Origin of the sequence: Nocardioides palaemonis, assembly GCF_018275325.1 — a bacterium.
GTDB classification, from domain to species: domain Bacteria; phylum Actinomycetota; class Actinomycetes; order Propionibacteriales; family Nocardioidaceae; genus Nocardioides; species Nocardioides palaemonis.
On the sequence record NZ_JAGVQR010000001.1, the window covers coordinates 1,010,605 to 1,066,367 of the forward strand.

At 72.1% G+C, this 55,763-nt stretch carries 58 protein-coding genes, 1 other RNA gene and 1 riboswitch (2 of these 60 only partly in view); of the genes, 40 read left to right on the top strand and 19 right to left on the bottom strand.

Annotated features, from left to right (window positions below; translation table 11 throughout):
• The gene (locus tag KDN32_RS04860; RefSeq protein ID WP_249216358.1) for an IS3 family transposase occupies positions 1-886 on the top strand (it extends 421 nt beyond the left edge of the window). Within the gene, positions 1-886 belong to an annotated coding region that runs on past the window's edge; the region does not span the whole gene.
• A 373-nt stretch (positions 887-1,259) separates the two neighbouring features.
• On the opposite strand, the gene KDN32_RS04865 is transcribed toward KDN32_RS04860, so the two are convergent.
• The 8 genes from KDN32_RS04865 to KDN32_RS04900 all read right to left on the bottom strand — a co-directional run bounded on the left by KDN32_RS04865 (position 1,260) and on the right by KDN32_RS04900 (position 7,301).
• Complete coding sequence (locus tag KDN32_RS04865) at positions 1,260-1,844, bottom strand: hypothetical protein (protein ID WP_211730953.1); 585 nt, start codon at positions 1,842-1,844, stop codon at positions 1,260-1,262.
• 35 nt (positions 1,845-1,879) lie between these two features.
• Positions 1,880-3,091, bottom strand: a complete 1,212-nt coding sequence (locus tag KDN32_RS23210) for a ThiF family adenylyltransferase (RefSeq protein ID WP_211730954.1) — start codon at positions 3,089-3,091, stop codon at positions 1,880-1,882.
• 2 nt (positions 3,092-3,093) lie between these two features.
• Entirely contained in the window at positions 3,094-3,588 is a 495-nt protein-coding gene (locus tag KDN32_RS04875; RefSeq protein WP_211730955.1) for an MPN domain-containing protein, read from the bottom strand.
• Positions 3,566-4,537, bottom strand: coding sequence for a putative metal-binding protein (locus KDN32_RS04880; RefSeq protein WP_211730956.1), 972 nt, complete (start codon positions 4,535-4,537; stop codon positions 3,566-3,568). The genes KDN32_RS04875 and KDN32_RS04880 overlap by 23 nt, the downstream gene beginning before the upstream one ends.
• Positions 4,530-4,793, bottom strand: a complete 264-nt coding sequence (locus KDN32_RS04885) for a DUF2604 domain-containing protein (RefSeq protein WP_129478874.1) — start codon at positions 4,791-4,793, stop codon at positions 4,530-4,532. Before KDN32_RS04885 ends, KDN32_RS04880 begins: the two co-directional genes overlap by 8 nt.
• A 205-nt stretch (positions 4,794-4,998) precedes the next feature.
• On the bottom strand, positions 4,999-5,460 hold the full coding sequence (locus KDN32_RS04890) for a hypothetical protein (protein WP_211730957.1): 462 nt from the start codon (positions 5,458-5,460) through the stop codon (positions 4,999-5,001).
• 210 nt (positions 5,461-5,670) lie between these two features.
• Positions 5,671-6,624 (bottom strand): zeta toxin family protein, encoded by a 954-nt coding sequence (locus tag KDN32_RS04895; RefSeq protein ID WP_211730958.1) that lies wholly within the window; start codon positions 6,622-6,624, stop codon positions 5,671-5,673.
• Positions 6,621-7,301 carry a sigma-70 family RNA polymerase sigma factor gene (locus tag KDN32_RS04900; protein WP_129478880.1) on the bottom strand — a complete coding sequence of 227 codons (681 nt, stop codon included), beginning with the start codon at positions 7,299-7,301 and terminating at the stop codon, positions 6,621-6,623. Before KDN32_RS04900 ends, KDN32_RS04895 begins: the two co-directional genes overlap by 4 nt.
• Before the next feature lie 591 nt (positions 7,302-7,892).
• On the opposite strand from KDN32_RS04900, the gene KDN32_RS04905 reads away from it, so the two are divergent.
• The 13 genes from KDN32_RS04905 (at position 7,893) to KDN32_RS04965 (ending at position 20,463) form a co-directional block, all read left to right on the top strand.
• Positions 7,893-8,195 (top strand): P-loop NTPase family protein, encoded by a 303-nt coding sequence (locus KDN32_RS04905; protein WP_249216359.1) that lies wholly within the window; start codon positions 7,893-7,895, stop codon positions 8,193-8,195.
• The gene (locus tag KDN32_RS04910) at positions 8,195-9,049 is read left to right on the top strand and encodes a type II secretion system F family protein (protein ID WP_211730959.1); all 855 of its coding nucleotides are present in this window, start codon (positions 8,195-8,197) and stop codon (positions 9,047-9,049) included. Before KDN32_RS04905 ends, KDN32_RS04910 begins: the two co-directional genes overlap by 1 nt.
• Positions 9,046-9,987, top strand: coding sequence for a type II secretion system F family protein (locus KDN32_RS04915; protein ID WP_211730960.1), 942 nt, complete (start codon positions 9,046-9,048; stop codon positions 9,985-9,987). Before KDN32_RS04910 ends, KDN32_RS04915 begins: the two co-directional genes overlap by 4 nt.
• 35 nt (positions 9,988-10,022) lie before the next feature.
• Entirely contained in the window at positions 10,023-10,193 is a 171-nt protein-coding gene (locus tag KDN32_RS04920) for a hypothetical protein (protein ID WP_211730961.1), read from the top strand.
• A 3-nt stretch (positions 10,194-10,196) separates the two neighbouring features.
• Positions 10,197-10,595, top strand: coding sequence for a TadE/TadG family type IV pilus assembly protein (locus tag KDN32_RS04925; protein WP_211730962.1), 399 nt, complete (start codon positions 10,197-10,199; stop codon positions 10,593-10,595).
• A complete protein-coding gene (locus tag KDN32_RS04930; RefSeq protein WP_211730963.1) occupies positions 10,592-11,068 on the top strand; it encodes a hypothetical protein in 477 nt (158 codons plus the stop codon). The genes KDN32_RS04925 and KDN32_RS04930 overlap by 4 nt, the downstream gene beginning before the upstream one ends.
• Positions 11,065-11,505 carry a pilus assembly protein TadG-related protein gene (locus tag KDN32_RS04935; RefSeq protein WP_307853718.1) on the top strand — a complete coding sequence of 147 codons (441 nt, stop codon included), beginning with the start codon at positions 11,065-11,067 and terminating at the stop codon, positions 11,503-11,505. Before KDN32_RS04930 ends, KDN32_RS04935 begins: the two co-directional genes overlap by 4 nt.
• A 184-nt stretch (positions 11,506-11,689) precedes the next feature.
• Positions 11,690-13,861 carry a glycogen debranching protein GlgX gene (glgX, locus tag KDN32_RS04940; RefSeq protein ID WP_211730964.1) on the top strand — a complete coding sequence of 724 codons (2,172 nt, stop codon included), beginning with the start codon at positions 11,690-11,692 and terminating at the stop codon, positions 13,859-13,861.
• Positions 13,858-16,137 (top strand): malto-oligosyltrehalose synthase, encoded by a 2,280-nt coding sequence (treY, locus tag KDN32_RS04945; RefSeq protein ID WP_211730965.1) that lies wholly within the window; start codon positions 13,858-13,860, stop codon positions 16,135-16,137. Before glgX ends, treY begins: the two co-directional genes overlap by 4 nt.
• Positions 16,137-17,858 carry a malto-oligosyltrehalose trehalohydrolase gene (treZ, locus tag KDN32_RS04950; protein ID WP_249216649.1) on the top strand — a complete coding sequence of 574 codons (1,722 nt, stop codon included), beginning with the start codon at positions 16,137-16,139 and terminating at the stop codon, positions 17,856-17,858. The genes treY and treZ overlap by 1 nt, the downstream gene beginning before the upstream one ends.
• A gap of 94 nt (positions 17,859-17,952) precedes the next feature.
• Complete coding sequence (locus KDN32_RS04955; RefSeq protein ID WP_211730967.1) at positions 17,953-18,759, top strand: NPCBM/NEW2 domain-containing protein; 807 nt, start codon at positions 17,953-17,955, stop codon at positions 18,757-18,759.
• 262 nt (positions 18,760-19,021) lie between these two features.
• The gene (gene prfB, locus KDN32_RS04960; RefSeq protein WP_211730968.1) at positions 19,022-20,137 is read left to right on the top strand and encodes a peptide chain release factor 2; all 1,116 of its coding nucleotides are present in this window, start codon (positions 19,022-19,024) and stop codon (positions 20,135-20,137) included.
• Between the two features lie 23 nt (positions 20,138-20,160).
• The gene (locus KDN32_RS04965) at positions 20,161-20,463 is read left to right on the top strand and encodes a ribosomal protein L7/L12 (RefSeq protein WP_211730969.1); all 303 of its coding nucleotides are present in this window, start codon (positions 20,161-20,163) and stop codon (positions 20,461-20,463) included.
• A gap of 13 nt (positions 20,464-20,476) precedes the next feature.
• Here the strand turns inward: KDN32_RS04965 and KDN32_RS04970 are convergent, their stop codons facing one another.
• Positions 20,477-21,730 carry a hypothetical protein gene (locus tag KDN32_RS04970; RefSeq protein WP_211730970.1) on the bottom strand — a complete coding sequence of 418 codons (1,254 nt, stop codon included), beginning with the start codon at positions 21,728-21,730 and terminating at the stop codon, positions 20,477-20,479.
• Positions 21,723-22,229, bottom strand: coding sequence for a SigE family RNA polymerase sigma factor (locus KDN32_RS04975; protein ID WP_211730971.1), 507 nt, complete (start codon positions 22,227-22,229; stop codon positions 21,723-21,725). Before KDN32_RS04975 ends, KDN32_RS04970 begins: the two co-directional genes overlap by 8 nt.
• 127 nt (positions 22,230-22,356) lie before the next feature.
• Between KDN32_RS04975 and ftsE the strand changes: the two genes are divergently transcribed.
• The 14 genes from ftsE to ssrA all read left to right on the top strand — a co-directional run bounded on the left by ftsE (position 22,357) and on the right by ssrA (position 36,210).
• Positions 22,357-23,046 carry a cell division ATP-binding protein FtsE gene (ftsE, locus tag KDN32_RS04980; protein ID WP_211730972.1) on the top strand — a complete coding sequence of 230 codons (690 nt, stop codon included), beginning with the start codon at positions 22,357-22,359 and terminating at the stop codon, positions 23,044-23,046.
• 46 nt (positions 23,047-23,092) lie between these two features.
• The gene (gene ftsX, locus KDN32_RS04985) at positions 23,093-24,004 is read left to right on the top strand and encodes a permease-like cell division protein FtsX (protein WP_211730973.1); all 912 of its coding nucleotides are present in this window, start codon (positions 23,093-23,095) and stop codon (positions 24,002-24,004) included.
• 108 nt (positions 24,005-24,112) lie between these two features.
• Complete coding sequence (locus KDN32_RS04990; RefSeq protein WP_211730974.1) at positions 24,113-25,384, top strand: M23 family metallopeptidase; 1,272 nt, start codon at positions 24,113-24,115, stop codon at positions 25,382-25,384.
• Between the two features lie 82 nt (positions 25,385-25,466).
• Entirely contained in the window at positions 25,467-25,946 is a 480-nt protein-coding gene (smpB, locus tag KDN32_RS04995; RefSeq protein WP_211730975.1) for an SsrA-binding protein SmpB, read from the top strand.
• A gap of 4 nt (positions 25,947-25,950) precedes the next feature.
• Positions 25,951-26,817 (top strand): amidohydrolase family protein, encoded by an 867-nt coding sequence (locus tag KDN32_RS05000; protein WP_307853719.1) that lies wholly within the window; start codon positions 25,951-25,953, stop codon positions 26,815-26,817.
• Between the two features lie 254 nt (positions 26,818-27,071).
• Entirely contained in the window at positions 27,072-28,205 is a 1,134-nt protein-coding gene (locus KDN32_RS05005; RefSeq protein WP_211730976.1) for an ROK family transcriptional regulator, read from the top strand.
• Positions 28,206-28,243: 38 nt separating this feature from the next.
• On the top strand, positions 28,244-29,536 hold the full coding sequence (locus KDN32_RS05010) for an extracellular solute-binding protein (protein ID WP_211730977.1): 1,293 nt from the start codon (positions 28,244-28,246) through the stop codon (positions 29,534-29,536).
• 76 nt (positions 29,537-29,612) lie between these two features.
• The gene (locus tag KDN32_RS05015) at positions 29,613-30,587 is read left to right on the top strand and encodes a carbohydrate ABC transporter permease (RefSeq protein WP_211730978.1); all 975 of its coding nucleotides are present in this window, start codon (positions 29,613-29,615) and stop codon (positions 30,585-30,587) included.
• A 1-nt stretch (position 30,588) separates the two neighbouring features.
• Positions 30,589-31,428 (top strand): carbohydrate ABC transporter permease, encoded by an 840-nt coding sequence (locus KDN32_RS05020; RefSeq protein ID WP_211730979.1) that lies wholly within the window; start codon positions 30,589-30,591, stop codon positions 31,426-31,428.
• Positions 31,429-31,433: 5 nt separating this feature from the next.
• The gene (locus KDN32_RS05025) at positions 31,434-32,834 is read left to right on the top strand and encodes a glycoside hydrolase family 3 N-terminal domain-containing protein (protein ID WP_307853722.1); all 1,401 of its coding nucleotides are present in this window, start codon (positions 31,434-31,436) and stop codon (positions 32,832-32,834) included.
• Entirely contained in the window at positions 32,831-33,745 is a 915-nt protein-coding gene (locus tag KDN32_RS05030; RefSeq protein WP_211730981.1) for an ROK family protein, read from the top strand. Before KDN32_RS05025 ends, KDN32_RS05030 begins: the two co-directional genes overlap by 4 nt.
• 38 nt (positions 33,746-33,783) lie before the next feature.
• The gene (locus tag KDN32_RS05035) at positions 33,784-35,082 is read left to right on the top strand and encodes a hemolysin family protein (protein WP_211730982.1); all 1,299 of its coding nucleotides are present in this window, start codon (positions 33,784-33,786) and stop codon (positions 35,080-35,082) included.
• A gap of 1 nt (position 35,083) precedes the next feature.
• Complete coding sequence (locus KDN32_RS05040) at positions 35,084-35,623, top strand: hypothetical protein (RefSeq protein WP_211730983.1); 540 nt, start codon at positions 35,084-35,086, stop codon at positions 35,621-35,623.
• 217 nt (positions 35,624-35,840) lie between these two features.
• Positions 35,841-36,210, top strand: a transfer-messenger RNA (tmRNA) gene (ssrA, locus tag KDN32_RS05045).
• A gap of 270 nt (positions 36,211-36,480) precedes the next feature.
• Here ssrA and KDN32_RS05050 read toward each other — a convergent pair.
• Positions 36,481-37,185, bottom strand: a complete 705-nt coding sequence (locus KDN32_RS05050) for a transporter substrate-binding domain-containing protein (RefSeq protein WP_211730984.1) — start codon at positions 37,183-37,185, stop codon at positions 36,481-36,483.
• 64 nt (positions 37,186-37,249) lie between these two features.
• The gene (locus KDN32_RS05055; protein ID WP_211730985.1) at positions 37,250-38,461 is read right to left on the bottom strand and encodes a glycoside hydrolase family 6 protein; all 1,212 of its coding nucleotides are present in this window, start codon (positions 38,459-38,461) and stop codon (positions 37,250-37,252) included.
• Between the two features lie 77 nt (positions 38,462-38,538).
• On the opposite strand from KDN32_RS05055, the gene KDN32_RS05060 reads away from it, so the two are divergent.
• Complete coding sequence (locus KDN32_RS05060) at positions 38,539-39,219, top strand: nitroreductase (RefSeq protein ID WP_211730986.1); 681 nt, start codon at positions 38,539-38,541, stop codon at positions 39,217-39,219.
• 6 nt (positions 39,220-39,225) lie between these two features.
• On the opposite strand, the gene KDN32_RS05065 is transcribed toward KDN32_RS05060, so the two are convergent.
• Both KDN32_RS05065 and KDN32_RS05070 read right to left on the bottom strand, forming a co-directional pair.
• Positions 39,226-40,098, bottom strand: a complete 873-nt coding sequence (locus KDN32_RS05065; protein ID WP_211730987.1) for a cobalamin-binding protein — start codon at positions 40,096-40,098, stop codon at positions 39,226-39,228.
• Between the two features lie 41 nt (positions 40,099-40,139).
• Positions 40,140-41,498, bottom strand: coding sequence for a hypothetical protein (locus KDN32_RS05070; RefSeq protein WP_211730988.1), 1,359 nt, complete (start codon positions 41,496-41,498; stop codon positions 40,140-40,142).
• Positions 41,499-41,529: 31 nt separating this feature from the next.
• On the opposite strand from KDN32_RS05070, the gene KDN32_RS05075 reads away from it, so the two are divergent.
• Complete coding sequence (locus KDN32_RS05075) at positions 41,530-41,940, top strand: HIT family protein (RefSeq protein WP_307853725.1); 411 nt, start codon at positions 41,530-41,532, stop codon at positions 41,938-41,940.
• Between the two features lie 7 nt (positions 41,941-41,947).
• Here the strand turns inward: KDN32_RS05075 and KDN32_RS05080 are convergent, their stop codons facing one another.
• Complete coding sequence (locus KDN32_RS05080; protein WP_211730990.1) at positions 41,948-43,045, bottom strand: phosphatase PAP2 family protein; 1,098 nt, start codon at positions 43,043-43,045, stop codon at positions 41,948-41,950.
• Positions 43,046-43,120: 75 nt separating this feature from the next.
• Between KDN32_RS05080 and KDN32_RS05085 the strand changes: the two genes are divergently transcribed.
• From KDN32_RS05085 to KDN32_RS05095, 3 genes are all read left to right on the top strand, one after another.
• Positions 43,121-43,888 (top strand): SDR family NAD(P)-dependent oxidoreductase, encoded by a 768-nt coding sequence (locus KDN32_RS05085; protein ID WP_211730991.1) that lies wholly within the window; start codon positions 43,121-43,123, stop codon positions 43,886-43,888.
• Positions 43,889-44,092: 204 nt separating this feature from the next.
• A riboswitch (cyclic di-AMP (ydaO/yuaA leader) is annotated at positions 44,093-44,254 on the top strand.
• Positions 44,255-44,256: 2 nt separating this feature from the next.
• Positions 44,257-44,847 carry a C40 family peptidase gene (locus KDN32_RS05090; protein ID WP_211730992.1) on the top strand — a complete coding sequence of 197 codons (591 nt, stop codon included), beginning with the start codon at positions 44,257-44,259 and terminating at the stop codon, positions 44,845-44,847.
• Between the two features lie 104 nt (positions 44,848-44,951).
• Positions 44,952-45,959: a DUF3048 domain-containing protein gene (locus tag KDN32_RS05095; RefSeq protein WP_211730993.1), complete on the top strand. Its 1,008-nt coding sequence runs from the start codon at positions 44,952-44,954 to the stop codon at positions 45,957-45,959.
• Here the strand turns inward: KDN32_RS05095 and KDN32_RS05100 are convergent.
• The gene (locus KDN32_RS05100) at positions 45,949-46,593 is read right to left on the bottom strand and encodes a TetR/AcrR family transcriptional regulator (protein WP_211730994.1); all 645 of its coding nucleotides are present in this window, start codon (positions 46,591-46,593) and stop codon (positions 45,949-45,951) included. The genes KDN32_RS05095 and KDN32_RS05100 overlap by 11 nt on opposite strands.
• 57 nt (positions 46,594-46,650) lie before the next feature.
• Positions 46,651-48,018: a calcium-binding protein gene (locus KDN32_RS05105; protein WP_211730995.1), complete on the bottom strand. Its 1,368-nt coding sequence runs from the start codon at positions 48,016-48,018 to the stop codon at positions 46,651-46,653.
• A 130-nt stretch (positions 48,019-48,148) separates the two neighbouring features.
• Here KDN32_RS05105 and KDN32_RS05110 point away from each other — a divergent pair, with 130 nt between their 5' ends.
• The 5 genes from KDN32_RS05110 (at position 48,149) to KDN32_RS05130 (ending at position 53,715) form a co-directional block, all read left to right on the top strand.
• Entirely contained in the window at positions 48,149-48,703 is a 555-nt protein-coding gene (locus tag KDN32_RS05110) for a YqgE/AlgH family protein (RefSeq protein WP_249216361.1), read from the top strand.
• A 146-nt stretch (positions 48,704-48,849) separates the two neighbouring features.
• Positions 48,850-50,853 (top strand): cutinase family protein, encoded by a 2,004-nt coding sequence (locus KDN32_RS05115; RefSeq protein WP_211730997.1) that lies wholly within the window; start codon positions 48,850-48,852, stop codon positions 50,851-50,853.
• Positions 50,854-50,914: 61 nt separating this feature from the next.
• Positions 50,915-51,193, top strand: a complete 279-nt coding sequence (locus KDN32_RS05120) for a DUF3039 domain-containing protein (protein WP_211730998.1) — start codon at positions 50,915-50,917, stop codon at positions 51,191-51,193.
• Positions 51,190-52,968 carry a DEAD/DEAH box helicase gene (locus KDN32_RS05125; protein WP_211730999.1) on the top strand — a complete coding sequence of 593 codons (1,779 nt, stop codon included), beginning with the start codon at positions 51,190-51,192 and terminating at the stop codon, positions 52,966-52,968. Before KDN32_RS05120 ends, KDN32_RS05125 begins: the two co-directional genes overlap by 4 nt.
• A 111-nt stretch (positions 52,969-53,079) precedes the next feature.
• Positions 53,080-53,715, top strand: coding sequence for an IclR family transcriptional regulator (locus tag KDN32_RS05130; RefSeq protein WP_211731000.1), 636 nt, complete (start codon positions 53,080-53,082; stop codon positions 53,713-53,715).
• A 6-nt stretch (positions 53,716-53,721) separates the two neighbouring features.
• On the opposite strand, the gene KDN32_RS05135 is transcribed toward KDN32_RS05130, so the two are convergent.
• The gene (locus KDN32_RS05135) at positions 53,722-54,207 is read right to left on the bottom strand and encodes a winged helix-turn-helix transcriptional regulator (protein WP_211731001.1); all 486 of its coding nucleotides are present in this window, start codon (positions 54,205-54,207) and stop codon (positions 53,722-53,724) included.
• A gap of 55 nt (positions 54,208-54,262) precedes the next feature.
• Here KDN32_RS05135 and KDN32_RS05140 point away from each other — a divergent pair, with 55 nt between their 5' ends.
• Entirely contained in the window at positions 54,263-54,778 is a 516-nt protein-coding gene (locus tag KDN32_RS05140) for a PaaI family thioesterase (protein ID WP_211731002.1), read from the top strand.
• Between the two features lie 165 nt (positions 54,779-54,943).
• Here KDN32_RS05140 and KDN32_RS05145 read toward each other — a convergent pair whose 3' ends face one another.
• Entirely contained in the window at positions 54,944-55,429 is a 486-nt protein-coding gene (locus KDN32_RS05145; RefSeq protein ID WP_307853729.1) for an Lrp/AsnC family transcriptional regulator, read from the bottom strand.
• Between the two features lie 82 nt (positions 55,430-55,511).
• Here KDN32_RS05145 and hppD point away from each other — a divergent pair, with 82 nt between their 5' ends.
• Positions 55,512-55,763, top strand: partial view of a 4-hydroxyphenylpyruvate dioxygenase gene (gene hppD / locus KDN32_RS05150; RefSeq protein WP_211731004.1) — the 5' end (the start) only. 981 nt of this gene lie beyond the right edge of the window; only the first 252 of its 1,233 coding nucleotides appear in the window; it begins with the start codon at positions 55,512-55,514; its stop codon lies off the right edge, out of view.

Consider the following 55,763-nt stretch of genomic DNA (forward strand, 5'->3'; position numbering starts at 1 on the left):
CCCGAGTGGCTACTACGCGGCCAAGAATCGGCCGCCCTCGGCACGCGCAGTGCGTGATGCTGAGCTGGTCGAGGACATCAAGGTCGCCCACCGGGCGAACCTGGGGGTCTACGGCGCGAGGAAGATCCATGCCGAGCTGAACCGCGAAGGGGTGCCGGTCGCCCGGTGCACCGTGGAGCGGCTGATGCGAGCCGAGGGGCTACGTGGGATCCCGCGGGAGAAGACCCGCAAGACCACGGTCGGTGACGGTGCTGAGACCGAGCGGCCCGAGGACCTCGTGAAGCGGAAGTTCGTCGCCACCGGCCCGAACCAGCTGTGGGTGGCCGATCTGACCTACGTCCGCACACATGCCGGGTGGACCTACGTCGCGTTCGTCCTTGACGTCTTCAGCCGGATGATCGTCGGCTGGCAGGTCTCGACCAGCCTGCGCACCGATCTGGCGCTCGACGCCCTCGACATGGGCCTATGGACGCGTCAGCGTGCCGGCCAAGACGTCACCGGCCTGGTCCACCACTCGGACCGTGGAGTTCAGTATCGAGCGATTCGCTACACCGAGCGGCTAGCCGAGGCCGAGGCCGTCGCGTCCGTCGGATCGCGAGGCGATTCGTACGACAACGCCATGGCCGAGGCGCTCAACTCGCTGTTCAAGGCCGAGTGCATTCGCAACCCGGTCATGCGACCCAAGGGCGGCTGGAAGAGCGTCACCGACGTCGAGATTGCCGTCGCCGAGTACGTCGACTGGTTCAACCACAGGCGCCTTCATGGCGAGATCGGGCTCGTCCCACCGGCCGAGTTCGAGGCCAACCACTGGGCTCACCAGCGGGCCAGCATCACCACCCAGAACTACCCTGAGACACCCGTCCTGGCCGGGGCAGGTTCCAAGTAATCGAGCCTCCACGAAACCCGGGGCGATTCACTGTCTACTCGCCGCATCTGAGTGGCACTGGCGGCCCTAGAGCGGCGACACCACGCCGTTGGATGGCCAAGCCCTGGCGGCTGCCCCGCGCGGGTCGAGCGGGTCTGCTGCAACGATCCGGTGACAGGCTGCCTTGGGCGGCTGACCGCGCCGATGGGCGTCGCGTGCGCGAGTTGCACTGCACGCTCCCTATTACATGTTGGCGGGCGACCACTGTGGGGGCGCTTTGAGCGGGGAAGTGCACCCTTCCGATATTGGCATCGGCGGGCGACGTGGTTGACCGCCAGCACCTGGCCAGCGTCAGGATGTCAGGACGGTGCAGCCGACCCGTATGCGCGCTGACTCAGGGGTGCTCTGCCGCGACAGCGCCCGCATGCGCGGCAAAGAACGTGTCCTCGCACAGACAGTGCGGTGTGCGTTCCCGGGGACGACCGAATACCTGGGGGAAGCCCCGCAGGACGTCGTAACGATGCTCGATGTGGCTGTCGCGTCGAGCGGTGAGTGACGGCGACCGAGACCAGTAGAGCTCGGCAGCCAGCAGGATGCCGGCCAGCGCGGACTGGTGGGCAAGCGGCACGAGTGCCTCTCCAGGCAGGTCACCGACCGGGAGCAGCCCGCCCGCGCAGATGCCATCGCGATACAACAGGCCAACCGTCTTGTCCGCCCACTCGTTGCGCTGCGTCTGTTCGACCACACCGTCGTCGAGCAGGTCCTCGATCAGCGCGACCTGTGTCCAACGAACGGCGTCCGGAGGGGCAGGTAGCTCGGCGATCGCCGGAACGCTCGGCAACGGGTACCCAATGGGCAGGTTGTAGGTCAGGTAGGCAAGCACGCGCAGTGGTGTCTGTCTCACGGCCTCGGCGATCAGCTCGTGATCGTGCGAGCGTGGACGCGAGGGGTAATACAGGCATGCCAGACAGGGCTTCACACTGAACTCCTCGTGACGAGACCAGCCCAGGTCAGCTACTTGGGTCCACGCGTTGTACGCGTGGCGCGGGGCCGTGGCCGCCACGGTGATCCGGTCGCGCGCAGTGTCGAGGGCGACGAGGACCTGATGGGCATCGAGGTGCTCCTCGGAGTCCCCCACTTGCCTCGGAAAGGCTTGACCTCGAGTCCCGAGGCTGCTCCCGCCAGACCGAACGCGTTGTTCCTGACGGCCTCCTGCATCAGATCGACCTTGACCGCCCCGACGTCCTCGGCGCGGGTCAGAACGTAGCGCTGTAGATTCGACAACGTGACCGTCTCGGGGTCCACCACGTGCATCACGCCCACAGCGTCGACCTCGCTCAACGCCAACGCAGCAGCTTGACCGATCGCACCGCCGCCGACGAGGAAGAACTCGCCGAGGTCGACCGGTTCGGCCTCAGCGATCGGAACTGAACCCTCATCGGCGGAACTAGTGGCCTCGGATGTCGCGACGGCTGTGGTGTCGGCTGGGGTGTCGGAAGGACTGGATGCGGGGGCGTCAAGGTCGACCGGTGCCGCTGTCAGCAGGTCGATGCCCCCGGCTTGTCGGCCTGTTCGCCCTCGGTACCCGAGCTCGGCGGCGAATACGGTGCGGAACACCTCAGACATGCCGAAGGCGGCCGCTGCGAGCCAGGCGAGCGGATGTCCGGGCTCCGAGCTGGTGCCGTCGTCGAGCCGGTCCCATCCCTCGGCCGGATCGATCGCGACCGTCCAGCCTCGTGCGCTGACCTCGACCAGTCGGTCCTGCGCCGACGGCTGAGTGGTGTCAGAGTGACCGGCTTTGCTCGAGAACGAGGCGCCGAGGCGCAGCCTCACCGCCAGACCGGTGTCGTCACTGCCGTCCGGTCCGTGTTCGTGCCCGTGCCAGTGCCCGGGTTCGTCTTCAGCCTCTACGAGTGAAGCGGACCCGTTGCGGGTATCCAGCAGGATGTCTGCGTCCGGGTTGATGGCGCGGATCAGGTCGCGTGCCTGGTGCGTGAGGGTCTCGTCCCTCGACGACCCGTGGGCAGGGCGCAGGTCGATGACCGGATACAGCCGCGCGGCAAGGTTGCATGCCAGGAGGAACGCACCTTTCGCGGCGTCGTCCTGCGAGACGACGTCAAGGTGAAGTCGGACGTCGCGGAGCTTGTCTGCAAGCGTGTCGGGGTCGACGTCGGCGACTGGGCGTAGAGAGTCGGCGACTCTGGAGAAGAACGCGGGTAGCGCCACGATCAGCTTCCTTCTGGTTCGACGTGGATCCGGGACCCGGTATCTGCCGCCAGGTCCCACGTACCATGCTCACGCAACCGGTACCACGCCCACCGATCCATGCTGGCGCGTCCGTGCCGGGCGAAGTCCGGGACGACGAGGCTCAATGCGCCACACAGCGTCACCAAGGGAAAGTGGTCATCAGTGCTTGAGTGGTAGGCGTCGGTCGGGTGGGTGTGCACCTGGCCGGCAGCGATTTCTCCGCGTTCGTAGAATGCACGGTTCATCCGGAACAGTGCCACGCCGTCGACGACGACCAGCAGCCCATCCGCGGTCTTGTGGGCGGTCTGTTGAGGGACGTAGCAGCTGGTGAAGTGAAGCGTGTCCTCGTCAACCACCTTGCCGCCCCACACGACGAAGCCCTCGTGCCCCAACTGGCCGCGTTCCTGAAGGAACTCGAGGGTGGGAGCGAGGACCGAGTCGGGGACCACGAGCTCACGTTGGGAGGTCAGGTCCACCGTTGCTCTTCCTTCGTGCCGCGGGTACCAAGGAAGGTTCCGCGCCGTCGCGGGCGACGTCAGGCGGACTGCCCTGGACCCCTGCCTCCTGTTCCATCACGGGCTGGATCACGGGTTCGACGGGTTCGTCGATGACGTCTGCGCTGCTGAGAACTTCTCCGACCTGCGCGGAGGGAGCGGGTCGGTCGTGGTCTGCGTCCGGTCCCTGCGCCTCCGCGCTTGCAGCGCCGGCGGCCATGGCAGCTGCGACGGCGGCCTCCTGCGCCTCTTGGGCCGCCAGCTGTCGCTGCGCCAAGTCGGCATCGCCCTGCAGGAGGTTCATGTCGAGCTGGTTGGCGATGCCCGCGCTGCTGCCCGGGGCGAGGGACTGGATGGCTACCGACATGCCGAGGACGTTGCGCGACATGCGCTGCCAGATGCGCTCACAGATGACGACGAGGTCTCCGGCGTCCAGGTGCCGGTGCAGCAGCCAGTCGTCGCCGCTGTGCTGAGGGTGGCTGTGGTACTCGCGGATGCCGGGCAGGCACAAGAAGGGCCGCAGCGTCTCGGGGTGCTGGTCGATGAGAGCGTCGCGGACCTCGCCGGAGTCCATCCGGTTCGGAGCTCGCACGGGCGGTGGACCGCCGAGGGGCTCCCGGGTGATGGGGTCGATGAACGTGAGGGACGGGGCCCACAGGTCGAAGTTCCAGTAGTCGATGCGTACGCATGCCGTCATGACCGGAATCGTGCGTGGACCCATGGCAACGTCTCGAAGGAAGCCAACCTCGACGCAGAGGTCGCCCACCGAGAGCAGCAGCCACCCACGACGGGCGTACACGTCGGCGTTGGCCCTCCACCGAGCGATCTGCTCGTCGAACTTCGCCCGGTTGACCGCGGTGGGGACCAGGCGGGGACCACGGTTTTGTGGCGCGGTCCCCGCCTGCGGATCCGCTGTGAGTGCGTCAGCCACCAGCGCCCGCCTTGGGGCTCAGGAACAGCGTGTGTCCATCGAACAGACCGGCCTCGTCCGGGCGCATGCCGAGGCCAAGGAGCTGCCCGGCTTCGTTGCGCAGCTCCCAGTCTTCGGGGCGCTGGCCTTTGTTGCCGGACTCGCGCAGAGCTTCCCGCACTGCGTGCTCGAGGGTCTGGTGCCGGTTGATTCGCACAGCCTCGGGGGCGCCCGAGACAACGATCACCAGGTCCACGTGGTTGTCAGGCTTCGCCATGACGGTCTCCTTCGCTCGAGTGCCTTCACCTCATGTAGGCACCCGATGCGGGAATCTCCCGTGCTGGGCAGGAAAAGTTTCCAGAAACCGCGCGGAGAGCCGAGGGGCACCTCAGAAGCCGACCAGCGACCACTGGCACGCGGGGGCGCGTGGCCGAGGACGTTCAGTACCCGCAGGTACGGGCGTCCTTCTGTGCCGCGCTTCGTCAGGAAGCCGTGGCAACGATCGTTGAAGCTGTGATCCGCTCGTGCACGTAGGTCGCTGCGCGGGTCTCGTGCGGCGCGTGGTCCATCCAGGTGGGGCTGGCCGACGCGGTCGCCGGAGCGGCGGTGCGGTAGGCGAGGACGCTGCGCATCACATCGCCGGTCGCATCCAGCTGCTGGGTGGGGTCGCTAAGAAGGTCCGCGAAGCTCACTGCCACTGGCGGGATGTTGCGCGCAGCAACTAGAGCGCTCTGCGCCGACGATAGCCGGCGGGCAGCCTCGTGAAGCGCGGTCTCGGCATGGGAGCGCTTCGCTGTATCGCGGCTGGCGAGTGCGTCCTCATACGCCATCAGCGCGTCGTTGTAGTCGTAGGAGGCGTTCGCGACAGCGTCGCGCAGGGCGGGCTGAGCCTCGACCGCACCTACGGTTTGGGGCCGCTTCTTGCTGTTCACGCGCTCTCCCATGTCTTCGAGTATGCGTCAAGCAATGGTGTTACACCATGTGAGCGAAGGCACAATGCTGGCACGCCTAGACCGTTCCCGTGAATAGAACGACGAAAACCAGCTTGCCGACAACAAGACGGACGGCCAGGCGCACGGCTCCGCGGTGGGACTCGTCTTGGCTGCATCGGCGCGCAAGTCGACCCGCCCAGCTGGCTCCAGCGGACAGTGGCATCACAGGACCATCGACCATGGTTCGGTTCCTTCGATGAGGGCTGGCGAGGTCATGTCGGAGGTGTCGACGATGGCCCAGCTAGCGAGAGGGAATCCTTCGCGACGGAGCGCCGCGAGTGCTTCAGCTGCATCGTTCGCGGCACGTTCGAGCATCGCGGGCGGCACGAGTCTGCCGTCGACTTCGAGTGCACGTCGTTCCGTACGGTCGCGGCAGTCATCGAGGCCGGCTCGTGCCTGGAGGACGTGGATCTCGAATCCGTCCGCATGGAGCAGCTCGATGTTGTCTCGGATCGAGGCGAGGCGACCGATGGTGTCGTAGATGACGTCTGCGCGCCGGGCGAGGGCGGCCTCGAACACCGGCCCGTAGGTCAGTGCGAAGCACTCCTCCTCAACCACGAAGGCGCCGAGTCCGTCGGCGTACTCCGGCAGCTTCTGCCGCACCCGGTCTGCGTCGATGATCGAGCACGGGGCAGGTTGCGTCGGCCCAACCGATGCGGCCTCCTGAGTCTCCGGAGCCTTCTGGGCTTCCTGGAAGCGGTGCAGGTCGACGATGCGACGCAGCACTGAAGTCTTGCCCGACCCGGGACATCCGATCGTGAAGTAGGCGGCAGGCGTCCGAGCCGGCGCCGATGCCGGGGTCGATGGGAAGGTGGGGACGCAGTCGTCGATGATCTGCTCATGCACAGCGAGTCGCTCGTCGAGGAACGGTCGATCCGCCGGGGCGCCGGGAGAGGCGGGCCGGTACACCGCCGCGGTGGTGACGATCTGGCCCAAGTCCGACGTCGCCACTACCCGATCGCGCAGGCCCGGATGTCGTACCCGGTCGTTGATTACCGCGAGGGCGTCGACGTCGGTGCGCCACCAGTGTGGCTGGTAGGCGACGACGGCATCCTCGAGCTCTTCGCGGGTGGACCACCTAGGTGTGGAATCCGCCGACGATGCGGCAGGACTCATGGCTCGGCGTTCCACGCACGCTCGGCATCGGCGAGCTTGCGCCTCGCACTCTGCAGGAGGCGGTCGACCTTCTTCGTTTCCAGAGGGCTTCCGAAGCGGTAGGTCGCGATCTCTGAGTAGGACATGCCGTACTGCGCTTGCGCCAAGATGACGTAGCGCTCGTCGCTGGTGAGTCGCCCGAGCGCATCCACCAGAGCAGCGCGCGTTTCCGCGATCCGCTCGGGAGAGGCTGTCGAGACAGCCGCGTCCGCGATCTCGCCGAGCTCGGCCGGCTCGGTCGTCACCGCCTCGCCCTTGCGACGGGTGAGATAGAAGTCCCGCACGGCGTCGATGTAGGCGAAGCCGGCCGCGCCGAGGGCCCAGCTGGCGCCGTCTCCTCGCGAGGGGTCGAACCGGTCCGCAGTCCGGCGGGCCCGCTCGAGCGCACCGACGGTCGCGTCGAGGGCCACGGCGTCCAGGTCGCCAGGCTGGACCCGAGGCAGCCAAACACCACCCACCGTCGATTCGGATGCTCGCATGGCCAACGAGACGCCACGCCTGCGGATGACGTCGTAGAGATCCTTGAAGAGCAGCTCGTCGTACGCCCTGGCCAAGGCGGGGTCCGGTTCCTGACCCAGACGCACGAGCAGCTCGGTAGCGCGCTCAGCAAAGCGCTCCAACGACGAGTTGTCGATCATCCCTGTCCCCACCGTCCCTCATACCGCCGTGCTCACGGCCGGCCCACCCCACGTGGTTCCAGCACCCTAGTGGCAGCCAGCGACAACGGGCATCGCGAACTGCACTTGATGTTGAGGAACCCCTGCACGCGGCCAAGCACTCGTACGACCGGTGCCCGACCGGTGCCCGACCGGTGCTCGTGGAGCCGGCGGCAAGCCCGACGCGCCGTCGCGAACTACGTGCTCAGGCAGAGCAACGGCGGCGACCAGAAGGGGCTCCTGCCGCGGCTCCAGAAGAGGCTTCTGACAGGGCACCTGACAGGGCCGTTACGCCTTGTTGTCGGTGCGCCGACACGGATACCAGGCGAGCGTCCGGGTCGCCGGACCGCGATCGGTCGCGCAGGGCGGCCTGCGCGTGGGCCGTCCTCGGCAGTCGAATTTTCATCGCCCGACGGCGATGCTGATCGCTGTTTCCAACAGTTAACGACCAGGCGGGCCGCATCCTCTGCACCGCATCTCGACATGTGCGGATGCTTGAGCTAGATCACGCGTGCCCTCAGTAGGTTCCGTAGCTGTCAGCACTCCTCGCGCACGCCGAGGACCTTGTCGGGTATGCACATCCCTTATGGCGTATTGGCGGGCGACAACATCTCGGCGCGGTTCGTGGTGCCGACGGTGGCGGCGTCGGTCGACCTCGTGGTCCACCTCGGCCTCGGCGCCGACGGCGTGCGGCGGGTCAACGAGATCGTGTCCGTGCCCGGCCGGGTGGAGGCCGACGTGATCGAGGTCGAGCCGATCTTCGTCCGCTCCGGCGGCGAGCTGCGCCGCACCGGCGGGGTGCCGGCGCGGACCGAGCGCTACGAGCGGGTCGGCATCGACGTCCACGAGGTGCTTGCCGCGGAGGGGGCGGGCTGATGGGCGCGCTCGTCGGGCTCGGCGTCGGCGTCGGCCTGCTGCTGGTGTGGGCCTCGTTCGCGCTCCCGCGCCAGCCGCGGGTGACGGCGCCGGGGTCCACGCGCCTCGGCCGGCTGCTCGGGCGGGCCGGCCTCTCGGACGTCACGCCCACCAGCGTCGTGGCGCTGTGCCTGGTGCTCGGCGGCGTCGCCTTCGCACTCGTCCAGGCGGTCTCCCGCACGCCGACGGTCGCGCTGGTGTTCGGCGCGATGGCGGCCTACGCGCCGATCGCGGTGCTGCGCCAGCGCGCGTCCCGCCGGCTGCGCGACTTCGCCGAGGTCTGGCCCGAGGCGGTCGACAACCTCGCCAGCGCGGTCCGGGCCGGACTGTCGCTGCCCGACGCGGTCTCGGCGCTCGCCACCAACGGACCGGAGCCGCTGCGCGCCGACTTCGCCCAGTTCGCCCTCGACTACCAGGTGACCGGACGCTTCGGGGAGTGCCTCGACCGGCTCAAGGACCGACTCGCCGACCCCGTCGGCGACCGGGTCGTCGAGGGCCTGCGGCTGGCGCGCGAGGTGGGTGGCGGCGACCTCGGCCGGCTGCTGCGCAACCTCTCCGGCTTCCTGCGCGACGACGCCCGTACGCGCTCGGAGCTCGAGTCACGGCAGGCGTGGACCGTCAACGGTGCGCGCCTCGCGGTGTCCGCGCCGTGGATCGTGCTGCTGATGATGTCGTTCCAGACCACCGCCATCCAGCAGTACGCGTCGCCCGGCGGCGTCCTGGTCCTCGGCGTCGGCTTCGCGGTCTGCGTCCTGGCCTACTGGGCGATGATGCGCATCGGGCGGCTGCCGGTCGAGAAGCGGATCCTGTCGTGAGCACCGCGGTGTGGGGTGCCCTGCTCGGCGCGTGCGCCGGGCTCGGGCTGGCGCTGGTCGTGGCGCGGGTCGCCGTGCTGCGCCGGCCCCAGCTCTCGCAGCGCGTCCTGCCCTACCTCCGCGACCTCCCCCAGCGCGACCAGCCCCCGCTCGTACGCGTCGCCGCGGGGTCGCCGACCTCCGCCGCGGCCGGCATCTTCGGTCCGCTGCTGCGCTCGGCGGCCGACGTCGTCGAGCGAGTGCTCGGCGGGACGGCCTCGGTGCGGCGCCGGCTCGAGCGCGCCGGTCTCGACCGCACCGTCCACGAGTTCCGCATCGAGCAGGTCGTGTGGGGACTGGTCGGCTTCGGCGCCGCTGCTGCCCTGGTCCTGGTGCGCGCGCTCGGCGGCATCGGCAGCCCGGGGTCCGCGCTGGTGCTCTGCGTCCTCGGCTTCGCGATGGGTGTCTTCATGCGCGACAACCGGCTCAGCACGCAGGTCAAGGAGCGCGAGCGCCAGGTCCTCACCGAGTTCCCGACGATCGCCGAGCTGCTCGCCCTGTCGGTCGCCGCGGGCGAGAGCCCGGTCGCCGCGCTGGACCGCGTGGTGCGCCGCAGCAGCGGGGCGCTCTCGCATGACCTCGCGGCCGTGCTGGGTCGCATCCGCACCGGCGAGAGCGTCGGCGTCGCCTTCGAGTCGCTCGCCCGCACCACCGGCCTGCCCATCGTCGCCCGGTTCGCCACCGGCATCACGGTCGCCATGGAGCGCGGCACCCCGCTGTCGGACGTGCTGCACGCCCAGGCCGCCGACGTCCGTGAGGCCGGCCGCCGCCTCCTCATCGAGACCGCCGCGCGCAAGGAGATCGCGATGATGGCGCCCGTCGTGTTCTTCGTGCTGCCGGTGACGATCCTCTTCGCCTTCTACCCCGGCGTGCTGGGCCTCCAGCTCACCACGCCCTGACCGACCTCCGAACCACCGCCACGAAAGGACTCCCGATGCACCTCAGGACGACCAGGACCGCACGCCGGCGCGACGAGCGCGGGGACGTGCCCGGCTGGGTGATGGTGACGCTGATGACGGCGATCGTCGTCGCGGCGCTCACGCCCGTCGTCAGGGACCAGCTGCTCTCCCTGCTCGACAACGCCTTCTCGATGGTCCGCGGCTAGGCGATGTCCCGCTCCGGCGCCGACCGGGAGCGCGGGGCGGCCGTCGTCGACTTCGTCTGGGTCGTGCTGGTCCTGCTGCCCCTCGTGATCGGCATCCTCCAGCTCGCCCTCGTGCTCCACGTCCGCAACACCCTGGCGGCGGCCGCGGGGGAGGGTGCGCGCCACGCGGCCGTGGTCGGCAGCTCGGCCGACGCCGGGCGCGCCAAGGTGGAAGAGCTCGTCGACGGCGCGCTCTCGGAGGAGTTCGTCAGCGAGGTCGTGGTCCGCCCGGCCCGCGTCGGCGGCGCGCCCGGCTACGAGGCGGTCGTCGAGGCCGACGTGTCGCTCCTCGGGATCGGCGGCGCCAGCATCCACGTACGGGTCGTCGGCCACGCCGTCGCCGAGCAGGCGGTCGCGCGGTGAGGCGCCCGCTGCGGCGCGACGACCGCGGATCGGCCCTGGTCGAGCTGACCTGGCTGTCGATCATCCTCCTCGTCCCGCTGATCTGGATCGTCATGTCGGTGTTCGAGGTCCAGCGTGGCGCCTTCGCCACCAGCGCCGCGGCGCGTGCGGCCGGACGGGCGTACGCACTGGCGCCGGACGACGCGACCGGCGAGGCCCGGGCCCGGGCGGCTGTCGCCCAGGTGCTGGCCGACCAGGGCGTGGAGGGCCAGACGGCCGACGTGGAGTTCTCCTGCCGGGCGCCGGGCGACAACTGCCACGTCGGGACGTCGGTCATCACCGTCCGCGTCGACTCCCGGGTCGACCTCCCGTTCTCCCCGGAGATCCTCGGCCGCCAGGCCGCGACCTTCGCCCTCGACGCCAGCCACACGGTGCCGATCGGGCAGTACGTCGAGAGCTCCGACGCGGGCGACGACGAGGAGCCGGGGCGGTGACACGGTCACGGGACGAGGCCGGTCAGGCGACCCTGCTGATCATCGGCTTCGCGAGCATCGTGCTGATGGCGATCGTCGCGGTCATCGACGCCTCGTCGGCCTACCTCCAGCGCCAGGGCCTCGACACCCTCGCCGACGGCGCCGCGCTGCACGGCGCCGACCTCGGGTCGACCGGGATCTACGAGCAGGGCCTCGACGCCGAGCGGCTGCTCCAGCAGGAGGCCGCGGTCGACGCCGCCGTGCGCGACTACCTGGCTCGCGCCGGCGCGGGCGAGAAGTTCCCCGGCATCGACGTCGCGGTCAGCGTCGACCGCACCTCGCGGTCGGTCACCGTGCGCCTGGTCGCGCCGCTCGACCTGCCGCTCACCATCCCGGGCTCGCCGAGCCGCCCCACGGTCGGGGCGAGCAGCACGGCCGCGGTCACCGTGCAGCCCTGATCGCCAGCACTAAAACAGGCAGTTCGTCACCGGCTGGGCGCCGCGCACGCTCAGGGACGGAGCTCAGCCGGCGAACTGCCTTCCGAAGGAGCGACCGAGCGCTGGTGACGGTCGTCACCGGGCCCCCACCCCGGTGGATGGTCGGCCCAGCCGGAGGGCCGGAAATGCCAGTAGCGTCGTTGCCATGACGGAGACCTGGCCGGGTTCGGCCTACCCCCTCGGCGCCACGTACGACGGCAGCGGCACCAACTTCGCCCTCTTCAGCGAGGTCGCCGAGCGCGTCGAGCTGTGCCTCGTCGACGAGGACACCGACGGCACCCGCACCGAGACCCGCGTCGAGCTCACCGAGGTCGACGCGTTCGTGTGGCACGCCTACCTCCCGGGCGTGCAGCCCGGCCAGCGCTACGGCTTCCGCGTGCACGGCCCGTGGGACCCCGACCAGGGCCTGCGCTGCAACCCCAACAAGCTGCTGCTCGACCCCTACGCCAAGGCGACGGTCGGGGAGTACGAGTGGGACCGCTCGGTCTTCTCCTACGACTTCGACGACCCCGAGACGACCAACGACGACGACTCGCTCCAGCACGTGATGCTCGGCGTCGTCATCAACCCGTTCTTCGACTGGGAGGGCGAGGCCCGCCCGCGCACGCCCTACCACGAGACGCTGGTTTACGAGGCGCACGTCAAGGGCCTCACCCAGCTCCACCCCGACGTCCCGGAGAACCTCCGCGGCACCTACGCCGGCATCGCCCACCCGGCCGTCGTCGAGCACCTCACCCGGCTCGGCGTCACCGCGATCGAGCTGATGCCGGTCCACCAGTTCGTCCAGGACGACGCGCTGGTCCAGAAGGGGCTGCGCAACTACTGGGGCTACAACACGATCGGTTTCTTCGCCCCGCAGGAGTCCTACGCCGCCACGACCGGCCTCGGCCAGCAGGTCCAGGAGTTCAAGGCGATGGTCAAGGCGCTCCACGCCGCCGGCATCGAGGTCATCCTCGACGTGGTCTACAACCACACCGCCGAGGGCAACCACCTCGGGCCGACGCTGTCCATGAAGGGCATCGACAACGCGGCCTACTACCGCCTCGTCGAGGACGACCTGCAGTACTACATGGACTACACGGGCACCGGGAACTCGCTCAACGTCCGTCACCCGCACTCGCTCCAGCTGATCATGGACTCGCTGCGCTACTGGGTGACCGAGATGCACGTCGACGGCTTCCGCTTCGACCTCGCCGCGACGCTGGCCCGCGAGTTCTACGACGTCGACAAGCTGTCCACCTTCTTCGAGCTCGTGCAGCAGGACCCGGTGGTCAGCCAGGTCAAGCTGATCGCCGAGCCCTGGGACATCGGCCCCGGCGGCTACCAGGTCGGCGGCTTCCCGCCCCAGTGGACCGAGTGGAACGGCGCCTACCGCGACACCGTGCGCGACTTCTGGCGCGGCGAGCCCGCGCTCGGCGAGTTCGCCTCCCGCGTCGCCGGCTCCTCCGACCTCTACGAGAACTCCGGTCGCCGCCCCTTCGCCAGCATCAACTTCGTCACCGCCCACGACGGCTTCACGCTGCGCGACCTCGTGTCCTACGACGAGAAGCACAACGAGGCCAACGGCGAGGACAACAACGACGGCGAGAGCCACAACCGCTCGTGGAACCACGGCGTCGAGGGTCCGACCGACGACGCGCACGTCAACGCCCTGCGCTCGCGCGAGCAGCGCAACTTCATCACCACGCTGCTGCTCAGCCAGGGCGTCCCGATGCTGCTGCACGGCGACGAGCTCGGCCGCACGCAGGACGGCAACAACAACGGCTACGCCCAGGACAACGAGCTGACCTGGGTGCACTGGGACCAGGCCGACCACGGCCTCATCGAGTTCACCGCCGCCGTCTCCCGTCTGCGTCGCGAGCACCGCACGTTCCGCCGCCGCCAGTTCTTCACCGGGCAGGCCGACGAGAACGGGCTCGACGACATCGTCTGGCTGCACCCCGACGGCCGGCCGATGGAGGAGGGCGACTGGGACAGCGGCCAGAAGTCGCTCGGGATGTACCTCAACGGCGACGCGATCAACACCCGCGACTCCCGCGGCAAGGCGATCACCGACGACCACTTCCTCCTCTTCTTCAACGCCGACGGCGAGCGCGAGGTGACCCTCCCGCCGGCCGAGTACGCCGAGGCGTGGGACGTCCTCATCGACACCGGCGGCGTGGCCGACGAGCGCGGCACCTGCCCGGCCGGATCCACGCTGCCGCTCGGCGAGCGGTCCACCCTCGTGCTGCGCGAGCACGTCGAGCCGGTGGTCGAGGAGACCGACAAGTCGGTGTCCGCATCGTTGAGCGCCCCGGCGGGAACCGAGGCGCCGTGACCGCACCCGAGCGTCGTACGCCGCACAGCACCTACCGCCTCCAGGTCAGCCCCGACTTCACGCTGCACGACGCGACGCGGGTCCTGCCCTACCTCCACGACCTCGGCGTCGACTGGGTCTACCTCTCGCCGCTGCTGGCCTCCGAGCCGGGCAGCACCCACGGCTACGACGTCGTCGCCTTCGACCACGTCGACCCCGAGCGTGGGGGAGAGGAGGGCCTCGCCGCCCTGTCCGCCGAGGCGCGACGGCTCGGGATGGGCGTGCTGGTCGACATCGTCCCCAACCACGTCGGCGTCGCCACGCCGGAGGAGGACCCGTGGTGGTGGGACGTGCTCAAGCTCGGCCGCGCCTCGGAGCACGCCAACGCCTTCGACGTCGACTGGGCGGCCGGCGACGGCCGGATCCTGATCCCGGTCGTCGGTGACGACGACGAGGGCGCGATCCGGGTGACGAGGACCGAGGTGCGCTACCACGACCAGCGCTTCCCGCTCGCGCCCGGCACGAGCACGCTGGAGGAGCAGCACTACGAGCTGGTCAGCTGGCGCGCCGCCGACGAGGACCTCAACTACCGCCGGTTCTTCGCGGTCAACACCCTGGCCGCGGTCCGGGTCGAGGACCCCGAGGTCTTCGCGCAGACCCACGTCGAGGTCAAGCGCTGGTTCGACGAGGGGCTCGTCGACGGCCTGCGGGTCGACCACCCCGACGGCCTGCGCGACCCCAAGCGCTACCTCGACGACCTCGCCGCGCTCACCGGCGGGGCGTACGTCCTGGTCGAGAAGATCCTCGAGCCGGGGGAGGAGCTGCCCGCCGACTGGGCCACCGCCGGGACCACCGGCTACGACGCGCTCGCGCTCGTCGACCGGGTGCTCACCGACCCCGCTGGGGAGGCTCCGCTCACCGCGCTCGAGGACCGGCTCCGCGGCGCGCCGGTCGACTGGGAGCGGATGGTCCACGACATGAAGCGCGCGGTCGCCGACGGCATCCTGCACTCCGAGGTCCTGCGGATCACCCGCGAGGTCGCCCGGGTGGTGGACGACGTCGACGAGGACGCCGTCGCCGACGCGGTCGGCGAGCTGCTGGCCTGCTTCCCGGTCTACCGGTCGTACCTCCCCGAGGGCCGCGACCACCTCGACGCCGCCTTCGCCCGCGCCCGCGAGGAGCGCCCCGACCTCGCGGAGACGTTCGACGTCCTCGAGCCGGTGCTGCACGACGAGTGGGGCCAGCCCGCACGGCGCTTCCAGCAGACCTCCGGCATGGTGATGGCCAAGGGCGTGGAGGACTGCTCGTTCTACCGCTGGTCCCGCCTGACCTCGCTCAACGAGGTCGGCGCCGACCCGTCCGTCTTCGCGGTCTCCGTCGACGACTTCCACGGCGCGATGGCAGACCGGCAGCGTGACTGGCCCGACGCGATGGTCACGCTGTCCACCCACGACACCAAGCGCGGCGAGGACGTCCGCGCCCGGATCACCGTCCTCGCCGAGGAGCCCGGCCACTGGGAGCGCGCGCTCGACGAGCTGCTGCGCCTCGCGCCGGTGCCCGACCCGGGCTTCGGGTCCCTCCTGTGGCAGGCCGTCCTCAGCGCGTGGACGCCCGACCACCTGCCCGACCTGCGCGAGCGGCTGCACGGCTATGCCGAGAAGGCGATGCGGGAGGCCGGTGACCGCACCACCTGGACCGAGCCCGACGAGGCGTACGAGGCGGCCGTGCACGCCGCGGTCGACGCCGTCTTCGACTCCGACGAGGTCCGCGCCGTGCTGGCCGACCTCGCCGCCCGGATCGACGCGCCCGCACAGGCCAACTCCCTCGCCGCCAAGCTGCTGGCGATCACGATGCCCGGCGTCCCGGACGTCTACCAGGGCAGCGAGCTGTGGGAGACCTCGCTCGTCGACCCCGACAACCGGCGCCCGGTCGACTTCGACCACCGCGCCGCCGTGCTGGCCGGGACCGCCGAGGACGACGCGGCCACCAAGCTCCACGTCACCTGCACCGCGCTGACGCTGCGCCGCGAGCGGCCGGGGCTGTTCACCGGATACGCCCCCGTCGCTGCCACCGGCGAGCGGGCCGGGCACGTCGTCGCCTTCGACCGCGGCGGCGCGATCACCGTCGCCACCCGGCTCCCGGTCGGCCTCGCCGCCGCCGGCGGCTGGGGCGAGACCACCCTCGGCCTCCCCGAAGGGCGGTGGCACGACGTGCTCACCGGCCTCGACACCGACGGCCGCCTGGCCGACCTGCTGGCGGTCCACCCGGTCGCCCTGCTGGTGAGGAAGGACTCGTGATGCGGGGACCGTACGACGTCTGGGCGCCGCGCCCGCAGCGGGTGCGGCTGCGGATCGGTGCGGAGACCCTCGAGATGAGCCGCGGCGCCGACGACTGGTGGACCCCGGTCGAGCCGGTGCCGGACGGCGAGGCCGACTACGGCTACCTCCTCGACGACGACCCCGACCCGCGGCCCGACCCGCGCTCGCGACGCCAGCCCGGCGGAGTGCACGAGCTGTCGCGACGGGACGTGACGACGTACGAGTGGCAGGACTCCGGGTGGACCGGCCGCCAGCTCGCCGGGTCGGTCATCTACGAGCTGCACGTCGGGACCTTCACCCCGGGCGGCACCCTCGACCACGCGATCGAGCGACTCGACCACCTCGTCGACCTCGGCGTCGACCTGGTCGAGGTGATGCCGGTCAACGCCTTCAACGGCACGCACAACTGGGGCTACGACGGCGTCGCGTGGTTCGCGGTCGCCGAGCCCTACGGCGGTCCCGACGCCTATCGCCGCTTCGTCGACGCCTGCCACGCACGCGGGCTCGGCGTGGTGCAGGACGTGGTGCACAACCACCTCGGCCCGTCCGGCAACTACCTGCCGCTGTTCGGGCCGTACCTCAAGGAGGGGCGCAACACCTGGGGCGACCTGGTCAACCTCGACGGCGAGGGGTCCGCCGAGGTGCGCCGCTACATCCTCGACAACGTGCGGATGTGGTTCGAGGACTACCACGTCGACGCGCTGCGGCTCGACGCCGTGCACGCGCTGAGCGACACCTCCGAGGTCCACCTGCTGGAGGAGATGGCGATCGAGACCGCCGCCCTCTCGGCCCACCTGCGCCGCCCGCTCACGCTGATCGCCGAGTCCGACCTCAACGACGCGCGGATGGTCACGCCCCGCGAGGGTGGGGGCCGCGGGCTCGACGCGCAGTGGAGCGACGACTTCCACCACGCGGTCCACGTCGCGCTGAGCGGCGAGACCACGGGCTACTACGCCGACTTCGAGCCGCTCGAGGCGCTGGCGAAGGTGTGCGAGCGCGGGTTCTTCCACGACGGGACGTTCTCCTCCTTCCGCGGTCGCGACCACGGTCGGCCCGTCGACACCGACCACATGCCGACGTGGCGGCTGGTCGTGGCCAACCAGAACCACGACCAGGTCGGCAACCGCGCCCGCGGCGACCGGCTCGCCGAGCACCTCGACGACGACCAGCTCGCCTGCGCCGCCCTGCTCACCCTCGCCGGACCGTTCACCCCGATGCTGTTCATGGGGGAGGAGTGGGCCGCCTCCACGCCGTTCGCCTTCTTCACCTCCCACCCCGAGCCGGAGCTCGGGAAGGCCACCGCCGAGGGCCGGGTCGCGGAGTTCGAGCAGATGGGCTGGGACCCCGACGACGTGCTCGACCCGCAGGACCCCGAGACGTTCCGACGCTCGCGGCTCGACTGGGACGAGCTCTCCACGGGCCGGCACGCCGTCGTCCTCGACTGCTACCGCCGGCTCGCCCGGCTGCGCCGCGAGCTCCCGCAGCTCACGGACCCGTCCTTCGGCGCGGTCGCCTGCGAGGTGCAGGGCCGGTTGTTCACGATGCGCCGCGGCGACCTGCTGGTCGTGGTCAACGCGGGGGAGACCGAGGTCAGCCTCGACGTCGACGCGTCCGAGGTGCTCTTCGCGACGCCGTCCGGGGTCGAGCTGGACGCCGGGACCCTCGTCGTCCCGGCGCACGGAGGCACACTCCTGCGATAGGCGGGGCGGTTCCGCAACTTTTTACCCTTCTGCATAGTCTCCCTGTCCGTACGGGCCTCGACGAGGCCGAACGAACACGACGACGGGGACTCCCATGAACCGCACCATCACCTGGGCCGCGACCGCGGCCCTCGCCCTCAGCCCCCTCGCCCTCGCGGCGTCGAGCACCGCGGCGCCCGCCGTGCACGCGAAGGCGGGCAAGTCCTACTCGGTGACCGCGAAGGTCAACAAGGACGTCGCGATCGCCAAGGAGGACACGGTCAAGGTCAAGGGCCGCGTGTCGCCCAAGGCCAAGGGCCAGAAGGTCATCCTCCAGCAGCGCGTCGGCAACAAGAAGAAGTGGACCGTCACCGGCTCCGCGAAGATCAAGAAGAACGGCACCTACAAGCTGACCGACAAGCCGTCCACCCCCGGGTCGCGCGAGTACCGCGTCCTCAAGCCCGGGTCGAACGGCATCAAGAAGGGCTTCAGCAAGCCGGTCGAGGTCCAGGTCTACCGCTGGGAGAACCTCGCCTACCGCACCGCCGGCCCGAGCACGAACATCGCCGCAGGCGGCGTGAACATCGGCGCGCAGTTCTACGGCGCCAGCCTGTTCACCTCGGCCGCGAACACCGCGTCGACCATCGAGTACACGCTGGGCCGCAAGTGCACCCAGCTGCGCGCGAGCTACGCCCTCAGCGACGAGTCCGCCACCGGCGCGACCGGTGCGGTCACCGTGAGCGCCGACGGCACCGTCGTCGTCGCCCACGACCTCGCGGTCGGCACCATCTTCGCCGACGAGACCGTCGACATCTCCGACGCGTTCCGCCTGAAGATCGACGCCGTGGCCACGGCTCCCGCCACGGCCCCGACGGCCGCCACCGCCGCGGTCGCCACCCCCGAGGTCCTCTGCACCCGCTGATCACCTCCTGATCGCGGCACGACCGCACGGTCCGCAACGGCGGGCACCACCGGGAATCACAGGCCCGGTCGGTGCCCGCCGTTGCTCGTCCCGGGGGCGGACGACCACAGCAGGCAGTTCGGGCTCGGGCACCGCAGGCCCACGCGTGGTCGCGGTCGCTCGCCATCGAACTGCCTACTTCCGTGGCTCGGGCGTGCTGATGTGATCCCCGCAGCGACGGTGATCGGGCGCCTCGGGGGTGGTGGCCGTAGTGTTTGCTCTCGTGGCAGGCATCGACTTCGACCAAGAGATCAAGCAGCTCCAGGCGACCATGAAGACCATCGGTCAGGTCCTCGACCTGGACAAGATGCGCGGCGAGATCGCCGACCTCGGCGAGCAGGTCGCCGCCCCCGACCTCTGGGACGACGTCGAGAGCGCCACCCGGATCACCGGGCGCCTCTCCGCCCTCCAGGGCGAGATGGACCGCTACACCGGGCTCGAGGCCCGCATCGAGGACCTCGGGCTGATGGTCGAGATGGCCCAGGAGGAGGGCGACGCCGACACGCTCGCCGACTCCGAGGCCGAGCTCGCGCGGATCAAGAAGTCGGTGGAGTCCCTCGAGATCCGCACGCTCCTGTCCGGTGAGTACGACGAGCGCGAGGCGATCGTGACGATCCGCTCCGGCGCCGGTGGCGTCGACGCCGCCGACTTCGCCGAGATGCTGATGCGGATGTACACGCGCTGGGCCGAGCAGCACAAGTACGGCGTCGAGGTCTACGACGTGTCCTACGCCGAGGAGGCGGGCATCAAGTCCGCCGAGTTCGCCATCCACGCCCCCTACGCCTACGGCACCCTGTCGGTCGAGGCCGGCACCCACCGCCTCGTGCGGATCAGCCCGTTCGACAACCAGGGCCGCCGGCAGACCTCGTTCGCCGCCGTCGAGGTCGTGCCGGTGCTCGAGCAGACCGACGAGGTCGAGGTCGACGAGAACGACCTGCGCGTCGACGTCTTCCGCTCCGGCGGCCCGGGCGGCCAGTCGGTCAACACCACCGACTCCGCCGTGCGCCTCACCCACATCCCCACCGGCATCGTCGTGTCCTGCCAGAACGAGAAGTCGCAGCTGCAGAACAAGGCGTCCGCGATGGTCGTCCTCAAGGCCAAGCTGCTCGCCAAGCAGAAGGCCGAGGAGGCGGCGCTCAAGAAGGAGCTCAAGGGCGACGTCGCCGCCAGCTGGGGCGACCAGATGCGCAACTACGTGCTCAACCCCTACCAGATCGTCAAGGACCTGCGCACCGGCTTCGAGTCCGGCAACCCGAGCGCGGTCTTCGACGGCGACCTCGACGACTTCATGGAGGCCGGCATCCGCTGGCGCCGCGGGGCGGAGAAGGTCGACGCCTGACGCGCCGGCCGTAGGCTCCGGCCATGGGACTCTTCAGCAAGCCCGAGGTCGTCGGACTGCAGGTCGGTGACGCCGACCGCGCCCGGGTCGACGCGCTCGAGCGCCGGGTCGCGGCGCTCGAGGCCCAGCTCGCCGGCCTGCTCGCGGCCGGTACGCCGTCCGGCGCGCCCGCAGCGGACGCGCCGGTCGCGGTCGAGCCGTGGCTCGCCGAGGTGCAGGAGCTGCGCCGCGCGGGCAAGACCATCCACGCGATCAAGGTCTACCGCGAGCACACCGGTGTCGGGCTGAAGCAAGCCAAGGACGCCGTCGAGGCGATGCCCGGCTGAGGCCGGCGGAACCTCACTCCCAGGGCAGTCCGAGGGCTGCGCGCAGCTCGTCGGCGACGTCCTGCTCCACCCCGGGCGGCATCGGGCGGTCGGCGCCCTCGACGGCGACGAGGGCGGCGCGGTCGCCCTCGGCGGCGAACCACAGGGCAGCCCTGCCCGCCGCGCCACCGGTGTCGTACGTCGCCACGTGCACGCCGTTGGGCAGCGTCTCGACGCGCATCTGCGCATCGCGGCACGCTCGGAGCTCGGCGAGCATCGTCTCGACCTTCTCCGGGCCGCTCGTGTCGTCCGCGTAGCCCGCGAACCGGTGGGTGACGCCCTGCGGGGTGCCGCCCGCCTCGGTGGACACCGCGCCGGACTGCAGGCTCTCGCCCAGGCACGGGGTGTGGGGCGTGCCGGTGGCGGTCATCCGTGCCGCGGCGTGCCAGCCGGCCAGCGCGCGCTCGACGTCGGCGCCCGGCCAGGCAGGCAGGTCGCCCTTCCCCTCGGGCTGAGGCACGACGTCGTCCGACTCCTGGGTCCAGCCGTCGCGCAGACCCGCCACCAGCGCCTCGGCCACCCGCTCGGCGGTCGCGTCGTCCGCCACCCCGGTGTCGTTGACGACCTGGAGCTCGGCCCGGGCGTCGCCGATCCGGGCCGACCAGACGTCGCCGAGCCACATGTCGTCGGCCGCGTCGCCGTCGGACGGCATGGAGTCGTGGCGGACCTCCACCCCGTCGACGTCGTACGTCGTCGTCGTGCCGCAGGTGTCGGGGGCCGGCAGTGCACGGTCCTGCGCCTCGTCGGCCGTGGTCGCGTCGGCGAACCCCTCGACGACCACGACGGCCGAGGACCCCGAGTGGCTCACGAACCGGGACACGCCGGTGCTGGTCGGCTCGGGCGCGGACGTCGCGCTCGCGGGTGTCGCGCAGGACTCCGCGCCGAAGCTGCCGCCGCCCCACGGCGAGTACCGCTCCCAGTCCTCCCACTCACCGATCCAGCCGTCCGTGGCGGCGGCCAGTGCGTCCCGGTCGAAGCGGGCCGACCCGCCGCCGGCGGCGACGCCGTCGCCCGCCCCGACCAGGCCGGGGACCGCGAGCCCGCCGCCGACGGCCAGCAGGGCGGCGAGGGCGACCCCGCCGACCCGCGTACGCCGGTGGCGGCGGGCGGTGGAGATCGCGGCGGCGGCGCCGGGGGACGGGGCGTGGGCCAGGTCGCGGGTGAACGACGCGAAGGCGTCGTCGAGGCGGGCGTCGAGGCGGGGGTCGAGGTGCTCGTGGTCAGACATGGGTGTGGGCTCCGTTCGGCTCGTCGGCCAGCAGCTGGGCGAGGGCGGTGCGTCCGCGGGAGAGCCGGGCCTTGATGGTGCCGACGGGGGAGTGCTCGATGCGGGCGACCTCGTCGACCGGGAGGTCGGCGAGGTGGTGCAGGACGACGGCGCGGCGCTGGGCCTCCGGGATGCGGAGCAGCGCCTGCACCAGCGCCGTCGAGGTCTCGTCCGGGGGCGGCGCGGGGTCGCCGGGCCGGGAGCGGGCCAGCCAGCCGGCGGCGACGCGGCTGCGTCGCCAGCGGCTCACGGACAGCCGGGTCGCCACCTGGCGCACCCACGCGGCCGGCTGGTCGTAGGCCGAGACCCTGCGCCAGTGGGTCCACGCCTTGACGTAGGCCTCCTGGGCGAGCTCCTCGGCCGCGGAGCGGTCCCCGGTGAGCGCGTAGGTCACGGCGAGCGTGCGCGGCCACGTCGCCGAGTAGAACTCCGCGAAGTCGCCCTCGGCGCCGTCGTGCATCCGGTTCCCCCCGTCCGGGCACCCCGAGCGGGTGCCGTCACCCAGCCAACACGCGTCACCAGCCTCACGGGTTGCAGCGCGGCCGGAATTCGCGGATCGCCTCCACCCCTGACGTAGCCTCGACGCCGTGATTCGCTTCGAGAAGGTCACCAAGACCTATCCCGGCCACCCCCACCCGGCGCTCGACAACATCTCCGTCGACGTCGAGAAGGGGGAGTTCGTCTTCCTCGTGGGCTCCTCGGGATCCGGCAAGTCGACCTTCCTGCGGCTGGTCCTGCGTGAGTACCGCCCGACCACCGGGCGCGTCTACGTCGCCGGCAAGGAGATCAACCGGCTGGCGAGCTGGAAGGTCCCGCGGCTGCGTCGCGACATCGGCACCGTCTTCCAGGACTTCCGCCTGCTGCCCAACAAGACGGTCAGCGAGAACGTCGCCTTCGCGCTGCAGGTGATCGGCAAGTCGCGCAAGGAGATCAAGGACGTCGTCCCCGAGACCCTCGAGCTGGTGGGCCTCGGCGGCAAGGGCGACCGGATGCCCGACGAGCTCTCCGGCGGCGAGCAGCAGCGCGTCGCGGTGGCGCGCGCGTTCGTCAACCGGCCGATGATCCTCATCGCCGACGAGCCCACCGGAAACCTCGACCCGACCACGTCGGTCGGGATCATGAAGCTGCTCGACCGGATCAACCGGACGGGCACCACGGTGGTGATGGCCACCCACGACGCCGGCATCGTCGACCAGATGCGCAAGCGCGTCATCGAGCTCGAGAACGGCCACGTCGTGCGCGACCAGGCGCAGGGCGTCTACGGCCACCAGAACTGACCTCCCCACCAGCCACAGCAGACAGCAGATCGAGAGCCTCCCCTCCATGCAGCTTCGCTACGTCTACTCCGAGCTCGGCCAGGGCCTGCGCCGCAACCTGTCGATGCACCTCGCGGTGGTGCTCACCCTCTTCGTGTCGCTGACCCTCGTCGGGCTCGGCGTGATGTTCAACCAGCAGGCCGCCAAGGCCGCCGAGCAGTGGGGCAACCAGCTGCAGATCACGGTCTACCTCTGCCGGGTCAACGACAGCAGCGCGGTGTGCCCCAACGCGGTCACCGACGAGCAGAAGTCCGCGATCGCTGCGGTCGTCGACGACAACCCGGAGGTCGCCGACTACCACTTCGAGTCCAGCGAGCAGGCGCTCGACAAGGCGCGCGAGCTCTACGGCGACGAGCTGTTCTCCGGCGACAACCCGGCGATCACCGCCGACGACATGCCGCAGACCGTGTGGATCACGCTCGACGACCCCGAGCAGTACGAGGGCATCACCAGCGCCGTCCAGGGCCTCGACGGGGTGTCGAAGGTGCGCGACATGCGCGAGCAGGTCGCCCCGATCCTCGACTCGATCAACATGCTCCAGTGGGTCGCCCTCGGCACCGCCGCCTTCCTGGTGTTCGCGGCCTTGCTGCTGGTGGCCAACACCATCCGGCTGGCGGCGTTCGCGCGGCGCAAGGAGATCGGGATCATGCGCCTGGTGGGCGCCTCGACGCTCTACATCGCGCTGCCCTTCCTGCTCGAGGCGCTGGTGACCGCGCTGATCGGCGTCGCGCTGGCTGCTGGCGCGCTCGCGGCGTTCATGCAGTTCGGCATCGACGACCTGTCGCAGAACCGGCTGAAGTTCGTGCCGTGGATCGGCTGGAACGAGACGCTGCTGGCGATGGGGTCGGTCGCGGTGCTCGGTCCGCTGCTCACGCTGCTCCCGACACTCGTGCTGACGCGCAAATACCTCAAAGTCTGATCGGCGCGGGTTAGCGTCTCCTCGACCTCCCGCGCCGGACGGTGGGGGAGGCCACCCTTCCCCGCTTCCCCAACGCAAAGGCTCCCCCCGGTGCGTCCCCTTCCCCGTTTGACGCTGCCCCGTACCGCCCACCGTCGTCTGGCCACCTCGATGGCGCTCGCGATGGCGCTGGGCGTGTCCTCCTTCGCGGTCGCGCAGGCCGCCGACGACCTCAAGGACAAGCAGAAGCAGGTCGAGCGGGAGGTCAAGGGCGCCCAGCGCGACCTCGACGAGTCCAGCGCCGACCTGCAGGCCGCCACGGCCCGGCTCGACGCGGCCAAGGGTCAGCTGGTCACCGCCAAGACCCAGCTCGCCACCGCGCGCGGCAAGGTCGCGGTGGCGCAGGAGCGGGACGCCGAGATGCAGGCCGAGCTCGCCGCGGCCGAGGCCGCGCTGGTCGAGGCCGAGGCCGCGCTCACCCAGGGCCAGGCGGACGCCGAGGCCCAGCGCGAGAAGGTCGCCACGACCGTCGCTGACATGTACTCCGAGGGCGACCCGGAGCTGATCGCGTTCTCCTCGCTGATCGAGGCGGAGTCGACCGAGGAGCTCACCCGCCGCGACGGCGTGCGCGACGTGATCGTCGGCCAGGAGGCGCGCGCGTACGACGAGCTCAAGGCGGCCGAGGTGCTGCTGCAGGTCCAGGAGCAGCAGGTCTCCGACGCCCGCGACGACGTGGCCGCCAAGCGGCAGGCCGCCGCCGACCACCTCACGCTGATGCAGACCCTCGAGGCGGAGGAGCAGGCCGCCAAGGACTCCGTCGTCTCGCTGGTCATCGAGCGCCGCGACGCCCAGGAGGGCGCCCGCAAGGCCCGCGCCCGCGACGCGGCCAAGCTGCGCCAGCACCTCGCGGAGCAGAAGAAGATCGAGGAGATGCTCAAGCGGCGCGCCGCCCGCGCGCTGGCCCGCCAGCGCGCCCACGCCCGCTCGCAGTCCAGCGGCTCGTCGACCGGCCTGCTGCTCAAGCCCGTCGACGGCTACGTCACCTCGCCGTTCGGCTACCGCGAGCACCCGATCTACCACTACTGGGGTCTGCACGACGGCGTCGACTTCGGCGGCGGCTGCGGCACCCCGCTGCGAGCCGCCGCGCCCGGGCGGGTCGTGTCGTCGTACTGGAGCGACGTCTACGGCCACCGGCTGATCATCGACAACGGCGCGATGGCGGGCGTCGGCGTCGCCACGATCTACAACCACGCCAGCAGCTACAACGTCGGCGTCGGCGACCAGGTCCAGGAGGGCCAGGTCATCGGCTACGAGGGCAGCACCGGCTGGTCGACCGGCTGCCACCTGCACTTCACGGTGATGGCCAACGGCAAGGCCGTCGACCCGATGCCCTGGTTCTGACGACCTCGGTGGTTGAGGTGCGAGCGCAGCGAGCCTCGAAACCGCCGTGCACCTGACTGGAACGCTCTGGGACACTGGGGCCATGGCGAAGGAGCAGGGCCAGAAGCTGGTCGCGCAGAACAAGAAGGCGCGCCACGACTACCACATCGAGGACACCTGGGAGGCCGGGCTCGTCCTGATGGGGACCGAGGTCAAGTCGCTGCGCCAGGGCCGTGCCTCGCTGGTCGACGGGTTCGCCGAGATCGACAACGGCGAGGCGTGGCTGCTCGGGGTCCACATCCCCGAGTACAGCCAGGGCACGTGGACCAACCACGCCGCCCGGCGGCGCCGCAAGCTGCTGCTCAACCGCTCCGAGATCGACAAGATCGAGCGCAAGATCACCGACAAGGGCTACACGATCGTCCCGCTGTCGCTCTACTTCAAGGACGGCCGGGCCAAGGTCGAGATCGCCCTGGCCAAGGGCAAGAAGGCCTACGACAAGCGGCACACCCTGGCCGAGCGCCAGGCCAACCGGGAGAAGGTCGAGGCGGTCCAGCGCCGGCTCAAGGGGCACCGGGACTGACCGCGTGACCGACCCGCGCGCGTTCGCCGAGGACCTCGGGATCCCCGGCCTGCATGACCTGCACACCCACTTCCTGCCGCCGCGGGTGATGGCCAAGGTGCGCGCCCAGTTCGACTCCGCGGGCCCGCTGATCGGCCGGCCCTGGCCGCTGCACTACCGCGACGAGGACGACGCGCTGGTCGAGGTGCTGCGCTCGTACGGGGTGCGCCGCTTCACCGCGCTGCCCTACGCCCACAAGCCCGACATGGCCGAGTTCCTCAACGACTGGGCCGCCGGCTTCGCCGAGCGAGTCCCCGAGGCCGCGGTGTGCGGCACGTTCTTCCCCGAGCCGGGAGTGGCGGCGTACGTCGCGGAGCGCAGCGCGACCGTCGAGGTCTGGAAGGTCCACGTGCAGGTCGGGGCGTTCACCGTCACCGACCCGCTGCTCGACGGGGCGTGGGGGATCCTCGCCGAGACCGGTGCCCCGGTCGTGCTGCACGCGGGCAGCGGACCCGTGCCCACCGAGCACACCGGCCCCGGACCCGTCGCCGACCTGCTGCGCCGCCACCCCCGGCTGCGGCTGGTCGTCGCCCACGCCGGCGCGCCGGAGTACGCGGAGTTCCTCGCGCTCGCCGAGGGCCACGAGCGGGTCGCGCTCGACACGACGATGGCGTTCACGCCGTTCTTCGAGGAGATGGGCGGGGCGTACCCGCCCGACCTGCTGCCGCGGCTGCGCGACCTCGGGCTGGCCGGCCGGGTCCACCTCGGCAGCGACTTCCCGAACATCCCCTACCCCTACGCCGTCCAGCTCGACGCCCTCGCGCGGCTCGACCTGGGGGAGGACTGGCTGCGCGCGGTCTGCTGGGACAACACCGTCGCCGTGCTCGGCTGACGTTCCACCCTCGGTGACTGTCCGAGCGGTGTGCCACCCACATTCGTAGCCGTCGGAAGGTGGGTGTGGCACCGCCCCCGGGCGTGTCGTACGCGGGCGCGCCGGTCGGCGGTGCGTCAGCCACATTCGCGACCGCTGGAATGTGGGTGGCTCACCGCCCGCCCCCCACGGGGAAGGCCGTGTGGTCTGGACCGGTCCGGACGACCACCGCCACCCCTTGACGCGGCATAAGTAAGTGCGGTGAACTAACTAATGTGACCCCGCACACACCGGTCGGCCGCCCGCTGCGGCCCCAGGGCAAGCTCCTCCAGGAGGACGCGCGCCGCCACCACCGCTCGCTGCTGCTCCAGCAGCTCTTCCGGGAGGGCCCGGCCAGCCGTGCCGACCTCGCCCGGGCGAGCGGCCTGACCCGCGTAACGGTCTCGGACCTCGTCGGCGAGATGCTCGCCGACGGGCTGGTCACCGAGCTCGGAGCCCCCGCCGAGAGCCGGGTCGGCAAGCCCCCCACGCTCGTCGGCCTGGCGGCGGACTCCCACCACGTCATCGCGCTCGACCTCTCCGAGACCGACCGGATGACCGGCGCCGTGGTCAACCTCGCCGGCACCGTCCTCTCCCACCACACCGTCCACGTCGACGGCGCGGTGGGGGAGCAGGCCGTACGCCTCGTGGTCGAGCTGGTCACCACGCTGCGGGCCATGACCGACCGCCCGGTGCTGGGCATCGGCGTCGGCAGCCCCGGCATCGTCGACAGCGCCGGCACGGTCGTCGACGCGCCCAACCTCGCGTGGACCGACCTGCCGCTGGCGGCCCGCCTCGACGACGAGTTCGACCTGCCGGTCTTCGTCGCCAACGACGCCAACACCGCCGTCCTCGGCGAGCACACCTTCGGCGACTCCGGCGACGGCGGGCTGATGGTCATCAGGGTCGGCACCGGTGTCGGCGCCGGCCTGGTGGTCGGCGGGTCGCTGCTCCACGGCCACCTCGGCGCCGCCGGCGAGATCGGCCACGTCGTCGTCGACCCCGACGGCGAGGCCTGCGCCTGCTCACGCACCGGCTGCCTGGAGACAGTTCTCTCCGCCCCGCGGCTGCGCCGGCGCACCTCCGTGCCGGGCGCCGACGGCGCTGCCGTGCTGGCCGAGGTCGGCACCCGCCTGGGCGAGGTCGTCGCCCCCATCGTGGCCGCGCTCAACCTCCACGAGGTCGTGCTGTCCGGCCCCACCGAGCTGCTCGACGGACCGCTGCTCGACGCAGCGGACCGGACCATCCGCGAACGGACCATGCCGATCAGCTCGGCCGGCCTGACCGTCCGCACCTCCAAGCTGGGCGAGGACGTCGTCGTCGTCGGTGCGGCGGTCCTGGTCCTGGCCGGCGAGCTGGGCGTCTCGTGAACGCCCGCCCCACCACCCCACCCACCGAGAGGACACCCGTGGTGCGCATCAAGAAGACGCTGACCGGACTGGCGGTCACTGCGCTGGCCGTCACCTCGCTCGCCGCGTGCGGCAGCGACGACGACTCGTCGGGCAACAACGACGGCGGGCCGGAGTCGGCCGACATCCGGGTCTGGCTCAACGGCACGGACACCCCGCAGGAGGCCCGTGACTGGCTGAAGAAGACGTTCGAGGAGGACCACCCCGGCTCGACGCTGACGATCGAGCAGCAGGAGTGGGACGGGCTGGTGGAGAAGCTGACCACCTCGCTGTCCAGCGAGTCCGAGACCCCCGACGTCGTCGAGATCGGCAACACCCAGGCGCCGACCTTCACCTCGGCCGGCGCGTTCGCCGACATGACCGACGCGCTCGGCTACCTCGGCGGCGACGACCTGCTGCCGGGCTTCGTCGACGGCGCGACCGTCGACGGAGAGACCTACGCGGTGCCCTACTACGCGGGCTCGAAGTACATCTTCTACCGCAAGGACCTGCTGAAGGACGCGGGCCTCGAGGTCCCGACCACGCTCGACGAGTTCGTCCAGACGGCCGTCGCGCTGAAGAAGGCCAACCCCAAGCCGGCGAACTTCTCCGGCTTCTGGTTCCCCGGCCAGGACTGGCGCAACGGCGCCGCGTTCGTCTGGGCCGCCGGCGGCGACCTGGCGACCGAGGACGGCGGCGAGTGGAGCCCCGCACTCAGCTCGCCCGAGTCGGTCGCGGGCCTCGAGATGGCCCAGGAGCTCTTCGAGCAGGCGTCGGGCGCGCCCAAGGACGGCAACGAGGCCGACCCGTGGACCCCGTTCTGCGCCGGCGAGGTCGGCATGATGTCGACGCCCGGCTGGGTCAAGGGCCTGATCGAGGCCGAGGACACCGGCTGCCCGGACACCTTCGCCAAGCAGATGGGCGTCTTCGCGCTGCCCGGCGCCGACGGCTCCCCGGCCCCGGTGCTGCTCGGCGGCTCGGACATCGCGATCGCCGCGAAGTCCCCCAACCAGGACCTCGCGCAGGACGCGGTCGCGCTGATGCTCAGCGACGACTACCAGACGATCATGGCCGAGGCCGGCCTCACGCCGGCCAAGGAGTCGCTCGCCTCGCTCCTCGGCGACGACGAGTACGCCGCCGCGACCATCGAGGCCGCGTCCAACGCCAAGCTCACGCCGGCCGCGCCCGGCTGGGCCAACGTCGAGGGCTCGCGGGTCCTGGAGGACCTGTTCAGCGCCATCGCCCAGGGCGGTGACGTGACCGAGCTCGCGACCAAGGCCGACGAGCAGATGAGCGGCCAGCTCAACGGCTGACCCACCGATCGGCCCCGGCGGGGGCGGCGCGTCCGCTGCCCCCGCCGAGGCCTGCCCACGCCATGATGAGGACCGGATGAGCACCCAGACCACGGGCCGACCCGACGTCCACCGGCCGCAGCGACCGGAGGAGGAGGCACCGGTGAGCCAGCCCCCCGCCCCGCGTCGCCGCGACCCGCTGCCGTACGCGCTCCTCGTCCCGGCCGTCCTCGCCCTGGCCCTCGCGCTGGGCTACCCGCTGGTGCGCCAGCTGGTGCTGTCGTTCCAGGAGTTCGGGCTCGCCCAGCAGTTCGGTCGGCCGCCGGAGTGGGTGGGGATGGACAACTACCGCGCGCTGCTCACCGACGCGTACCTGTGGCGGGTGACCGCCCGCACCATCGTGTTCTGCCTGGTCAACGCCGCGCTCACGATGCTCCTCGGCGTCGGGCTCGCGCTGGTGATGCGGTCGATGTCGCGCGGGGTGCGGCTGCTCGCCCAGACCGGGCTGCTGCTCGCCTGGGCGATGCCGGTGGTCGCGTCGCTGACGGTCTGGCAGTGGCTCTTCGACACCCAGTACGGCGTGGTCAACTACCTGCTCACCCAGCTCGGCGCCGACTACGAGGGGCACGGCTGGCTGCTGCGGCCGCTCTCGTTCTTCTTCGTCGCCACCGTCGTCGTGGTCTGGATGAGCGTCCCGTTCGTCGCCTTCACCGTCTACGCCGCGCTCACCCAGCTGCCCGAGGAGCTCGAGGAGGCGGCCGAGATCGACGGCGCCACCGCCTGGCAGCGGCTGACCTCGATCATCCTGCCGACCATCCGGCCGGTGCTGCTGGTCGTCGCGCTGCTCCAGGTCATCTGGGACCTGCGGGTCTTCACCCAGATCTACATCCTCCAGGAGGCCGGCGGCTCGGCCCGCGACACCAACCTCCTCGGCACCTACATCTACCGCCTCGGCATCGGCGGCGGTGACTTCGGCACCTCGGCCGCCGTCGCGGTCTTCATGCTCGCCCTGACGGTGGTGCTCACGGCGCCCTACGTCCGCGCGATGCTGCGCCAGGAGAGGCAGGCCTGACATGCCACGTACCCCGTCCCGTCCGGTCCGCTGGTCGGCCAACGCCGTCGGCGTCGTGGCCTTCGTGCTCGCCGCCTTCCCGGTCTACTGGATGGTCAACAGCTCCTTCCTCGACCGCAACCAGATCCGCAACCCCGTCCCGACGTGGGTGCCCTTCGGTGGCGACCTCGACAACTTCCGCACCGTCTTCGAGACCGACCAGTTCCTCAGCGCGATGCGGACCAGCCTGGTCGTCACCGGCCTGACGCTGGTGGTGGCGCTGACGTTCGCCTTCGTCGCCGCCGTCGCGGTGTCGCGCTTCCGCTTCCGCGGCCGAGTCCCGTTCATCGTGACGCTGCTGGTCATCCAGATGATCCCGGCCGAGGGCCTGTTCATCTCCCAGTACAAGATGCTGGAGGCGGCGGACCTGCTCAACACCGTCGTGGGCCTCACCCTGGTCTACGTCGCGGGCGTGCTGCCCTTCACCATCTGGACCCTGCGCGGCTTCGTCGAGGGCGTGCCCTACGAGCTCGAGGAGGCGGCGATGATGGACGGCTGCACCCGCACCCAGGCGTTCTTCCGGGTCACCTTCCCGCTGCTCGCCCCCGGCCTCGTCGCCACCGGTGTCTTCGGCTTCATCCAGGCCTGGAACGAGTTCACGCTCGCGCTGGTCGTGATGACCCGGGAGGACCACCGCACGCTGCCCTTGTGGCTGTCGACCTTCACCGACGTCAACCGCGGCACCGACTGGGGCGGCATCATGGCCGGCTCCACGCTCATCGCGGTGCCGGTGATCGTGTTCTTCCTGCTCGTCCAGGGCCGGATGGCCAGCGGCCTCACGTCCGGCGCGGTGAAGGGGTGAGCACCGTGGACGTACGCACGCTGGCGCTGCAGGTGCTGCTGCCGGGCTTCGAGGGCACCACGCTGCCCGACGACTACCGCGACCTGCTGGAGCAGGGCCTCGGCGGGGTGTGCCTCTTCGGCAGCAACACCGCCGGCGGCCACGCCGCGACCGCGGCGCTCACCGCGGCCGTACGCGCTGCCAACCCGCTCGCCGTGGTCGCGGTCGACGAGGAGGGTGGCGACGTCAGCCGGCTGCACACCCGCGAGCCGAGCCCGGTGCTCGGCGCGGCCGCGCTCGGCGGCGCTGGCGACCTCGACCTGACCGAGGCGGTCGGCCGCTGGGTGGGCCACGAGCTCGCGGCGCTCGGGATCACCCTCGACCTCGCGCCCGACGCCGACGTCAACAGCGACCCGCTCAACCCGGTCATCGGCACCCGCAGCTTCGGCACCGAGCCGCACCGGGTCGCCGAGCACGTCGCCGCCTGGACCCGTGGCGTGCAGTCGGCCGGCGTGGCCGCCTGTGCCAAGCACTTCCCGGGCCACGGCGACACCGCCGTCGACAGCCACCTCGACCTGCCCCGCGTCGACGTCGACGCCGACACCCTCGCCGCGCGCGAGCTGGTGCCGTTCGACGCCTCCGTCGAGGCCGGCACCGCCGCGGTGATGACCTCCCACATCGTCGTGCCGGCCCTCGACCCGCACCGCCCCGCCACCCTCAGCCCGGTCGTGCTCGCGATGCTGCGCGACGTGCTGGAGTTCGACGGCGTCGTCGTGAGCGACGCGCTCGACATGGCCGGGGCGTCCGCCGAGCACGGCATCCCCGAGGCCGCCGTGCTGGCGCTGGTCGCGGGGTGTGACCTCCTCTGCATCGGGCCCGACAAGCCCGCGTCGCTGGTCCACGAGGTCCGTGACGCGGTGGTGGCGGCCGTCGCGGACGGACGGCTCCCCGCGCCCCGGCTCGCGGAGGCCGCGGGCCGGGTCCGCGCGATGCGGGTGGACGCCACCTCGCAGCCGGCCCTGCCCGACCACGACCGGCAGGTCGCGGCGGTCGCCGCCTCCCTGGTGCGCGAGGGCACGCTGCCCGACCTCGCCGGGGCGACGGTCGTGTCGGTCGAGACCACCGCCAACATCGCGGTCGGCGACGTCGCGTGGGGGATCCGCCCCGACACACGGGTCGACGCCTCGGGCGACGGGCTCCCGGAGGGCGGGCCGCTGGTCGTCCAGGTGCGCGACGCCGCGCGTCGCCCCGAGGTGCTCGACCTGCTGCGCTCGCTGGCCGACTCCGGTCGCGCGGCGGTCGTGGTCGAGTGGGGCTGGCCCGGGGCGTACGACGTCGGCCTCCCGCGGATCTGCACCCGCGGCTCGTCGGCCCCCGCCGTCGCCGCCGTCGAGGCGGTCCTGCGCGAGGCGGGGTGGACGCGATGAGCCCGTCGCTCGCCGGCGACCGCACCGTCGGGCTCGACATCGGCGGCACCAAGACCCACGGCGTCGTCGTGGAGCCCGACGGGTCGGTGCTCGCGCAGGTGCGGCGGGAGACCGTGCCGGGCGCGGAGGGCCTGCTGGCCACTGCCCACGCCGTGTTCGAGGCGCTGCGCGCCGAGACCGGCCTCGCGCTCGACGGACGGCTCGGCGTCGGTGTGCCCGGCCTCGTCGACGTCGGCCGCGGGGTGCTGCGGCACGCCGTCAACCTCGGCGTCGACGGCGACGACCTGCCGCTGCGCCAGCTGCTGTCCGAGCGCCTCGGCGTACCGGTCGTGGTGGAGAACGACGTCAACGCCGCAGCGCTCGCCGCCCAGGCGCTCACCGGGGTCGACGACGTGGTCTACCTCAGCCTCGGCACGGGGCTCGCCGCCGGCGTGGTCGTCGACGGCCGGCTGCGCCGCGGCGCCCATGGAGCCGCGGGCGAGATCGGGCACGTCCCGGTCGACCCGGCAGGCGAGCGCTGCGGCTGCGGCCAGCGCGGCTGCCTCGAGACGGTCGCCTCCGGGCGGGCCGTCGCGCGGGCGTGGCCGACGGTCCGGGGTCACGCCGCCGCCGCGCTGTTCGCCGCGGCCACGGCCGGCGACGCAAAGGCGATCACGGTGCGCGACCGCTACTGCTGGGGCGTCGCCAGCGCGGTCCGGGTGCTGGGCCTGACCATCGACCCCGAGCGGATCGTCGTCGGCGGGGGAGTCGCCGAGGTCGGCGAGCCGCTGCGCGAGGGCGTGGTCCGCCAGCTCGACCGGCTGGGCGAGGACTCGCCGTTCCTGGCCTCGCTCGAGCTCGGCGAGCGGCTGGTGATGGTCCCGCCCAGGCTCCCCGTCGCCGCTGTCGGGGCCGCCATCCGCGGACGCTGAAAAAGGCGCCGTTCGGCGCCGCTCGCTAGGTTGTGCGCGTGGAAGCCGGTACCTGGATCGACGTCCTGCTCGTCCTCGCGTTCATCCTCGTGGGTGGTGTCTTCGCCGCGACCGAGATCGCGCTGGTGTCGCTGCGCGCCGGGCAGGTCGACCGCCTCGACACCGAGGGCGGTCGCGGTCACGCGGTCGCGTCGCTCGCGCGCGACCCCAACCGGTTCCTGTCCGCGGTGCAGATCGGCGTCACCGTCGCGGGGTTCTTCTCCGCGGCGTTCGGCGCCTCGACGCTCGCTCCGTCCTTCGCGGGAGCCTGGGAGACCCTCGGGGTCCCGGCGCCCGACACCGTGTCCCTGGTCGTGACGACCCTCGTCGTGTCATACCTCTCCCTCGTCCTGGGCGAGCTGGTTCCGAAGCGGCTCGCGCTGCAGCGCTCGGTCGGCGTCTCCAAGCTCTTCGCGCCGCCGCTGGGCGTCTTCGCGCGGATCATGACGCCGGTGATCTGGCTGCTCTCGCTGTCCACCAACGCGCTCGTGCGTCTCCTCGGCGGCAACCCCGACGCCGCGGGCGACGAGGTCGACGAGGAGGAGCTGCGGATGATGATCTCCGGCCACGAGGACATCCCGGAGGACGAGCGCAAGCTCGTCGACGACGTCTTCGACGCCGGCGACCGCTCGCTCAGCGAGGTGATGAAGCCGCGCGGCGACGTGGTGTTCCTCCGCGGTGACCTGAGCCTCGCGGACGCCGTCACCGTGATCGCGTCCGAGCCCTACACCCGCTACCCGGTCACCGGCGCGAGCTTCGACGAGATCCTGGGCTACCTCCACCTGCGCGACGTCCTCGGCCACGCCGACGACCGCGAGCGGACCGTCGCCGACCTCACCCGCGACCTGCCGGTGCTGCCGCGCACCAACCGGGTCCTGCCGTCGATGGACCAGCTGCGCAAGCAGGGCGCCCACATCGCGCTCGTCGTCGACGAGTACGGCGGCACCGACGGCATCGTCACCCTCGAGGACCTGATGGAGGAGCTGGTCGGCGAGATCCAGGACGAGTACGACCGTGACGCCGAGCGCGAGGCCGCGGCCGACCCCGAGACGTACGACGCCGGGCTCAGCATCGAGGACTTCGCCGACCGCTCCGGGGTGGAGCTCGTCGACGGTCCCTACGAGACGGTCGCGGGCTACGTCCTGCACGGGCTGGCGCGGATGGCCGAGGTCGGCGACCGGGTCGCCGCGGACGCCCACCAGCTCGAGGTCGCCGAGGTCGACGGCCACCGGATCACCCGGGTGCGCCTGCACCAGGCGCCCGAGCCGGTCGACGCCGAGCAGCCTGCCGAGGACTGAGGTGTCGCGGCTCGGGACGCTCGCCGGCGCGGGGGTGCTGCTCGCGCTCGCCGGGTGCGGGTCCGACGACGCCGCGGCTCCGGAGGCCGGCGAACCGCCGTCGCTGGACGCGTACGCCGAGGTGGTGGCCGACCACCTCGGCCGCGAGCCGCGGATCGTCGAGCCGTGGGACGTGATGACCCGCGAGCTCGAGGTCGACGCCGACGGCGCCACGCTCGTGGTGGGCCGCACCGACTCCCTCGAGGTCGCCGTCGCGCCCACGACGGACAGTCCGCTGGTCTGCGCCGACGAGTCCTTCTTCGACGCGTGCGTCGAGCTGGGCGACGACCCGACCGGCGGACGGCTGCTCCTCGGCTGGCAGGAGGAGGAGCCCGAGGAGGACCCCGGCGTCGTCTACGTGATCGACCGCCGCGACGGCGAGGACGTCGTGGCGCGCTATGCCGGCGCCGTCGTCTCCGGCGACCCGCGCGAGCTCGACCTCGGCATCAGCCTGGACGAGATGGTCGCCGTGGTCACCGACGAGCGGCTGACGCTCGGCTGACCTGACACGGTCCGGCCCGCGTCCCGTGGCGAGGCGGAGCCTGACGTGACACGGGGTGCACCAGCACCGCGGCGCCGGCGTGGCGGTTTCCGACACACGCCGTGTCACCTCGGCACTCGCGTCGCCTCGGGTGGCGGCACGGGGTGTGTCACCTCCTACCGGGAATGCGGGCGACGGCCTGCGGCGTTGGCACGTATGATCGACCTACAACTCAAGAGGGGCTGATCGGTTTCGACTTGGGACGTTAGTTCCAGGGGAAGCGGGTCGAGAAGCCAGCGTCATCTCGTTAATGTCCGCTGGAATCCATAGTTGCCAACTCCAAGCGCAACGACTTCGCTCTCGCTGCCTGAGCAGTGATCGAAGGGTCTGACCGGGCATCCGTCTCCGTCCCGGACCCAGGCCTCATCTAGGAGACTTGCTGGTCACTCTCTGTCAGGAGGGGTGACCGGGACTTTTTCCTGACTGAGCCTGTCGACGACGTGTCCGCGCGAGCGTCGGGGCCGAGAAAAGCGACATCACGGACTGCACCCGGAGAAGACCTGGATCGGCGCTCGAGGACCGGGGTTCGATTCCCCGCAGCTCCACCAGCACCATCACCAGCAGCACCCCTCATGAGACACCACACGACGCCCCGGCGGGCCCCCGCCGGGGCGTTCGTGCGTCCCCGCCGGCTCCGCCTCGCTGGTCGAGGAGGTCGCGCAGCGACCGTCACGAGACCCCGGCGCCCCGGCCTGACGTCGGTGGTTGAGGTGCGAGCGCAGCGAGCCTCGAGACCATGGTCCGCGTCGGGGAACCAGGTGCAGGCGAGAAGGTCGTTCGGGCCTGCAGGTGGTTCCCCAGGCAGTGCTCGGAGTGGCTCAGGCCGGCGGGGCGACCGAGGCGTCCGTACGCCCCGAGCGGGCGAGCGACTCCGCGACGAACCCGCTGGCCTTCACGTCCTCGACGAACGCGCGCAGTGCGTCGACCGCGGCGGCGCTGCGCGAGCGCGGGACGCCGACCGCCTGCTGGATCTCCATGAAGCGTGGTTCGAGGACCCGCGTGCCCGGGTGTGCGGCGGCGAAGTCGGTCACCGGCTGCCGGATGCCGGCGCCGACCTCGAGCCCCTCGTCGAGGAAGACCGTCGTGCCCTCGGCGCCGCGCACCACCTCGGAGTGCGCCAGCGTGCGGGTGAGGAACAGGTCGTAGGCCGAGCCCTTCTTCACGCCCACGCGGACACCAGGCCGGTCCACGTCGTCGGCGGCCGTCAGCGGGGAGTCGTCAGGGACCACGTAGACGCCCTCGATCACGCCGTACGGCGCGGAGAAGGCGACCGACTCGGCACGCGCCGGGTCGACGGCGAGGAAGCAGACGTCGGCGCGGCCGTCCTCGATCGCGGCGAAGGAGTCGCGCGCGGCGTCGAAGCACAGCAGCTCGACCGGCACCCCGATCCGCGCAGCGAGCTCGCGGGCGAGGTCGACCGTGACGCCGGACGGGGCGCCCGCCGTGCCCTGGGCGAGCACCGGGTTGCCGAGGTTGATCGAGGCGCGGAGGGTGCCGGTGGGGGCGAGGTCGCGGAGGGTCACCCGGTCATCGTGGCAGGGGTCTCGTGGCGGTCGCTGCGCGACCTCCTCGACCACCGGGTAGGGCTCAGCGGGGGCCGGTCGCCGTCCACGGCGTCGTGCGGACCATGTCGAGGGCGCGCTGGGCGACGAACGGGTCGGCCTGGTTGAACAGCCACGGCCGGCCGAACCAGACGAACCCGTCGACGTACTTCGCCGCGATCTTGCGCTGCTTCGCGGGGAGCCCCCACTGCGGGTCGGCCGGGCGCGGGGTGGGCGGGATGCCGAGGGTGACGCAGCGCTTCATCTTCCGCGTCGAGCAGGTGCGGGCGTTGTTCTTGAGGTCCTTCTTCGTCGCCGGGACGATGTCGGGCCACATGGTGGGGCGACCGGACTTCGCGGTGTCGACGATGAAGTGCTTGTCGCCGTAGCCGTCGGCGCGCAGGATCTCGAGGATCTCGGTGCCGCGGTCGATGTTCTCGACCGGGCCGGTGTAGTGCGTGGAGTCCAGCGCGAAGCCGCGGGCGTACTCGATGCCGGAGAGCTCGAGGATCTTCGCGCAGCTCGACGACTCCTGGCGGGTGCCGTTCTCGCACCAGTCGGCCGCGCCGGCGTCGATGTAGACGCTGGTGTTGGGCAAGGCGCTGAGCGTCTGGGTGGCCCAGGTGAGCAGCTCGGACTTGGCGGCGCGGTCGGGCGCGCACAGCAGGAACGGCCCGTCGGGCTGCATGACCACCAGCGTGTGCGCGCTGCCGATGCCGGCGGCGAGCTCGGTGATCCACGTGCGATAGCTCGCGGCCTCGGCAGGGGTGGTGGGGCGGGTGCAGGCCTCGCCCTCCCACGGCACCATCCGGAAGACCGCCATCTGCGCGAGCGTCTCCGGGTTGCCGTCCTGCGACGACGCGACGTAGTCGGTGACCGTCTGGCGGATCGACGTGTCGGGCACGAACGCGCCGTACCACTTGGTGCGTGGTCGCTCGGCGATCGTCGCCAGCGCCTCGCGGACCTTGCCGGTGGCCTCGGTGAAGGGGCGCCACACCTGGTCCTGCGGCCCCTCGTAGACGCCCCAGAGCCGGCCCGCGAGCGGGTTGGTCGGGTTCTGGGAGTGGGCGCGCACCGGCGCGGTCCACACCGGCTGGGAGGCCCGGGCCCGGACCTGGGCGGCGGGTGCGAGTGGCGCGACCTCGCGGTCGGGCGCGACGGCCGTGGCAGGGGAGACGGCCGTCGTCGCCGCGACCGCGGTCGGGGTCACCAGCAGTGCGGCCGAGGCCAGGACGCGGACGAGCGGTGCGAGGTGCATGGTCGTTCCATCGTCCGTGAGCCCGCGCGGGGCCGCAGGCGTTTCGGGGATTTCGCTGCGAGCGACAGGATGGCCCCGTGACCACCGAGTCGTACGAGACGCTGGCCCGCCTGCTGGACGAGCGCCACACCTGCCGCCAGTTCCGTCCCGACCCGGTGCCGGACGACGTGGTGGAGCGGTTGCTCGCGACCGCGCAGCGCACCCCGTCGTGGTGCAACACCCAGCCGTGGCGGGTCGACGTCGTCAGCGGACCGGCCACCGGCCGGTTCCGAGCCGCGCTCGCCGAGCACGTGATGTCGCAGCCGCAGCAGCCGGACTTCCCGTTCCCGCCGACCTACGCGGGTGCCTACCGCCACCGTCGCCGGGAGTGCGGCCACCAGCTCTACGACAGCGTTGGGATCGCCAAGGACGACACCACACGTCGCCTCGAGCAGACCCTGCGCAACTTCGAGTTCTTCGACGCACCCCACGTCGCGATCGTCACCACCGAGGCCGACCTCGGCGTCTACGGCGCGATCGACTGCGGGCTCTGGCTGCAGACGTTCCTGCTCGGCGCCCAGGCGCTCGGCCTCGCCGCCGCGCCGCAGGCCGCGCTCGCGGCGTACCCCTCGCTGGTGCGCGAGCACCTCGGTCTTCCCGACCACCGGCTGGTCGTCTTCGGGGTGTCCTTCGGGTACGCCGACGAGCAGCACCCGGTCAACGGCTTCCGCACCTCACGCGCGGCCCTCGAGGACGCGGTGGCCTGGCACCGCGACTGACCCGGGTCAGACCTCGCGCGCGGCGCCCGGCACGAGGCCGGCGTCCGGGTGCAGCACCGCGGCGAGCGCCTCGACACCGTCGACCAGGCGCGGACCCGGCCGGGCGAACTGCCCGTCGGCGTCGACCGCCCACACCGGCACGTCGGGGAAGTGGTGGCGTACGCCCGCCGCCATCTCGGCGCTGGCGTCGAGCCCGAAGCCGCAGGGCGCGACCACGACGACGTCAGGGGCGGAGGCACGCGCCTGCTCCCAGGTGGTGCGCCCGGAACGGGCGCCGGCGGTGCCGAGGGCCGGCTCGCCGCCCGCGCGGACGACCATCTCCGGGATCCAGTGGCCGGGGGTGAACGGCGGGTCGGTCCACTCCAGCACCAGCACGCGCGGTCGCTCGCGGCCGGCGACGCGCGCCTCGACCGCCGCGAGCCGGTCCTCCAGTGACGCGACGAGGTCGGCCGCCTGCCGCTCACGTCCGGTCAGCCGGCCGATCTCGGTGACCGAGGCCAGCACGTCGGCCAGCGTGTGCGGGTCGAGGGTCGCGACGTCGGCGCGGCAGCCGAGGTGCGCCAGCGCGTCGTCGACGGTGTCCACGTCGACCGCGCAGACCGCGCACAGGTCCTGGGTCACGACGAGGTCGGCGTCGAGGTCGGCCAGCGCCCCGGCGTCGAGTCGGTAGAGGTCCTCGCCCGCGTTCATCGCGGCGGCGACGAAGTCGTCGATCTCCTTCGGCGTCAGTCCCTCCGGCATGGCCGACGTCGACACCACCTGCCGTTCCCGCGCGGCCGGCGGGTGGTCGCACTCGAAGGTGACGCCCACGACCTCGTCGCCCGCGCCGACGGCGAAGAGGATCTCGGTGGCCGACGGGATCAGGGAGACGATGCGCACTCCGCGAGCCTAGGCGCGAGGGCTGCGGGGTGCACGAACGGTCAGCGGGTCGTCAGCAGCCTGATGCTGACGGTGCCTGCCGTACCGGCGGCGGGCGTCGCCAGGGCGACCGGCCCGACCAGCGTGAACACCGAGGTGGCCGAGAGCTCCGTGCCGGAGAGCGCGACGAACCCGTTGTCGCTGCAGCCCAGCGGACCGGAGGGGTCCGGTCCGCAGAAGTAGGGGTGCAGCGGGCCGGCCTCCACCCGCCATGACTCGGCAGGGTCGAGGTCGCGCGTGGTCGCGTCGAGCCGGACGCCGTTGCCGGTGGCGAGGGAGTAGACCCGGGTGCCCGAGCCGTCGAGCGTCAGGTCGACCGCGGCGCCGTCGGGCACCAGGTCGGCGGCGCGGACGCCCGTGCGAACACGGACGGTCGTGGTCGTGGACCCGCCGATCGCGGAGGTCACGGTCGAGAGCTCCGACGGGCCGGTCGTCGGCGCGACGAACCCGGCCCCGCTGGGGTCGAGGTCCGTGAGCAGCGGGGTGGCGGTCCTGCCCCAGCGGTCGAGCCGGCTCAGGCGGTTGACGAGAGGCACACCTGCCTGGTGCTCGACGTAGACGTAGTCGTCGACCGTCGCAGGGAAGGTGAGCACCACCTCGCGTGCCGCCTTGCGCGGCGCGGAGAGAGTCACCGGCGCGCCGTCGGGGTCGACCGCGACCTCGACCGCGCTCGCCGCGGTCGCGCGGTGTCCGGACCGCAGCCGGACGAGCGAGGTGCCTCGGCGGACCTCGTCGCAGCCGATGCCGCCGAGGTCGTCGGCCACCTGCACGTCGTGGCCGGTGCGCAGCAGGAGCGGGCCGCCGAAGGCGGAGCAGGAGGAGCCGCGGGCCTGGTAGACGAGCTGCTCGGTGCGGCCGGTGTCCACGGTCACGCGCTCACCCGCGCCGATGCGGACGGCGCCGAGGTCGATGTAGCCACGGCGCTCCTTCGGCGTGCGGACGGCGGCCCCGTCGACCGGCAGCCGGTGCACGCGAGCCTTGACGAGGGTCACCACCTGCACCTGGTGGCGCTGGACGCCGACGTGAAACGCGTAGGTCCCGGTGCGCGGCAGCCGGAACAGGGCGCTGTCGTCCCACGGGGACCTCAGGCGGGTGCCCGAGCGGAGGAGGCGCGTCCGTGCCGGGCGCACGCCGTCGAGGGTGACCAGGTCGCCCCGGTGGCCGCGGAAGCGCACCACGCCCTTGCGGCCCTTCGGGACGACGACGGCCTTGTCGCCGTACTCGACGAGTCGGACGACGGTGGTGCGCGGTGCAGCGGTGGCCGTGATTGCAGTGGCGACCGGGGTGGTCGCGGTCAGCGGCGCGAGGAGCACGGCTGCCACCGCGGTGGCGGTGACCAGTGATGACCTGCTGCCAGCCATGCGTGTCCCTTCCAGTGGCAGGATCCCACAGGTGAGCGACTGCGTCTTCTGCCGGATCGTCGCCGGCGACCTGCCCGGGCACGTCGTGCTCGAGACCGACGACCTGGTGGCGTTCCTCGACACCCGGCCGGTGTTCAAGGGCCACGTCCTGCTGGTGCCGCGTGAGCACGTCGAGACGCTGCCGGACCTCCCGGCCGAGCTGCGCGACGGCTTCCTCGAGGCCGCGCAGCGGCTGGCGGTCGCCGTCAAGGACGGCCTCGGCGCGCAGGGCTCGTTCGTGGCGATCAACAACACCGTCAGCCAGTCGGTGCCCCACCTCCACCTCCACGTCGTGCCGCGCACCAAGGGCGACGGCCTGCGCGGCTTCTTCTGGCCCCGCACGAAGTACGCCGACGGCGAGCCCGAGGCGTACGCCGAGAGGCTCCGCGCCGCGCTCGCCTGAGGGACGCTCAGCCCCGGGACCCGACGGCGTCGGGGTCGTCGTCGTGGGACGCCGGGACGGGTGCGGCCGCGACCGGGGCGAGGTCGAGCGCCCCGCGGAAGGTCCACGGCCGCTCGCGACGCTGCAGCGGGTTGCCGGTCGCGACCGCCGCGATGACGAACGCCGCGGTGCCGACCGCGAAGCCCGCGAGCACGTCGGCGACGTAGTGCCAGCCGAGGTAGACGGTGGCCAGGACGGTGAGCGCCAGGAACGTCCACGCCGCGACCCGGACGGCGCGAGGCAGGCGCATGACCTCGGTCATCAGGCAGATCGTCACCATGACCGCGACGTGCAGCGACGCGAAGGCGGCGATGGTCTGCACGGCATGGGTGTCCCAGGGGCCGGAGAGCACCTGCACCCGGTCGGCGAGCAGCGCGTCGCGCACCGAGGTGTTGGGCGTGTGGGGGAGCGAGGCGAACCACTCGGGCCGGGCGTACGTCGGCCCGAGCGACGGGACGGCGTAGTAGAGGGCGGCCCCCAGCATCCAGTCGACCGAGATCGCGGTGACGTACCACGCGCCGGCGGTCGAGCGCCGCGTCCAGACCAGGGCGATCGCCAGGCTGGCCGGGACGAGCCCGATCCAGATCAGGTAGACGGCGGCGCACACCCAGTTGGCCACGCCCGTGCCGAGGACGTGGTGCAGGACGACCGCCGGGTCGTGCCCGAGCCACATCGCGTGGTCGAACCGGGCGAGCGCGGGATCGGCGAGCCGGTCGGTGACGAACGGGACGTAGCTCTTGAGGTTGCGGAACGCGACGTAGGCGACGTACCAGGTGAGCAGCCCGCTGACCGTGAACGCGAGCTGGTCACGCGTCCACCGCTCGCGGGCGACCGTCAGCAGGGACGGTCGGCCGTCCGGCCCCGGGCGCCGGCGCAGCAGCGCCCACCGCGCAAGGACGTCGAGCAGGATCGCCGAGCCGACGATCGTCGGCAGCCGGAACCACGTCGGCAGCGACGCCCCGTCCGGGTCGCGCACCGGCAGGTGGTGCGTCCACGCCACCAGCAGCGCCGCGACCGCCATGAGGGCCGCGACGACCGCGGCGGCCCGGAACTCACGCCTCCCCATCCCGGCACCGTACCCACTCCGGCGGGTGGGTAGCCTCGGCGACGTCCTCAACACCCCCAGAACTCAGGAGTCCAGATGGGTCGTTTCGACGGGCGCGTCGCCGTCATCACCGGAGCAGCGCGGGGCATCGGCTTCGGCATCGCGCAGCGGTTCGCGAGCGAGGGCGCGTCGATCGCGGTCCTCGACCTCGACGAGGCCGCCGCCCAGGACGCCGCGGGCCGCCTCGAGCTCAGCGACGGCGCCCGCGCCGTCGGGATCGCCTGCGACGTCGTCGACGCCGCCGCCGCGGAGGCCGCGGTCCAGCGCGTCGTCGACGAGCTGGGCGGCATCCACGTCCTGGTCAACAACGCCGGGATCACGCGCGACAACCTGCTGTTCAAGATGACCGAGGACGACTGGGACCTGGTCATGAACGTCCACCTCAAGGGCGTGTTCAACATGACCAAGGCCGCGCAGTCGCGGTTCGTGGAGCAGAAGTACGGCAAGATCCTCAACCTCTCCAGCGTCTCCGCGCTGGGCAACCGCGGCCAGGCCAACTACTCCGCGGCCAAGATGGGCATCCAGGGCCTCACCCGCACCCTCGGCATCGAGCTCGGCCCGTTCGGCATCACCGCCAACGCGATCGCGCCCGGCTTCATCGCCACCGAGATGACCGACGCCACCGCGCGCCGGCTGAAGATGGAGCCCGAGGAGCTGCAGCGGCTCAACGCCGAGGCCACGCCGGTGCGCCGCGTCGGCCAGCCCGAGGACATCGCCGCCGCGGCGGCGTTCCTGTGCAGCGACGAGGCCTCCTTCGTCACCGGTCAGACGCTCTACGTCGACGGCGGCCGCAAGCTCGGCTGAGACGAACCTCACGGCCCCGGACCCGCGACCACGCGGGTCCGGGGCCGTCGTCGTGCCGGGGCCGGTTTTGCGGCGGTCGGGCCCGTGTGCCAGCGTGGTGGGCCGTCGAGGATCCCCAGGCCGGCTCGGGCCCGCCTGCTGGCGTCGACCGCACGACAACTGAACCGTCCCGGACTACGCCGAGTCCTGCCCGGCCGGGACGCACCCCCGAGAACACCGAGGGCAGGAGTGGGGGACCCACAGGTTCCACTGCCGGCGCGCACGCGACTGCGTGTGCCGTCGGCTCGGGGCGCAGCCACCTCGGTGGCGGAGCACCTTCCAGCTCCAGCCCGACAGCTCACCTCACAGGCGTGGGAAAGGACACCTCCATGCCTGCGACTTCTCGCACGGCGCGAGCCTGCGCGCTCGCCCTCGCCGGCGCCGGGCTCGGCGCCTCGATGCTCGCCGCCCCGGCGGCCACCGCGGCCGGCGGCTCGCCGACCGGCAGCACCACCACGAGCACCACCAGCACCGGCGCCACCGCCGTCGCGAAGCAGACCGCCAAGGAGCGCAAGCGCAAGCAGGCGCGACGGGCGGCCCGGCGGGTCAACGACCGGGTGCTCGGCGCGCGGGACACCGCGATGCGCCAGCGCGGCGACTGGTACGCCTACGGCGCCAGCGGCCCGGGCTCCTTCGACTGCTCCGGCCTCGTCTACTACAGCTATCGCCGCGCCGGGTTCCCCGTCCCGCGGACCTCGGCCGCCCAGGCGGGGTTCACCCGTCGCGTCGCGAAGCAGGACATGCGCGCCGGCGACCTGATGTTCTTCTACGGCAGCGGCGGGGTCTACCACGCGGCGATCTTCCTGCGCTGGTCGCACGGCCACGCCGTGATGCTGCACGCGCCGGGCTCGGGCCAGCGGGTCCAGGTCGCGGTGCCGTGGACGTCCCAGTGGTTCGGCGGCACGCTGCGCCGACGCTGAGACGCTTGTCGCACTCCTCTACTGTGTGGCGCGCCTTCCCCCGCGGGGGAGGCGCGCCCGCACACTTGCTGCTGAGCACCACCCCCGTCCGATCGGAGTCACCCGTGCGTCACCGCCTCACCGTGTCCGTCGCCGCGCTCGCCGCGGCCTCGCTGCTGCTCGCCGGGTGTGGCGGGGGCAGCGACGACGAGGCCCCGGATGACCCCGCGTCCTCCGAGCCCACGACGTCGCAGGCGTCGGCGCCGCCGGAGCCCGTCTACTGGCCGCTGACCGGCCTCGAGCGCAAGGGCAAGGCCCCGAAGCACCCCGTGATCGTGACCAAGGTCGACAACACCTCCTCCAGCGCGCCGCAGGTCGGCCTCGGGTCGGCCGACCTGGTCGTGGAGGAGCTCGTCGAGGGCGGCTACACCCGCCTGGCGGCCTTCTACTACTCCAAGGTCCCGGCCGACATCGGCCCGGTCCGCTCGATGCGGGCCAGCGACATCGGCATCGTGCCCCAGGGTGCGACCGTCGTGACCAGCGGCGCCGCGCAGGTGACCATCAACCGGATCAACGGTGCCGGCATCCCGTGGATCACCGAGGGTGCGGCCGGCGTCTACCGCGACAACACGCGCTCGGCGCCCTACAACCTCTTCGCCCACCTCGCCGACATCTCCAAGCGCCTCAAGGCCGACGACGAGCCGCCGGCGTACCTGCCGTGGGGCACCGAGGCCGACCTGCCCAAGGGCGGCAAGGCCAGCAGCCTCACCGCCGACTTCGGTGCGCACACCACGTCGTGGCAGTTCCAGAACGGCCGCTACGTCAACACCGACTCCTACGCCGCGCAGGGCGACCAGTTCCCGGCGACGTCGGTGCTGGTGCTCCGGGTCAAGGTGGGCGACGCGGGCTACAAGGACCCCGCCGGCTACCCCGTCCCGGAGACCAAGTTCGAGGGCACCGGCACCGCGCTGCTGTTCCACGGCGGGCGCGTGGTCCGGGGCACCTGGTCCAAGGACGGCCTGACCGGCCAGATCGAGCTCAGCACGAAGAAGGGCGAGCTCACCGTCCCGGCCGGTCACACCTGGGTCGAGCTCGTGCCGGCCGTCAACGGCGACGTCACGTTCACGAAGTAGCCGGCGCGGCACCGGGCTCCCGGGGGCCGCGACCGGCCTCCAGGAGCTCGCGCAGCCCGGTCAGCACCGCCTCGATCGCCCGCTCCGCGCGGTCCGCGGCCGACGCCGCGTCGTCACTGGCCGCGACGGCTCCGCCGGCCGCCGACAGGGCGCCGAAGAAGATCCGGGCGAAGGTGGCCAGCATCGCGTCGTCGAGGTCCCAGGTGTCCGAGTCGAGCACCGACCGGACGATCTCGTCCACCACGGCGTAGGTCGACGTCTCCTCGCGCTCGCGGAACCGCTCGTGCCCGAGCACCGCGGGGCCGTCGGCGACGACGAGCTGGCGGTAGCCCGGCTCGCGCACCACGTCGAGGAAGGCGCGGAGCCCGGCCGCGGCCCCCGTCCACGGGTCGCCGGGCGCCGCGGCGGCCTGGCGCACGGCCACCGCCGCACGCTCCTCCACCCGGTCGAGGGCGGCCTCGAAGATCGCCTGCTTGCCGCTGAAGTGGTGGTAGAGCGCCCCCTTGGTGACGTCGGCGCCGGCCACGATCGCGTCCAGGGAGGTGGCCGCGTAGCCGTGCTCGACGAACAGCGCCTCCGCGGCGTCGACGAGCGAGGTCCTCGTCGCCGACGACCCCTGCCCCCGTACGTCCATCGGCCCACCCTAGGTGACCTGCGTCACCCCGGCACCCGACGAGGGCAGGGGCGGGTGTCAGCGACGCAGCTCGCAGCTCTTCAGCTGCTCGCCGCGCAGGCAGCGGTCCCGGCCGCGCTTGCCGTCGAGCCGGTCCTTGCCCGGGCCGCCGTCGAGCACGTCGGCCCCGCCGTCGCTGCCGATGAGCACGTCGGCCCCGCCGCCGCCGAAGGCGCGGACGGTGGGCTTCATCAGCCACTTCACGGCGAACCGCTCGGGGAGCTTGCCGCCGGTGAACCGGATCGTCCCGCGCCCGTCGTTGCCCTCGACGAGGAACTCCTCGGTGCCGGTGAGCTTGGCGAACCGCTTGCCACCGACGTCGACGCGACGCTTCGGCACCGAGATCGCCACGTCGTAGGTGACCTTGCCGGAGACGTATGAGTCGAGGGTCAGGTTGTCGCGGCCGGCGCCGCCGGCGACCGTCATGGCCTTCCGCGCCGGCGTGCCCCGCCCGATCGAGGCGCGGAGGGTGTCGTCGCCGGACCCGCCGCGCGCCGAGACTCCCGGCCCCGCGCTCAGGTAGTCGTCACCGGCGCCGCCGGCGAGGCTGGTGCCGGCGGCGTCCTTCGAGGACGCGAGGTAGTCGTCGCCCTCGTCCCCGGCCAGCACGTCCGCGCCGAGCCCGCCGTCGAGCGAGTCCTCGCCCGGACCGCCCGACACGCGGTCGTCGCCGGCCACGCGCCGCGGGTTGGTGCGGTTGAGCCAGGTCGGCGACGCGTCGCCGTCGAGCAGGTCGTCGCCCTCGCCGCCGGTGATGACGTCGTCACCACCCCCGCCGAGGATCTGGTCGTCGGCGGGTCCGCCGGTGAGCACGTCGTCGAACGGGCTGCCGGTCACGCCGGTGTACTTCCCGGCCGGCGTGGGCGCGAAGGTGTCGGTGCCCTCGCCGGTGGCGGTGAGGGCACCGAGGTCGACCGTCACCGGGCCGGGGGCGTTGGCGTAGGACACGGTGTCGGTGTTGACGAAGTCGCCGTACCAGATGTCGTCGGGGCCGAGGTCGAAGCCGAGGTCGACGTAGTCGTCGCCCGGACCCGGCTCCACCAGGTCGCCGGCGTAGTCGTCGTCGGCCTCGTAGTCGGTGAGGCCGCCGAAGAGCCGGTCGTCCCCGGCTCCACCGATGATGTGGTCGCTGCCGTCGAGGCCGCAGATGACGTCGTTGCCGCCCAGGCCGTCGATCCGGTCCCAGCCGTCGGTGCCGACGATCACGTCGTCGCCCTCCGTGCCGAGCGTCCACGGGGCGGGGTAGCCGGTCGGCTCCGACGCCACGATGGTGGCGGTCAGTCCGTCGCAGGTCGGCGCCGCGGCCGTGGACGGTGCAGCGGGGGCGATGGTGAGCGCCCAGGTCGTGGCCAGCGCGAGTGCGGCGGCCCGGGTCGTCGTACGCATGGTGTTCTCTCCTCCGAGATCGTGTGTCGGGGAGGGGACGTCCCACCGCGGTGGAAAGTTGCGTCACGTCCCACTCCTCGGGGTGCGACGCGGGATGTGTGGGCGCGGGCGACGTGCCATGGTGGACCGCATGCAGCCAGCCGCCGGACTCCTGCTCCTGGCTGCGCCCGCGCTGCAGGACCCCAACTTCGCCGACACCGTCGTGCTGCTCCTCGACGTCAACGAGGAGGGTGCCCTCGGCGTGGTGCTCAACCGGCCCTCGCAGGTGCTGGTCGCCGACGTGCTCGAGCCCTGGCGCGACGTCGTCGCGGAGCCGGAGGTGCTCTTCCGTGGTGGCCCGGTCGGTCTCGACGGGGCGCTCGCGGTGGGTCGGCTGCGCGACGTGCGCGACGCTCCGGTGGGCTGGCGCCCGGTCCGCGGGCTGCTCGGCATGATCGACCTCGACACCCCCACCGAGCTCGTCGACGGCTCGCTGTCCGCGATGCGGGTCTTCGCCGGCTACGCCGGGTGGGGCGCCCACCAGCTCGAGGGCGAGGTGGAGCGCGGCGACTGGTACGTCGTCGACTGCGACCTCGACGACGCGTTCGTGGTGGACACCACCGACCTGTGGCGCTCGGTGATGCGACGCCAGCCCGGCAGCCTCGCCTGGCACCTCAACCGCCCGGTCGACCCCGACCTGAACTGACCGGGCAGGATCTCCCTGACAACTTTTCTCCGGCGGCGTGCGTCTGTCCTGCGCGGGCACGAGCGTGTCCGCTGACCGAGGACGGGGGCACAAGGGTGCGACGACGAGGATGGCGGGGGCCGGCAGCGCTGCTGGCAGGGGTGACGGTGGCAGCCGGGCTGGCGGTCACGACCGCTGGGTCCGCGGGGGCCGCGACGGACGCGAAGCCGCAGCGGTGCGCCGACGTCGTGCAGGTGTGGGCCGGAGGCGGGCCGTCGTTCGCCCTCCACGACGCGGCCTCCCTGCTGCCCGGGTCGCCCGCGGTGCGGACCGTCGAGGTCGGAGGGACGAAGTCGGACCTGACGGCCGCCCGGTTCCGGCAGCTCGAACGGCGCGGGCTGGAGGCGCCGTACCTCGCCGGCTACCAGCGGCGAGCCCGCACGATGGTGGCCCGGTTGCGGACGCTCTCGCGCACCTGCCCCGACTCCCTGCTCGTCGTCGGGGGCTACTCCGACGGGGCGGTCGCGGCCCGGAAGGCCCTGCGGTCGCTCTCGGTGAAGCGCGACGCGCGCACCGTGCGGAGGGTGGGCGCGGTCCTGCTCTTCGGTGACCCGTTCAGCCGTGAGAAGGAGGGCGAGCAGGTCGGCGGCAGCGGTGTCCGCGGGGTGCTGGTCGGCGACGGACCGCAGCTGCGGGTGCCGCACTGGTCGATCCGCGCAGGACTGGTGCGGTCGTGGTGCGCGAGCGCCGACCCGGTGTGCCGCCCGTCGAGGGGCGCCGCCGACGTGGCCGGTCACCTCCAGTACGACCAGGACGACCTGGACGACTTCCGCTCACAGGACCCGGGCACCACCCTGTCGCGTGCGCTGGACGAGCTCCCGACCGCGCGCACGGTGAGCGCGCCGTACGCGGTCGCGCCGGGCAGCACGCGCGTCCGGGTCCGTGCCACCGGCCTGTTCGGGGCGTGGTCCGCGCCTCGGATCGCCTCCGCCGACCGGCTCCCGAAGGGCCTGCGCCTGCGGAAGGGCCGGCTGACCGGCACCCTCCCCGAGGGCCGGCACGTCGCGGTGCTCCGCGTGCGGTCGACGCGTGTCGCACCGGCGCTCACCCGCCGGGTGAAGGTGCGGTTCGACGTCCGCCAGCAGGCGGCCCCGGCAGGAACGACCCTGGTGACCGCCGGCCTCGACGGACGCCCGGCCGACGGACCGTCCAGCGACGTGCACGTGGCCGCCGACGGGCGGACCGTCGTCTTCGCGTCGCGCGCGACCAACCTCGTCGACACCGACGTCTCGGGCGCGCTGCGCGAGGCCTCCTCGACGGTGGCCTACGCGTGGGACGCGGCGACCGGTCGCGCCGAGGTCGTCGGCGTCGGGCCCGGGGGCGACGTCCTGGGTGACGCCGTGCCGCTGGACGTCTCCGCCGACGGTCGCGTGGTGCTCCTGCGCGCGGGCGGCGCTCTCTACGTGCGCGACCGGCAGGCCGCCACCACGACGCTCGTCCCGGTCCCGGGGTTCTCGCCGAGCAGCGGCGTCCGGCTCCCGGCCTCGCTCGCCGGCGACGGCTCCTTCGTCGACGTGGGGATCCGCACCCCGGCCGTGTGGCGCTGGAACAGGCTGGAAGGCACGACGCAGACCTTCCCCGTCGACACCGACTTCACGGCGTCGTCGCCCGACGGCGCGGTCGCGGCCCTCGGTGGAGGCTTCGGCCGCGAGGTCTACCTGCGTGACCTGGCGACCGGCGTGTCCGGCCCGGTGGTCCCGCAGTCGGCCAACGCCGGCATCTTCTGGGCCGAGCTCAGCGCCGGTGGTCGCACCCTCGCGGCCTCGGTCGACGTCATCGACCTGACCCGCGGGTCGATGGTCGTCGACATCGCCCGCTCGACCGTCCTCGACCGGGGCATGCAGTTCGTCCCGGGCGTGAGCGCCGACGGCGTCTGGTACACCGGCGACAGCCGGAGGTGGCAGCTGCAGGTGACGCGGACCGACGGCACGGCGAGCCGGGACGCGTTCGTCCGTGCACCCCGCGACGGCGCGGGTCGGCGTACCGCCCCGGGGGCGGCCGCGCTGAGCGGTGACGGGGGAGTGCTGGCCTACACCTCCGACGCGGTCGACCTGCTTCCGGGCGTACGGCCGGAGGACAGCCAGGTCTACCTGTGGCAGGTCCCACGCTGACGGCACCGCGATGACGTGTCCGATGGGCTCATGACGGACCGGCCGGTTAGGCTTGTCCATCATGAGCACCATCGGATTCTCCCCGGGCAGCCAGACGGTCGAAGAGCGTCAGACGGTCCCGACCGATGAGGGCGACCACGAGCGGTTCTCCCACTACGTCCCCAAGGACAAGCTCACCGAGGCGATGGTCATGGGCACCCCCGTGATCGCCCTGTGCGGCAAGGTGTGGGTCCCCTCGCGCGCGCCGGAGAAGTTCCCGGTGTGCCCGGACTGCAAGGAGATCTGGGAGTCGATGAAGCCGGGGGACGACGGCAACGACGGCTCGGGTCCCGAGGCGTGACGGGGCGCCCCGAGGCGCCGCTGCCCCCCGCGTGGCCCGACCGGGCCGCCTGGGGCACCGCGCCCTCCCTCCGCGCCTGGCAGCAGGCGGCGATGGACCTCTACCAGTCGCGCCAGCCGCAGGACTTCCTCGCCGTGGCGACGCCCGGCGCCGGCAAGACGACGTTCGCGCTGACCGTCGCCGCCGACCTGCTCAGCCGTCGCGTCGTCGACCGGATCACGGTCGTCGCGCCCACCGAGCACCTCAAGACCCAGTGGGCCGAGGCGGCCGCCCGCGCCGGGATCCCGATCGACCCGACGTACTCCGCCGGCAAGGGCAGGACGTCCGACGACTACGTCGGCATCGCCGTCACCTACGCCGGCGTCGCGGTCAACCCGCTGGCCATGCGGATCCGCACCGAGCGGTTCAAGACGCTGGTCATCCTCGACGAGATCCACCACGCCGGTGACGCGCTGTCGTGGGGTGAGGGCGTGCGGGAGTCGTTCGACCCGGCCACCCGCCGACTGGCGCTCACCGGCACGCCGTTCCGCTCCGACATCAACCCGATCCCGTTCGTGAGCTATGCGCCCGGCGACGACGGCGTACCGGTCTCGTCGGCCGACTTCACCTACGGCTACGCCCATGCGTTGTCCGACCACGTCGTGCGCCCGGTGCTCTTCATGGCGTACTCGGGGGAGATGCAGTGGCGCACCCGCGCCGGCGACGAGGTCGTCGCCCGGCTCGGCGAACCGCTCACCAAGGACATGCACGCCCAGGCGCTCCGCACCGCGCTCGACCCCCGCGGGTCGTGGATCCCGGCCGTGCTGGAGGCCGCCGACCGCCGCCTGTCGGAGGTACGCCGCCACGTCCCCGATGCCGGAGGGCTGGTGATCGCCGGCGACCAGGAGACCGCCCGGGCCTACGCGGCGATCCTCAAGAAGGTCTCGGGGGAGTCGCCGACGGTCGTGCTGTCGGACGAGAAGGGCTCGTCGAAGAAGATCGAGAAGTTCACCGCGTCCGAGGACCGCTGGATGGTCGCCGTCCGGATGGTGTCGGAGGGCGTCGACGTGCCGCGCCTCGCCGTCGGCGTCTGGGCCACCACCGTGTCCACGCCGCTCTTCTTCGCCCAGGCCGTCGGCCGCTTCGTGCGCGCCCGGTCGCGCGGCGAGACCGCGACGGTGTTCCTGCCGTCCGCGCCCCACCTGCTGGAGTTCGCCTCCGACATGGAGGCCCAGCGCGACCACGTGCTCGGCCGCAAGGTCACCGACGACGACGACATCTTCGCCGCCGAGGAGGACCTGCTCGCCGCGGCCAACGCCGAGGAGGGCGCCTCCGGCGAGCTCGAGATGTCATGGGAGGCGCTCGGCTCGACCGCGTCGTTCGACCACGTCCTCTACGACGGCGCCCAGTTCGGCCACTCCGGCGAGGTGCACGTGGGCTCGGAAGAGGAGATGGACTTCCTCGGCATCCCCGGCCTGCTCGAGCCCGACCAGGTGCGCGAGCTGCTCCACTCGCGGCAGAGCGAGCGGGCGCGCAAGCAGAAGGCGAGCGGCGTGGAGGACCGGGTGGTCGACTCCGTCGAGCAGCTCAGCACCCACCAGCAGCTCGGCGTGCTGCGCCGCGAGCTCAACGGGCTCGTCGCCGCGTGGCACCACCGCACCGGCCAGGCGCACGGCATCACGCACAACGCTCTGCGCAAGGAGTGCGGCGGCCCGCCGGCGGCGGTCGCCAACGCCGACCAGCTCCACGAGCGGATCAACCGGATCCGCGAGTGGGCGGTGAAGCAGACCTCCTGATCGAGTGGGTTTCGACGCGCCCGGCGCGCCCTCGCGAGCTCGGTCGCGGGCTTGCTCAACCTCCCGCCACACGCCGTGTACGACTTCGTCGCACCCGACTAGTGTCGTGACATGGCCTCGGAGACCTCGCAGACCCTCGACCGCGGACTGCGGGCCCTGAAGGTGCTCGCGGACACGCCCGAGGGGCTGACCATCACCGAGCTGTCCCACCGTCTCGAGGTCAACCGGACGGTCGTCTACCGGCTGATCAGCACCCTCGAGCAGCACGGGCTCGTACGCCGTGACGCCCGGTCGCGACTGTTCGTCGGCCTCGGGGTGCTCCAGCTCGCGAGTGCCGTCCAGCCGCTGCTGCGCGACCTCGCGATGCCGGTGCTGCGCTCGCTGGCCGAGTCGCTCGGATCCACCGCCCACCTCACCGTCGCCGACGGCGACGAGGCGCTCGCGCTCGCCGTCGTCGAGCCGACCTGGACCGACTTCCACGTCGCCTACCGCGTCGGGGCGCGCCACCCGCTGTCGCAGGGCGCGGCCGGCAAGGCGATCACCCTGCTCGAGGGCGGCGAGGTGGCCTACGCCGTCACCAGCGGCGAGCTGCAGACCGGCGCGCGCGGGCTGGCCGCACCGGTCCGCGGCGTCGACGGCCTGCGGGCCAGCGTGGGCGTCGTGACGCTCGCGGACGCGATCGACGAGGACGTGGTGGCGCCGCAGGTGATCGAGGCCGCGAGGCTCGTGGCCGAGCGGCTGCTCTGAGGATCCTCAGGCCGTCCGGGCCGGGTGGACGCCCGGCCCGGGTCGAGTGGCCACGTCGCGCCGGCCGGTGACCTCATGGCCGTCGCGGCAGCGCAGCACGACGTCGACCTCGGCGCCGCAGCCGACGTGCGCGAACTCGACCGGCGAGCCCTCCGGATCGGCGAGGTAGCGGTCGCCCCAGGCGCGGACCGCGACCAGGACGGGGTAGAGGTCGAACCCCTTGTCGGTCGGGCGGTACTCGTGGCGCTCGCGCTGACCCGGCTCGCGGTAGGGCTCGCGGCGCAGGATGCCGGCGTCGACGAGCAGGGCGAGGCGGTTGGTCAGCACCTGGCGCGGGATGCCGGCGTGGCGGCGCATGTCGTCGAAGCGGCGCACGCCGTTGAACACCTCGCGCAGCACCACGAAGGTCCACCGCTCGCCGAGCACCTCCATCGCGCGCCCGACCGTGCAGTTGTCGGTGGACCACGCGAGCGCGGCGGGGGAGTCCGTCATGGCGCCCACCCTAGGTCTCGTTGACAGACCCAGCAAGGGGTGATGTGCTGGGTCCATGACGCAGACCCAGCCGTTCGAGACCGACAGCCGCACCGTCACGTGGGCCACGCCCGGCCAGGGCGACCTCGCCCGGCTGCTCGAGCTCGACGGGCTGGCGCAGCTCGAGGCGATGCGCGCCGGCGAGATGCCGCACCCGCCGATCATGGACACCCTCGGCATGACCGACATGCGGGTCGAGCGAGGTCGGGTCGTGGTGGAGATGCCGGCCGCGGAGTTCCACTACAACCCGCTCGGCAGCGTGCACGGCGGGGTGATCTCGACGATGCTCGACACGGCCGCCGCCTGCTCGGTCCACACCACGCTCGCCGTGGGCGAGGTCTACACCTCGGTCGACCTGACTGTGAAGTTCCTGCGCCCGGTGACCGTGGGCTCGGGCCTGCTGACCTGCGAGGGCACGGTCATCAGCCGTGGGCGGCGTACGGCCCTCGCGCAGGCGCAGCTCACCGACGAGGCGGGGCGCCTGGTCGCCCACGCGACGTCGACCTGCCTGATCATGCGGGCGGGGGAGTGACCGCCCTGCCGCGGTAGTCCAGTGGCGAGACGTCGTCGCGGCGGGCTAGTCCAGTGGCGAGACGTCGTCGTACGGGCTCCCGGACAGCATCTCGTCACTGGACTACCCCCACGGGGGACGGGGGTCCTGCGCCGCCCACCCGTACGTCACGAGCCCACCCGTACGTCACGTGCCCGGCGGCGGGTGCGCGGACTGCGCCGCGGCCCCCGCGAGCGGGACCACGCGGTAGGGGATCTGGGTCGCGAGCGCGATGACCGTCGTCGAGCGGTCGATGCCGGGCTCGGTGAGCACGAGGTCGATCACCCGCTGGAGGTCGGCGTTGGAGCGTGCCACGACCCGCGCCCACATGTCGCCGGCCCCGGTGATGGTGACCGCCTCGAGCACCTCGGGGATCGATGACAGGTGGGTAGCCACCACGTCGTGGCCGGCTCCCTGCGTGATCTCCAGGGTGAGGAACGCCGTCACCGGGTAGCCGAGCGCCTCGGGGGACAGGTCCGGACCCCACCCGGTGATCACGCCAGCTGCGGTCAGCCGGTCGAGCCGGGCCTGGACGGTGCCTCGCGCGATCCCGAGCCGCCGGCTGGCCTCGAGCACGCCCAGTCGCGGCTCGCGTGCGAAGAGCTCGATCACTCTGCTGTCGATCTGGTCCACCGCGCGCCTCCGGCTGTGCAATGTGTCCAACGTTTCGGCGTACTGTTGCACACCTTGCCCGACGAACGGCAGGGTTCGCTCCATGACGACTGACATCGCCTCGACCGGCGGCGCCCTGACCGTGGACGAGATGAAGGCCGACCTGTCCCTCGAGCAGCTCCAGCAGCTGGTCGGCCTCGTGGAGTACGACGCCGAGTCCGACCCCTTCCCGGTGACCGGCTGGGACGCGATCTGCTTCGTGGTCGGCAACGCCACGCAGGCCGCCCACTACTACGCCTCCGCGTGGGGCATGGAGCTCGTCGCCTACTCCGGCCCGGAGAACGGCAACCGCGAC

Excerpts from the sequence above, each read along its gene's own strand:
- smpB (WP_211730975.1), top strand. The coding sequence starts at position 25,467 with ATGGCGAAGGAGCAGGGCCAGAAGCTGGTCGCGCAGAACAAGAAGGCG.
- KDN32_RS05105 (WP_211730995.1), bottom strand. The coding sequence starts at position 48,018 with ATGCGTACGACGACCCGGGCCGCCGCACTCGCGCTGGCCACGACCTGG.
- KDN32_RS05030 (WP_211730981.1), top strand. The coding sequence starts at position 32,831 with ATGAGCCCGTCGCTCGCCGGCGACCGCACCGTCGGGCTCGACATCGGC.
- KDN32_RS04965 (WP_211730969.1), top strand. The coding sequence starts at position 20,161 with ATGGGACTCTTCAGCAAGCCCGAGGTCGTCGGACTGCAGGTCGGTGAC.
- KDN32_RS05100 (WP_211730994.1), bottom strand. The coding sequence starts at position 46,593 with ATGGACGTACGGGGGCAGGGGTCGTCGGCGACGAGGACCTCGCTCGTC.
- KDN32_RS05120 (WP_211730998.1), top strand. The coding sequence starts at position 50,915 with ATGAGCACCATCGGATTCTCCCCGGGCAGCCAGACGGTCGAAGAGCGT.
- KDN32_RS04975 (WP_211730971.1), bottom strand. The coding sequence starts at position 22,229 with ATGCACGACGGCGCCGAGGGCGACTTCGCGGAGTTCTACTCGGCGACG.
- KDN32_RS05130 (WP_211731000.1), top strand. The coding sequence starts at position 53,080 with ATGGCCTCGGAGACCTCGCAGACCCTCGACCGCGGACTGCGGGCCCTG.
- KDN32_RS05080 (WP_211730990.1), bottom strand. The coding sequence starts at position 43,045 with ATGGGGAGGCGTGAGTTCCGGGCCGCCGCGGTCGTCGCGGCCCTCATG.
- KDN32_RS04920 (WP_211730961.1), top strand. The coding sequence starts at position 10,023 with ATGCACCTCAGGACGACCAGGACCGCACGCCGGCGCGACGAGCGCGGG.
- glgX (WP_211730964.1), top strand. The coding sequence starts at position 11,690 with ATGACGGAGACCTGGCCGGGTTCGGCCTACCCCCTCGGCGCCACGTAC.
- KDN32_RS04895 (WP_211730958.1), bottom strand. The coding sequence starts at position 6,624 with ATGAGTCCTGCCGCATCGTCGGCGGATTCCACACCTAGGTGGTCCACC.
- KDN32_RS04890 (WP_211730957.1), bottom strand. The coding sequence starts at position 5,460 with ATGGGAGAGCGCGTGAACAGCAAGAAGCGGCCCCAAACCGTAGGTGCG.
- KDN32_RS04900 (WP_129478880.1), bottom strand. The coding sequence starts at position 7,301 with ATGATCGACAACTCGTCGTTGGAGCGCTTTGCTGAGCGCGCTACCGAG.
- KDN32_RS04925 (WP_211730962.1), top strand. The coding sequence starts at position 10,197 with ATGTCCCGCTCCGGCGCCGACCGGGAGCGCGGGGCGGCCGTCGTCGAC.
- KDN32_RS04885 (WP_129478874.1), bottom strand. The coding sequence starts at position 4,793 with ATGGCGAAGCCTGACAACCACGTGGACCTGGTGATCGTTGTCTCGGGC.
- KDN32_RS04970 (WP_211730970.1), bottom strand. The coding sequence starts at position 21,730 with ATGTCTGACCACGAGCACCTCGACCCCCGCCTCGACGCCCGCCTCGAC.
- ftsX (WP_211730973.1), top strand. The coding sequence starts at position 23,093 with ATGCAGCTTCGCTACGTCTACTCCGAGCTCGGCCAGGGCCTGCGCCGC.
- KDN32_RS04955 (WP_211730967.1), top strand. The coding sequence starts at position 17,953 with ATGAACCGCACCATCACCTGGGCCGCGACCGCGGCCCTCGCCCTCAGC.
- KDN32_RS05110 (WP_249216361.1), top strand. The coding sequence starts at position 48,149 with ATGCAGCCAGCCGCCGGACTCCTGCTCCTGGCTGCGCCCGCGCTGCAG.
- KDN32_RS05140 (WP_211731002.1), top strand. The coding sequence starts at position 54,263 with ATGACGCAGACCCAGCCGTTCGAGACCGACAGCCGCACCGTCACGTGG.
- KDN32_RS04910 (WP_211730959.1), top strand. The coding sequence starts at position 8,195 with ATGGGCGCGCTCGTCGGGCTCGGCGTCGGCGTCGGCCTGCTGCTGGTG.
- KDN32_RS05135 (WP_211731001.1), bottom strand. The coding sequence starts at position 54,207 with ATGACGGACTCCCCCGCCGCGCTCGCGTGGTCCACCGACAACTGCACG.
- KDN32_RS05085 (WP_211730991.1), top strand. The coding sequence starts at position 43,121 with ATGGGTCGTTTCGACGGGCGCGTCGCCGTCATCACCGGAGCAGCGCGG.
- KDN32_RS05070 (WP_211730988.1), bottom strand. The coding sequence starts at position 41,498 with ATGGCTGGCAGCAGGTCATCACTGGTCACCGCCACCGCGGTGGCAGCC.
- KDN32_RS05020 (WP_211730979.1), top strand. The coding sequence starts at position 30,589 with ATGCCACGTACCCCGTCCCGTCCGGTCCGCTGGTCGGCCAACGCCGTC.
- KDN32_RS05015 (WP_211730978.1), top strand. The coding sequence starts at position 29,613 with ATGAGCACCCAGACCACGGGCCGACCCGACGTCCACCGGCCGCAGCGA.
- KDN32_RS04905 (WP_249216359.1), top strand. The coding sequence starts at position 7,893 with ATGCACATCCCTTATGGCGTATTGGCGGGCGACAACATCTCGGCGCGG.
- KDN32_RS05055 (WP_211730985.1), bottom strand. The coding sequence starts at position 38,461 with ATGCACCTCGCACCGCTCGTCCGCGTCCTGGCCTCGGCCGCACTGCTG.
- treZ (WP_249216649.1), top strand. The coding sequence starts at position 16,137 with ATGCGGGGACCGTACGACGTCTGGGCGCCGCGCCCGCAGCGGGTGCGG.
- KDN32_RS05090 (WP_211730992.1), top strand. The coding sequence starts at position 44,257 with ATGCCTGCGACTTCTCGCACGGCGCGAGCCTGCGCGCTCGCCCTCGCC.